Annotated in this window: 40 protein-coding genes and 1 pseudogene (1 of these 41 running past the window's edge); 17 read left to right on the top strand and 24 right to left on the bottom strand. The window is 62.1% G+C overall.

The annotated features are described in order from the left end of the window. On the bottom strand, nt 1-99 hold the start of the coding sequence (locus tag CWE01_RS24675; protein ID WP_100943159.1) for a TetR/AcrR family transcriptional regulator. It extends 654 nt beyond the left edge of the window; only the first 99 of its 753 coding nucleotides appear in the window; it begins with the start codon at nt 97-99; its stop codon lies beyond the left edge, outside the window. A gap of 467 nt (nt 100-566) precedes the next feature. Between CWE01_RS24675 and CWE01_RS24670 the strand changes: the two genes are divergently transcribed. The 5 genes and pseudogenes from CWE01_RS24670 to CWE01_RS33960 all read left to right on the top strand — a co-directional run. Further along, on the top strand, nt 567-1,271 hold the full coding sequence (locus tag CWE01_RS24670; RefSeq protein ID WP_100943158.1) for an ABC transporter ATP-binding protein: 705 nt from the start codon (nt 567-569) through the stop codon (nt 1,269-1,271). Next, a complete protein-coding gene (locus tag CWE01_RS24665) occupies nt 1,268-2,467 on the top strand; it encodes an ABC transporter permease (RefSeq protein WP_100943157.1) in 1,200 nt (399 codons plus the stop codon). Before CWE01_RS24670 ends, CWE01_RS24665 begins: the two co-directional genes overlap by 4 nt. Further along, the gene (locus tag CWE01_RS24660; protein ID WP_100943156.1) at nt 2,460-3,950 is read left to right on the top strand and encodes a TolC family protein; all 1,491 of its coding nucleotides are present in this window, start codon (nt 2,460-2,462) and stop codon (nt 3,948-3,950) included. The genes CWE01_RS24665 and CWE01_RS24660 overlap by 8 nt, the downstream gene beginning before the upstream one ends. Further along, nucleotides 3,940-5,217, top strand: a complete 1,278-nt coding sequence (locus CWE01_RS24655) for an efflux RND transporter periplasmic adaptor subunit (RefSeq protein ID WP_100943155.1) — start codon at nt 3,940-3,942, stop codon at nt 5,215-5,217. Before CWE01_RS24660 ends, CWE01_RS24655 begins: the two co-directional genes overlap by 11 nt. 365 nt (nt 5,218-5,582) lie before the next feature. Beyond that, nucleotides 5,583-5,720 (top strand): annotated as a pseudogene (locus tag CWE01_RS33960) (type VI secretion system contractile sheath small subunit); the annotation flags it as partial. A gap of 27 nt (nt 5,721-5,747) precedes the next feature. Here the strand turns inward: CWE01_RS33960 and CWE01_RS24645 are convergent. After that, nucleotides 5,748-6,719, bottom strand: coding sequence for a LysR family transcriptional regulator (locus CWE01_RS24645; RefSeq protein WP_100943284.1), 972 nt, complete (start codon nt 6,717-6,719; stop codon nt 5,748-5,750). Between the two features lie 300 nt (nt 6,720-7,019). Here CWE01_RS24645 and argH point away from each other — a divergent pair, with 300 nt between their 5' ends. From argH to CWE01_RS24610, 7 genes are read left to right on the top strand one after another with little or no spacing between them, the layout of a single operon-like run. Next, complete coding sequence (gene argH, locus CWE01_RS24640; protein ID WP_100943154.1) at nt 7,020-8,450, top strand: argininosuccinate lyase; 1,431 nt, start codon at nt 7,020-7,022, stop codon at nt 8,448-8,450. Nucleotides 8,451-8,498: 48 nt separating this feature from the next. Further along, a complete protein-coding gene (locus CWE01_RS24635; protein WP_100943153.1) occupies nt 8,499-9,377 on the top strand; it encodes an amino acid ABC transporter permease in 879 nt (292 codons plus the stop codon). A 20-nt stretch (nt 9,378-9,397) separates the two neighbouring features. Then, nucleotides 9,398-10,162, top strand: coding sequence for an amino acid ABC transporter ATP-binding protein (locus CWE01_RS24630; RefSeq protein WP_100943152.1), 765 nt, complete (start codon nt 9,398-9,400; stop codon nt 10,160-10,162). A 39-nt stretch (nt 10,163-10,201) separates the two neighbouring features. After that, nucleotides 10,202-11,020 (top strand): ABC transporter substrate-binding protein, encoded by an 819-nt coding sequence (locus tag CWE01_RS24625; RefSeq protein WP_100943151.1) that lies wholly within the window; start codon nt 10,202-10,204, stop codon nt 11,018-11,020. Nucleotides 11,021-11,036: 16 nt separating this feature from the next. Continuing rightward, nucleotides 11,037-11,879, top strand: a complete 843-nt coding sequence (locus tag CWE01_RS24620; protein ID WP_100943150.1) for a polysaccharide deacetylase — start codon at nt 11,037-11,039, stop codon at nt 11,877-11,879. Then, nucleotides 11,872-12,777: a polysaccharide deacetylase gene (locus CWE01_RS24615; RefSeq protein WP_100943149.1), complete on the top strand. Its 906-nt coding sequence runs from the start codon at nt 11,872-11,874 to the stop codon at nt 12,775-12,777. Before CWE01_RS24620 ends, CWE01_RS24615 begins: the two co-directional genes overlap by 8 nt. 40 nt (nt 12,778-12,817) lie before the next feature. Beyond that, complete coding sequence (locus tag CWE01_RS24610; protein WP_100943283.1) at nt 12,818-13,990, top strand: MFS transporter; 1,173 nt, start codon at nt 12,818-12,820, stop codon at nt 13,988-13,990. A gap of 48 nt (nt 13,991-14,038) precedes the next feature. On the opposite strand, the gene CWE01_RS24605 is transcribed toward CWE01_RS24610, so the two are convergent. The 20 genes from CWE01_RS24605 to CWE01_RS24510 all read right to left on the bottom strand — a co-directional run bounded on the left by CWE01_RS24605 (nt 14,039) and on the right by CWE01_RS24510 (nt 49,945). Then, nucleotides 14,039-15,529 (bottom strand): efflux transporter outer membrane subunit, encoded by a 1,491-nt coding sequence (locus CWE01_RS24605; RefSeq protein ID WP_100943148.1) that lies wholly within the window; start codon nt 15,527-15,529, stop codon nt 14,039-14,041. Continuing rightward, nucleotides 15,526-18,633: an efflux RND transporter permease subunit gene (locus CWE01_RS24600; RefSeq protein ID WP_100943147.1), complete on the bottom strand. Its 3,108-nt coding sequence runs from the start codon at nt 18,631-18,633 to the stop codon at nt 15,526-15,528. The genes CWE01_RS24605 and CWE01_RS24600 overlap by 4 nt, the downstream gene beginning before the upstream one ends. Next, a complete protein-coding gene (locus CWE01_RS24595) occupies nt 18,630-21,731 on the bottom strand; it encodes an MdtB/MuxB family multidrug efflux RND transporter permease subunit (protein WP_100943146.1) in 3,102 nt (1,033 codons plus the stop codon). The genes CWE01_RS24600 and CWE01_RS24595 overlap by 4 nt, the downstream gene beginning before the upstream one ends. After that, entirely contained in the window at nt 21,728-23,032 is a 1,305-nt protein-coding gene (locus CWE01_RS24590) for an MdtA/MuxA family multidrug efflux RND transporter periplasmic adaptor subunit (protein WP_100943145.1), read from the bottom strand. Before CWE01_RS24590 ends, CWE01_RS24595 begins: the two co-directional genes overlap by 4 nt. 190 nt (nt 23,033-23,222) lie before the next feature. Continuing rightward, nucleotides 23,223-23,723 carry a thiol peroxidase gene (gene tpx, locus CWE01_RS24585; RefSeq protein WP_100943144.1) on the bottom strand — a complete coding sequence of 167 codons (501 nt, stop codon included), beginning with the start codon at nt 23,721-23,723 and terminating at the stop codon, nt 23,223-23,225. 194 nt (nt 23,724-23,917) lie between these two features. Next, nucleotides 23,918-24,418 carry a thiol peroxidase gene (tpx, locus tag CWE01_RS24580; RefSeq protein WP_100943143.1) on the bottom strand — a complete coding sequence of 167 codons (501 nt, stop codon included), beginning with the start codon at nt 24,416-24,418 and terminating at the stop codon, nt 23,918-23,920. Nucleotides 24,419-24,579: 161 nt separating this feature from the next. Beyond that, nucleotides 24,580-25,074: a hypothetical protein gene (locus CWE01_RS24575; protein ID WP_100943142.1), complete on the bottom strand. Its 495-nt coding sequence runs from the start codon at nt 25,072-25,074 to the stop codon at nt 24,580-24,582. 68 nt (nt 25,075-25,142) lie between these two features. Next, the gene (locus CWE01_RS24570; RefSeq protein ID WP_100943141.1) at nt 25,143-25,676 is read right to left on the bottom strand and encodes a GNAT family N-acetyltransferase; all 534 of its coding nucleotides are present in this window, start codon (nt 25,674-25,676) and stop codon (nt 25,143-25,145) included. A gap of 92 nt (nt 25,677-25,768) precedes the next feature. Beyond that, nucleotides 25,769-26,746: a LysR family transcriptional regulator gene (locus tag CWE01_RS24565; RefSeq protein WP_100943140.1), complete on the bottom strand. Its 978-nt coding sequence runs from the start codon at nt 26,744-26,746 to the stop codon at nt 25,769-25,771. Between the two features lie 57 nt (nt 26,747-26,803). Next, on the bottom strand, nt 26,804-27,688 hold the full coding sequence (locus tag CWE01_RS24560) for a peptidylprolyl isomerase (protein WP_371917158.1): 885 nt from the start codon (nt 27,686-27,688) through the stop codon (nt 26,804-26,806). A 65-nt stretch (nt 27,689-27,753) separates the two neighbouring features. Then, nucleotides 27,754-28,239: a YbjN domain-containing protein gene (locus CWE01_RS24555; protein ID WP_100943282.1), complete on the bottom strand. Its 486-nt coding sequence runs from the start codon at nt 28,237-28,239 to the stop codon at nt 27,754-27,756. Between the two features lie 20 nt (nt 28,240-28,259). Continuing rightward, entirely contained in the window at nt 28,260-28,907 is a 648-nt protein-coding gene (locus CWE01_RS24550) for a DNA repair protein (RefSeq protein WP_100943138.1), read from the bottom strand. 16 nt (nt 28,908-28,923) lie between these two features. Further along, entirely contained in the window at nt 28,924-30,621 is a 1,698-nt protein-coding gene (locus CWE01_RS24545; protein ID WP_100943137.1) for a putative porin, read from the bottom strand. Between the two features lie 40 nt (nt 30,622-30,661). Then, entirely contained in the window at nt 30,662-31,366 is a 705-nt protein-coding gene (locus tag CWE01_RS24540; protein WP_100943136.1) for an energy transducer TonB, read from the bottom strand. 2 nt (nt 31,367-31,368) lie between these two features. Beyond that, nucleotides 31,369-31,794, bottom strand: a complete 426-nt coding sequence (locus tag CWE01_RS24535; RefSeq protein ID WP_100943135.1) for a biopolymer transporter ExbD — start codon at nt 31,792-31,794, stop codon at nt 31,369-31,371. A gap of 11 nt (nt 31,795-31,805) precedes the next feature. After that, complete coding sequence (locus CWE01_RS24530; protein WP_100943134.1) at nt 31,806-33,644, bottom strand: DUF2341 domain-containing protein; 1,839 nt, start codon at nt 33,642-33,644, stop codon at nt 31,806-31,808. A 22-nt stretch (nt 33,645-33,666) separates the two neighbouring features. Further along, nucleotides 33,667-35,277, bottom strand: coding sequence for a ShlB/FhaC/HecB family hemolysin secretion/activation protein (locus tag CWE01_RS24525; RefSeq protein ID WP_100943281.1), 1,611 nt, complete (start codon nt 35,275-35,277; stop codon nt 33,667-33,669). Between the two features lie 73 nt (nt 35,278-35,350). Beyond that, nucleotides 35,351-35,953, bottom strand: coding sequence for a transposase (locus tag CWE01_RS24520; RefSeq protein WP_100943133.1), 603 nt, complete (start codon nt 35,951-35,953; stop codon nt 35,351-35,353). A gap of 222 nt (nt 35,954-36,175) precedes the next feature. After that, on the bottom strand, nt 36,176-48,562 hold the full coding sequence (locus CWE01_RS24515; protein WP_100943132.1) for a filamentous haemagglutinin family protein: 12,387 nt from the start codon (nt 48,560-48,562) through the stop codon (nt 36,176-36,178). Nucleotides 48,563-48,775: 213 nt separating this feature from the next. Further along, nucleotides 48,776-49,945 carry a substrate-binding domain-containing protein gene (locus tag CWE01_RS24510; RefSeq protein WP_100943131.1) on the bottom strand — a complete coding sequence of 390 codons (1,170 nt, stop codon included), beginning with the start codon at nt 49,943-49,945 and terminating at the stop codon, nt 48,776-48,778. Between the two features lie 401 nt (nt 49,946-50,346). Between CWE01_RS24510 and CWE01_RS24505 the strand changes: the two genes are divergently transcribed. Next, nucleotides 50,347-50,988: a DUF1345 domain-containing protein gene (locus CWE01_RS24505; protein ID WP_100943130.1), complete on the top strand. Its 642-nt coding sequence runs from the start codon at nt 50,347-50,349 to the stop codon at nt 50,986-50,988. A gap of 47 nt (nt 50,989-51,035) precedes the next feature. Here CWE01_RS24505 and hppD read toward each other — a convergent pair whose 3' ends face one another. Then, nucleotides 51,036-52,109, bottom strand: a complete 1,074-nt coding sequence (gene hppD / locus CWE01_RS24500; RefSeq protein WP_100943129.1) for a 4-hydroxyphenylpyruvate dioxygenase — start codon at nt 52,107-52,109, stop codon at nt 51,036-51,038. Nucleotides 52,110-52,355: 246 nt separating this feature from the next. After that, complete coding sequence (locus CWE01_RS24495) at nt 52,356-53,297, bottom strand: DMT family transporter (RefSeq protein WP_100943128.1); 942 nt, start codon at nt 53,295-53,297, stop codon at nt 52,356-52,358. Nucleotides 53,298-53,385: 88 nt separating this feature from the next. Between CWE01_RS24495 and CWE01_RS24490 the strand changes: the two genes are divergently transcribed. The 4 genes from CWE01_RS24490 to gloA all read left to right on the top strand — a co-directional run bounded on the left by CWE01_RS24490 (nt 53,386) and on the right by gloA (nt 57,643). Next, nucleotides 53,386-54,258 (top strand): LysR family transcriptional regulator, encoded by an 873-nt coding sequence (locus CWE01_RS24490; protein ID WP_100943127.1) that lies wholly within the window; start codon nt 53,386-53,388, stop codon nt 54,256-54,258. A 74-nt stretch (nt 54,259-54,332) separates the two neighbouring features. Continuing rightward, on the top strand, nt 54,333-55,904 hold the full coding sequence (locus tag CWE01_RS24485) for an EAL domain-containing protein (protein ID WP_100943126.1): 1,572 nt from the start codon (nt 54,333-54,335) through the stop codon (nt 55,902-55,904). A gap of 242 nt (nt 55,905-56,146) precedes the next feature. After that, nucleotides 56,147-56,503 (top strand): histone-like nucleoid-structuring protein, MvaT/MvaU family, encoded by a 357-nt coding sequence (locus CWE01_RS24480; protein ID WP_100943125.1) that lies wholly within the window; start codon nt 56,147-56,149, stop codon nt 56,501-56,503. Nucleotides 56,504-57,112: 609 nt separating this feature from the next. Beyond that, on the top strand, nt 57,113-57,643 hold the full coding sequence (gloA, locus tag CWE01_RS24475; protein ID WP_100943124.1) for a lactoylglutathione lyase: 531 nt from the start codon (nt 57,113-57,115) through the stop codon (nt 57,641-57,643). Nucleotides 57,644-57,671: the final 28 nt, after the last annotated feature.

The following is a 57,671-nucleotide window of genomic DNA, read 5'->3' as shown; positions in this document are numbered from 1 at the left end:
TAACACGGCGTCGTAGCCGTATTTGATAAACAGTGCCTCCGTGGCATCCAGTAGTCGGGTCTTGGTGACATTCGGGGCACTGAGTTTCTTTGCGACCATATGTGAGGAGCCTTTGCGGGGTGAAAATTTGACCGAATGAACAGCGTTTTAAAAATAAATTTGATTTTTTATACCCGTGAAAACCTTTGAAAGCAAGCCTCTACGCCGGGTACCGTCGCTTATCAGGTGTTTGAGAACCATTTTATTTGGTTTCAAAAAAGACACATTTGGACGCCGTTTTGTGCAGGCTGTCCCTCGTCAGCAAGGCTAGCGCCTGCACCCTGTATGACTGGCCTGGACTGACCAATAAAATGTATCCAGTTGTCACAAAGCCCTGCCTGAAATGTCTTTGCCTTCCTTGAAACAGACGGCTAGCGTCGCTCCAAGATCACGGCTACTATTCAAACAATTATTTAAAATAAGAAAATAAACCCTGTGTTCGTCCCTGCCCGAGAACCGCCTGAGCGTTCCACAAAGCGCCCGGGACGGAGGCTCCTGTCAGGTCGAGCCGGCCGGCGCGATCAGCCATGACAGACACGATTGCTCACGAAGGCTTCATCTCCCTGCAAGGCATCGGCAAGCGTTATCGCCTCGCCGAACAAACCCTCACCATTCTCGACAATGTCTCGCTGTCCATCGAGGCCGGTGAAAGCTGCGCCATTCTCGGCGCTTCCGGCTCGGGTAAAAGCACCCTGCTCAATATCCTCGGGCTGCTCGACCTGCCTGACAGCGGCCACTATCGTTTTGCCGGTCATGACATCTTTCGCGCCAGCCCCGACCAACTGGCGGCGATTCGCAACCAGCAGATCGGTTTTGTCTTCCAGAGCTTCAACCTGCTGGCGCGCCTCAGTGCCCTGGACAATGTCGCCCTGCCCTTGAGTTATCGCGGTATCCCCCGTGGTGAATCGCTGACGCGGGCCATGGCCATGCTCGAACAGGTCGGCCTGGAGGAACGCGCGCACCATCGCCCCGCCGACCTCTCCGGCGGCCAGCGCCAACGGGTGGCGATTGCCCGGGCGCTGGTGGGCCAACCTTCGGTGATCCTCGCCGACGAACCCACCGGCAACCTCGACAGCAGCACCGCCCGGGAAATCATGGACCTGCTGCTGGAGCTCAATCGCGTCCGCCAGGTCACGTTGATCATCGTCACCCACGACCCGCAGATCGCCCAGCGCCTGGACCGGCAGATCCGGGTGCACAACGGCGTGATACTCGAGGCCTGCCCGGCATGAGCGTGCAGGTCGAACAAAGTGCCAGCCAGTTGTTCCACGAAGCCTTTGTCAGCCTGCGGACGCTGGGTAAACGCTCGATCCTGGCCTTGCTGGGGATTGTCATCGGCAGTTCATCGGTGATCGCCCTGATCAATATCGGCCACAACGCGGCCCAGGAAGCCTCGGCGATCTTCAAGGACATGGGCACCGACACACTGTCGGTGCAGTTTCCCGGCAATGCCGATATGCGCACGCCGATGCCGGCGACCCTCGATGTACTGTCGTTGGGCAAGGCGCTACCGGGCCTGCTGTTCACCGCGCCGATTACCCTTTCCAGCAGCGCGGTGGTGTTCCACGGGCGCACCACCAACGCCAATCTGGTGGGGAGCACTGAACAGTTGATGGGGGCCATGCGCCTGCAACTGGATGAAGGGCGTTTTATCTCCGACTTCGATCACGGCGAAACCTATGTCGTAGTCGGGCACAAGATCGCCCAGGCGTTGAGCAAACCTGGCGATCCATTGCGCCTGGGCGAGCGCATCCGCATCAATGACTACCTGTTCCAGGTGATCGGCATCACCCGCAGCCAACCGGCGGCCATCCTGATTCCTGTGCAGGCCGACGACTCGCTGTTCCTGCCCCTTGAAGGCCTGCGGCGGGTCATGAACGATCCGCAGATCAGCAACCTCATCGTGCGGGTTGCCCCCGGCCAGGACACCAATCAGCTCGCCGATGCCCTGACCCTGGCCTTGAAACAGCGCCTCAGGGGCCGTGAGGTCGAGGTCCAGGTGCCACAACAGATGATCGACGGAATGACCCGGCAAAGCCGGACCTTCGGTTACCTGTTGATGGCCCTGGGCGGCATTTCCCTGGTCGGCGGCGGTGTCGGGGTGATGAATGTGATGCTGATGAACGTCTCCGAGCGCCGTCGGGAGATCGGCGTGCGCATGGCGCTGGGGGCGCGGCGCAAGGACATCCGTAATCTGTTTCTGCTGGAGGCGGTCACCTTGACCGCCGTCGGTGCTTTATCCGGTGCGCTGCTGGGCATGGCCGCTGCCTACCTGTATGCGCGGATGTCCGGCTGGCAATTTTCCCTGGCAGTGCTGTCGCTGCCATTGGGGGTCGGCAGTACCCTGCTGGTGGGCCTGTTCTTCGGCCTTTATCCGGCGATTTCGGCATCACGACTGCAACCGGTGGAGGCCTTGCGCGATGAATAGACCCTGGCCATGGATGGCGCTGCTGCTCTGCCTGTCGTACGGCCCGGCCTTGGCCGGCGACGATCTGGTCGGCCAGCCGTCAGCCCCGAGCCTGCGGAGCAATCAGGCCCGTGGCGTATTGTTGAGCCAGCAGAACACCGACCTGACCCTGGGGGACGCGGTGTACCTGGGGTTGCGCAACAACCGCAGCATTCGCAGCGCCTACCTGCAACGGATCGCGCAGAAGTTCGACCTGCGGGTTTCTGAAGATCTCTTCAATCCCAAGCTGCTGATCAGTGGCACCTATCAGGCGAACCGGGGCTCCAAGGACAGCGCGCGCAATGCCACCCTCTCGCCGACCACCAGCCTGCTCAGCGAGTACGGCACTCGCCTGAGCATGGCCTGGACCCAGCAATTGACCAATGCCGATGTCGCCGGTCGTTATCGCAGCGACGGCCTTGACCTGGCGATCATCCAGCCGCTGCTGCGGGGCGCCGGCTGGGACGTGACCACCGCGCCGCTGCGGGTGGCGCGGATCGCCGAGCAGGTCAACCGCCTGAGCCTCAAGTCCAATGTCGCGCAGACCATCAGCGACATCATCACCTCCTACCGGGAAGTGCTCAGGTCCCAGGAGCAACTGACCATTACCCAGGACGCGCTCAAGCGCGCCCGTGCCCTGCTGGACGTGAACAAGGCGCTGATCGCCGCGGGGCGCATGGCCGAGTTCGAAATCGTCCAGACCGAAGCCGATATCGCCACCCAGGAACTGGGCGTCGAGGAAGCCCGCAACCAGGTGGATATCAATCGCCTGTCACTGTTGCGCCTGCTGGCCCTCGACCTGTCCACGCCGATCCACGCCACCGAGGCGCTGGAAGCCAACCGGGTGAGTATCGACAAGCAGGACGCCTTTCGTGTGGCCCAGGTCCAGCAGCCGGACTACCTGGCGTCCCTGCTCGGTAGCCAGCAGGCCGACCTGAACCTGGTGATCGCCAAGGACCAGAGCCGTTGGGATGTGTCGCTGGTGGCCGGGGCCAACCAGATTCGCGATCGCACCGACAATGACCTCGGCAATGTCGGCAGCCGCCGTTGGGACAGCTACGCCGGCGTGCAGGTGCAGATCCCCATCGGCGACCTCAGTACGCGCCAGGCCGAAGTGCATGCCCGGGTCGACGTCGAGAATCAGCAGATCATCCTCGCCGATGCCAAGCAGGCGCTGGAGCGCAGCGTCACCGACGTGGTGCGTGACCTGGGCACCCGCTGGCGACAATACGAGATTGCCCAGCGTGCCGTGGACCTGTCCCGGCGCAAGCTGGATATCGAGCGGGAAAAGCTCAGCGCCGGGCGCTCCAGCAACTTCCAGGTCCTGAGCTACGAAGGCGACCTGCGTAACGCCGAAAACGCCCGGCTCAATGCACTGATTGCCTATCTGAACGCCCAGACCCAGTTGGATCTGACCCTGGGCATGACTCTGGAGAGCTGGGACATTGCGCTCAATGACTACTGACAGAACGACCCGCCGCAAACGCTGGTTGCAGGGCGGCGCACTGGGGCTGCTGGTCGTGGCCGCCGCGACAGTGATCGGCTATCGCGCCCCCGCCGCCGATCAGCCGAAGAACGGCCAGTGGATCCCCGTGCAGGCCGCACCGCTGGTCCATCAGATCGGGCTGGTGGGCAAGATCGAGCCGCAGAAGACCATCACCCTGACCGCCCCCTTCGATGGCAATGTTCGCGCCGTGCTGGTGGAACAGGGACAGCGGGTCGAGTCCGGGCAGACACTGGTGCAGATGGACCCGGCGCTGCTGGAAATCCAGCTGCGCGACGCCTTGTCCGCCCAGCTCAAGGCGCGCCGCACCGTCCAGGAGTTGCAGGACTGGAGCAACAGCCAGCAGGTGGCCCGCTCCCGGCGCTCCCTCCGGGCGGTGGAAATGTCCGTCGGCAACAACGAGCGCAAGCTGCGCGAAAGCCAGACCCTGTTCCAGCGCGGCATCATCGCCCGCGGCGAGTTGGACGATCTGCAGCAGCAACTGCAAACCCAGCGCCTGGATCTGGCGGCGGCCCAGGGTGATCTGCAACAGGCCCTGGACCAGGGCAAGGGCGAATATCGCCAGATCGCCGATATGGAACTGACCAATACCACGGTCAAGTACGAAGCCTTGCGCACCTTGCTTGAGGGGAAAAATGTGCTGGCGCCGTTTGCCGGTATTGTCGTGCCGGCCCCGGGGGCGACCAGCCCGCCAGGCTCGACAACCACCAGTTCCGGGCCGGTACAGAACGGCAGCCGGGTCACCCAGGGGCAGGTGTTGTTCGGCCTGGCCAATATCGAACAGTTGAAGATCGTCAGCAAGGTCTCGGAACTGGACATCAACCAGCTGCACCAAGGCCAGAGCGTCGAGATCCTCGGGGACGGTTTTGATGGCGTGCGCCTCGACGGCGCCGTCGACATCGTCAGCAGCCTGGCGCTGCCCAGCGATGCACCCGGCGGCAGCGCGCAATTCCCGGTGACGCTCTCGGTACCGAAACTGAGCAAGGAGCAGTTGCAACGGGTCCGGCTGGGCATGAGTGCCCGGCTGAGCATCATCACCTATCGCAACGAGCGGGCGATCGTACTGCCGCCCGCGGCGCTCCAGCATGTCGATAACGGCCTGGTGGTGGAATACCGCGAGGCGGTGGATCAGCCGGTCAAGCGCGTGGCGGTCACCACCGGTCAGGCGACGCCGGAAGGTGTCGAGGTGTTCGGCTTGCAACCGGGGTTTGTACGGCTGTTGGAGTGACGCGCTGATAACTGTTGACCAGGCTACAACCGTGCTAAAGCGCCCTGCCCTTGCTGATGGATTTTCCTGCTGATCAAGAGGGTTTTACCTACAGCTAGAGCGGTTTTCTAGAAAGCTCCTACGTATATATCCGCCAATATGACGGCTATTAAAATCCGCTCATAACTAGCACCCGGCCACACCTGCTTTAGACTAAAAAAGTCGAGCTTTTTACCCTGTGTTCTCCTTACGCAGTGCACCTATTCTGTAGAGAACCCGCCATGTCCAATGATGATTGCGACCCATTACCGCCTGCCACCCTCAAGGCCGATAGCCCGGGCACGCTCGAGTCAAGTCCCGGCAATGGCGCCGCGTCGAACTCGGCACCCGCGTTGAGCAAGTTGATGGCACTGCGCGACGCATTGGTGGCACTCAAGGGCCCGTTGTCCGACGAGCCCGGCTTTCGGCAGGTGATCGAAAGCGTGCTGCTCAACAATGAGGTCCATGAGCGGGTATTGGGCAAACGGGTTGGCGGGCCTTTCAGCCCGCACCTACCCCTGCAACGGCGCTTTGAGATCGACCCCCAGGGCCTGGGCGAAAGCCTTGACCAGCGGGCTGCGCGTCGTGTTGTGGCGCAGGATCAGATTGAAGGGGGTGCAATAGCTGACCCGCTCCGGCATCAGCGCCCGCAATAAGCCTTTGGCCACCAGGGGGGCGGCATAGTGCTGCGGCAGGAAGCCAAGGAAACGCCCGGTCTGGACCAGCATCGCCACCGCTTCCACCTGGGACGCCGAGGCGGAAAAGCTGTCGTAGGTGACAAAGTCGAGTTTGTCGCGGTGGATGGCATAGCGGTGGTTGACGAACGGGTGCTCACGCAGCACTTCGACACTGTTCTGCGCGTCGTCCGAGTCGAACAGCGGGTGTCCGACACCACAGTAAGCCTCGGCGCGTTCTTCATAGAGCGCGAAATAATCGAACTCTTCTCTTTTTTGATAAACCGGTACTATGCCCGCAATATAACGACCTTCTACCACCCCTCGCTCAACTTCATCCAACTGTGCCGCGTGCAGGCGAAATCTCACCTTCGGTGACTCATCGTGAATCTTGCGTAACGCGGCAACTAACGGGGAATTAAGATCGGAAATGGTATTGTCCACCACCCCCACACTAAGATCGCCGATCAGTTCATTCTGAGCCGAACTAAGCCGGTCGCGAAAGTTGTCGACCGAAGCAAACAAATCAATCGAGGCCTGATACACCAGACTGCCCTCTTCGGTCAGGCAGAAGCCCTCCCGCCCTCGGGTACACAGGCGCATGCCAATGCGGATTTCCAGGTCGGAAATCTGCTTGCTGATGGCGGCCAGTCCCACATTCAGCTCATTCTGAGCGGCACTGAAGCCTCCGGCCTCGACCACCGCCTTGAACACTTTGAGTAACTTGAAGTCCAGTCCACTGAGGGCCAGGGGCGCTCGGTGTCCGGGTTTCGGCGCCGGGTTTCCAGAATTGGAAAGCTGGGTTTCCATCATGCTTATTGACCTCGAACCGCATATTCAACAGGCTTAGCTCCACAAGAAAAACGTCGCCGGTCGATAATAATGAACACAGAAATCCAGGCTTGGCAACCATCGGTATTTTTTGCAAATCAGCCACAAGTCGCTGATTGCAAGCGTTTAAAAGCCATTCTTTTGTACTTGTAGGTGTCCACGAGCGGCGTCTACAAGGATTCGTAATCTGCCCTCCTGATAGTGCATGACCCTGCCCCTCCCCGGACGGTTTGGCGGCGGTCCTGTGTTGAATCGATCATTTGCTGGAGGAAAACAACAATGGCTCAAGCCACCGACCGTCTCTGGGGCGCCCGTTTCAAGAGCGGCCCATCCGCTGCCCTGGCCGCCCTCTCCCGTTGCCCGGATCGTTATTTCCGCCTCACGCCGTATGACCTCGCCGGTTCCCGGGCCCACGCCCACGAATTGCAGCGGGCCGGCCTGCTCGACGAGCAGGAAACCCGAAGTATGGTCGAGGCCCTGGACACCATCGGCGAAGATTTTCGCGCCGGCCGGGTCGCCCCGACCCTCGACGACGAGGACGTACACACCTTTATCGAGCGCCTGCTGACCGAGCGCCTCGGTGCCCTGGGCGGCAAGCTGCGCGCCGGGCGTTCGCGCAACGACCAGACCGCCAATGACCTGCGCCTGTTCCTGCGTGACCATGTACGCACCCTGGCGGTGGAAGTCCTGGCCCTGCAACAGGCGCTGGTCGACCAGGCCGAGCAGCATGTGCAGAGCATCTGCCCCGGCTTCACCCACCTGCAACAGGCCCAGCCGATCGTGTTCGCCCATCACCTGCTGGCTCACGCCCAGGCGATGTTGCGGGATGTCCAGCGTCTGGTGGACTGGGATGCCCGTACCTCGCTGTCGCCCTTGGGCGCCGCCGCCATGGCCGGCTCGGCCATCGCCCGCCAGCCGCAGCAATCGGCACGGGAAATGGGCTACAGCGGCGTCTGTGAAAACTCCATCGATGCGGTGGCCAGCCGCGACCATGTCGCCGAGTTCCTGTTTGTCGCCAGCATGCTCGGGATCAATATCTCGCGCCTGGCCGAAGAGTTCTGCCTGTGGTCGTCCCGGCAGTTTCGCTGGGTGGCGCTGGACGATGCCTACGCCACCGGCAGCTCGATCATGCCGCAGAAGAAAAACCCGGATATCGCCGAGCTGGCGCGGGGCAAGGCCGGCCGTCTGATCGGCAACCTGACCGGACTGCTGTCGACCCTCAAGTCCTTGCCACTGTCCTACAACCGCGACCTGAGCGAAGACAAGAACGGTGTGCTCGACAGCGTCGACACCCTGTTGCTGGTGCTGCCGGCCATGGCCGGGATGGTCGCGACCATGACCGTCAACGTCGAGGAATTGCGGCGCCAGGCGCCCCTGGGCTTCACCCTGGCCACCGAAGTCGCCGACTGGTTGGCGGTGCGCGGCGTGCCGTTCAAGGAGGCCCATGAAATCACCGGTGCGCTGGTCAAGGCCTGCGAAGCCGGCGACCTGGAATTGTGGGAAGCGAGCCCGGCACTGTTGGCCGAGATCGATCCGCGCCTGACCCCGGACGTGCGTGACTGCCTGACCCTGGAAGCCGCCATCGCCGCCCGTAGCGGTTGGGGCGGAACGGCGCCTGAGCAGGTTCGCGAGCAGATCGCCCGGTTGAAAGTCGCACTCGAAGCGCAGCGTCAATGGGCCGCCGAATACGCCGGCCTGCGCCTTTCCTGAATGCCAGAAACAAAGGCGGTGCCCCGGCACCGCATACGGAGAAACACCATGAGCCAATCCCAGGCAGAACGCTTGCTCGCCGAGCGCAAACTGGCCGAGAACCAGTTCGATATCACCCAGTACGAACACGTACCGCGGCGCTATTACGGACGCATATTCTTCGCCACCCTGATCGTCGTCGCCCTGGTCGGGCTGGTCCGGGCCTTTGCCCAGGGGCAGATCGAATGGTCCTATATCGGCCAGTTCCTGACCGCCAAGGCGATCCTCACCGGCCTGCTCAACACCATTATCATGGCGATCCTGGCCATGGCCCTCGGTGTGGTGTTCGGGGTGATCACCGCGATCATGCGCATGTCGGCCAACCCGATCCTGCGCTACGTGGCGATCACCTACACCTGGCTGTTCCGCGGCACGCCGCTGATCCTGCAACTGCTGCTGTGGTTCAACCTGGCGCTGATCTTCCCGACCATCGGGATTCCCGGGGTATTCCAGCTCGATACCGTCAGCCTGATGACGCCTTTCGTCGCCGCACTGCTGGGCCTGTCGATCAACCAGGGCGCCTACACCGCCGAAGTGGTCCGCGCCGGCCTGCTCTCGGTGGACACCGGCCAGTATGAAGCCGCCAAGTCCATCGGCATGCCGCAGCTGCAAGCCCTGCGCCGGATCATCCTGCCCCAGGCCATGCGCATCATCATCCCGCCGGTGGGCAACGAGTTTATCGGCATGGTCAAGATGACCAGCCTGGCGAGCGTGATCCAGTACTCGGAACTGCTCTACAACGCCCAGAACATCTACTACGCCAACGCCCGAGTCATGGAGCTGCTGATCGTCGCCGGGATCTGGTACCTGGTCGCCGTCACCGTGCTGTCCTTCGGCCAGAGTCGCCTGGAACGGCGTTTTGCCCGCGGCGCCGGCAAGCGCTCGTAAGTGTCCTGGAGAATTCGAACATGAGAAGCATCATCAAGGCTGTCGGCCTGAACAAATACTACGACTCCTTCCACGCCCTCAAGGACGTCAACATCGAGGTCGCGCAAGGCGAAGTGCTGTGCATCATCGGGCCCTCGGGTTCCGGCAAAAGCACCCTGCTGCGCTGCGTCAACCAGTTGGAAAAGATCGACAAGGGCGGCTTGTGGGTCGACGGCGAACTGGTCGGCTACCGGATCGCCGGCAACAAGCTGCATGAACTCAACGAAGCGCAGATCGCCCGCCAGCGGCTGGCCACCGGCATGGTGTTCCAGCGCTTCAACCTGTTTCCGCACATGACCGTGCTGGAAAACATCATCGAAGGCCCGGTCCAGGTGCTCAAGCGTTCGCCCAAGGAGTCGGTCGAGGAAGCCCTTGAGCTGCTGGCCCGGGTCGGCCTGGCACACAAGCGCGACAGCTATCCCATCGAGCTGTCCGGCGGCCAGCAGCAACGGGTGGCCATCGCCCGGGCCCTGGCGATGCGCCCCAAGCTGATGCTGTTCGATGAACCCACTTCGGCACTCGACCCGGAATTGGTCGCAGAGGTGCTGTCGGTGATGCGCGACCTGGCGCAGACCGGCATGACCATGATCGTCGTCACCCATGAGCTGGGCTTCGCACGCGAAGTCTCGAACCGCATGGTGTTCATGGATGGCGGCCAGATCGTGGAGGAAGGAAGCCCCGAAGAACTTCTAATAAGTCCACAAAACCCGCGCACCCAAAGCTTCATTTCTGCCGTTCGAACTTAGGTTCCCCTGAGCCTTCACAACATTCATAAGAGAACGACCATGAAGAATTTCGTCATTCCCGCAGTACTCGCCGGCCTCATGGCTTCCAGCTTCACCTGGGCCGCCGAATTGCCCGCCAGCATCAAGGCCAAGGGCGAGATCGTCGCCGCGATCATGCCCAACTACCCGCCGATGGATTTCAAGGACCCGGCCACCAACGAGCTCACCGGCGTCGACTTCGACCTGGGTAACGCCCTGGCGAAGCATATGGGCGTGAAAATGAACTGGCAGGAAACCTCCTTCGAACAGATGATCAACGCCCTGACCACCAAGCGTGTGGACATCGTGCTCTCGGGCATGACCGACACCGCCGAACGCCAGAAGGCCGTGGATTTCGTCGATTACTTCACCAGCGGTTCGCAGTTCTACACCCTGGAGAAGAACAAGGACATCAACGAGATGACCGATATCTGCGGCAAGACCGCCGGTACCAGCCGTCGCACCACCTTCCCGGCGGAAATCGCTGCCTGGAGCACTGCCCATTGCCCGGCGGACAAGCAGATCAAGGTGGTGGGCACCGAAGGTTCGGCCGACGCCCGCGCGCAACTGCGCCAGAGCCGCATCAACGTTGCCGTGCAAGGCAGCGAGACCCTGCCGTACCTCGCGACCCAGGAAAAGAACACCTTCAAGATCATCGGCACGCCGATGGTGGTGCAGTTCACCGGGATTGGCGTGAGCAAGGAAAACAAAGAGCTGCGTGATGCTATCCAGGCCGCCCTGCAAAGCATGATCGCCGACGGCAGCTACCAGGCCATCCTGAAGAAATGGGACCTGTCGGTGGGTGCCGTCGATAACATCGCCGTCAACAAGGGCCAGTAAACAGGAGTTGCCACTCATGTCCTCGACCCCGACCTGGCCGGATGGGCACAAAGCCTGCCTGGCCCTGGCGTTCGACCTCGACGGCCCCACCGGCGATGCCATGCTCGATGGCTCGATCTGGCACAAGCCCGAGTACTTCGGTTTTGGCGGTTACGGCCCGTATCGGGCGTTGCCGCGGATTCTCGACCTGCTCGACGAGTTCCGCCTGCCGACCACCTTCTTCGTCCCGGCCTGGGTCGTGGAAAACTGGCCGCGGCAATGCCAGGCGATTGTCGAACGCGGACATGAAGTGGCCTACCACGGCTACAAACACGAATCCTTTTACGCCCTGACGCTGGATCAGCAGCGGGACGTGATGAACAAATGCCGCGAGGTGTTCTGGCAACACCTGAACATCCGCGCCGAGGGCTTTCGCACGCCCTCCGGCGACTGGCGCGCGGAAACCCCGGCGATGCTGGTGGAAGCCGGGGTGACCTACTCCAGCAGCATGCGCGGTGATGACCGGCCCTATCTGGTGCAGGTGCCCGGGCATGCGCAACCCCTGGTGGAAATTCCCGGTCGCTGGGAAATGGATGACTACGCCTCCATCGCCTACACCCGCGAGCCGAATTTCCCATCCGGGCTGGACCGCACCGCCAGCTATGAGCTGACCCTGGACAACTGGTGCCGGGAATTCGATGGCGCGGTTGATGAAGGGCTGTGCCTGACCACGCTGTTCCACCCCAAGATCACCGGTAAACCGGGGCGTATCCTGCTGCTGGAACGGCTGTTCGAGCATATGCGCGAGCGCGATGACGTCTGGTTCTCCACCTGCCGCGATGTCGCCCATTGGTGGCTGAAGGAGCATCATCATGGCTGAGTTGCAACGTCCCGCCTTCCAGAGCCCATGGCCGGCGCCGTATCGCTGCGTGGTGGTAATTACCATTGATTACAACGATATACACGGCATTCTTACCCAAGCACCTGAGGTTGCCGGGCGCGACAAGAGCTTGTCGGTCTGGCGCTATGGCAGCCAGCGCGGGGTCGAACGCCTGCTCGGCCTGTTCGAAGAATTGGGGGTACGCAGCAGTTGGTTCATTCCGGGCATCGTCGCCGAGGAGCAGCCGGCGCATATCCGGGCGATCCAGGCCGGCGGCCATGAAATCGCCTGTGCCGGCTATCGCCACCAGAACTACGACAATCTGACCCTCGAGGAGCAGAAGGCCGCGCTCGCGCAAGGCTGCCAGGCCCTGGAAGCATTGACGGGAGAACGGCCCAAAGGCTTTCGGATTCCGGCCGGCAACTGGTTACCCGGGTTTACCGAGGCACTCCACGAAGCAGGCATTCTCTGGTCGTCCTCCTGGCGTGGCGACGACCTGCCCTTCGCCCATCCAACAGCTCCACAGGTCATCGAGCTGCCGCTGCACTACGAGCTGGAAGACGAGCCCTACTTCGCCTTCAACCTCAGCCCGGCGGTGCCACCGGCACAATCGCGGATCGCTTCCTACAGCCATACCCTGGGCAACCTGCAGATGGACTTTGCCGGTTTCCATCGGTTCGGGCTCTGTTACGTCCTGCGTCTGCACCCGGAAGTCATCGCCACGCCGGGGCGTATCGGCGTGCTGCGGGAGTTGCTCAAGGGGATCCAGCAACACGACGACGTCTGGATCGCCACGGGTGCCGAAGTGGCCCAGTGGTGGGACGACAACGGTCGCGCCATGACGGCGGACCATCCGGCGGCGGTTTATGAGCGCCACTACCGCAAGTACCTGCCGTGACTTTGCAGCGGTTTTCGAAAACAAGGATATAAGCACCACCGTGGCCACCTACTCCCTCGTTATCCGCCGGCTGATGATCTGCTCCGTGACCATCGTCGTCAGCCGTGCCATTACCAGTCCGCTGCTGACCCTGTTCCTCAGCAGGAAACTCGGGCTGAACCAGCAGGATGTCGGCCTGCTGATGGGGATCGCGGTGTTTATCGCCACCCTCCTCTCGTTGTACGGCGGTTACGTTATCGACCGCCTGGAAAAACGCCGGCTGATGATCCTCGCCATGCTCTCCAGCGGCATCGGCTTCACCCTGCTGACGTTCGCCCATGACCTGTACCTGACCACCCTGACCCTGGTGATGACCGAGACCGCGTCGGCGCTGTTTCTGATCGGTTCCAAGGCCATCATCAGCGAGAACCTGCCCATCGACCAGCGGGCCAAGGTCTTCTCCCTGCGCTACACCCTGACCAATATCGGTTACGCCACCGGCCCGATGCTCGGCGTGGTGATCGCCGGGGTGCAGCCCCTGGCACCATTCCTGATAGCCGCCGGCATCGCCTTTGGCAGCATATTCCTGATGTTCGGTATCACCCCGACCGCCCAGGCCCAGATCGGCAAGCCCCCCAGTTTCATCAAGACCCTGGTGACGCTGCGCAATGATCGGACCCTGATCCTGTTTACCTGCGGCAGCCTGCTGAGCACCATCGTCCATGGGCGCTTCACGCTGTACCTGTCGCAGTTTCTGCTGGTAACCCACAGCAGTCAGGATGCCCTGACCACCTTGTCGGCGATCCTGGCCTGCAATGCCATCAGTGTGATCCTGCTGCAATACCAGATCGGCCGTTTTCTCAAGCGTGAGCAATTGCGCTACTGGATCGCCATTGGCACCAGTCTGTTTATCGTCGGGCTGATCGGTTTCAGTTTTGCGCAGAACCTGGTGACCTGGTGCGCGGCGATGTTCATCTTCACCCTGGGGGAGATGATCATTTATCCGTCCGAGTACCTGTTCGTCGACACCATCGCCCCGGAGGATCTGCGGGGCAGTTACCTCGGCGCACAGAACCTGGCGGCCCTGGGCGGGGCGTTGAGTCCGGTGATCTGCGGGTATCTGCTGATCCATACGGCGCCGGGGACGATGTTCTATGCCCTCAGTGGCCTGACGGCGATTGGCGGCAGCCTGTGTTTCCTGGCTGGGCGCAGGGTGCCTTCGTTGCAGAAATAAGACGGGGCTTCCTCAGAAGCCCCGCATCAACCCCAAACCGAACGCCGATCAGCGCTTGGCCTTCAAATCGGTATGACCATCCCAACCGCCGCCCATCGCCGCAATCAACTGGACGCTGGCAATCAACCGACTCTGCAGCAAGGTCAGCACGCTACGCTCGTTGGTCAGCGCCGTGGTCTGCACCGTGACCACGTCCAGGTAAGTGATCAGGCCGGCCTTGTACTGATTGTCGGTCAAACGCAGGGATTCCCGGGCCGCGTCCAGCGCCTGGGCCCGCACCGCCGCCTCGTCTTCCATGACCTTGAGCTGGACCATGTAGTTTTCCACTTCACGGAAACCATCCAGCACGGTCTGGCGGTACTTGGCCACGGTCTGGTCATACACCGCCTCGGTGCGATCCACTTCCGCCGAACGCTGCCCACCGTCGAACAAGGTGGCGGCCAGTTTCGGGCCTACCGACCAGAAACGGTTCGGCAGGGTGATCCAGTTTTCAAAGGTGCTGCTGCTGTAACCGCCGGACAGGCTCAAGGTGAAGTCCGGATAATAAGCCGCCTTCGCCACGCCGATATTGGCATTGGCCGCGATCACCGAACGTTCCGCCGAGGCGATGTCCGGACGCCGCTCCAGCAGTTGCGATGGCACGCCCAGCGGAATCGCCGGCAAGGCCGGAACAGTAGCGGTCGCCTCCAGTTTGAACTGCGCTGGCGGCAGGCCGATCATGACGGCAATGGCGTTTTCAAACTGGGCCCGTTGCCAGACCAGGTCGATCAGGTCGCCCTGGGCACTCTTGAGCTGGGTCTGCGCCTGGGCGATCGCCGCTTTCCCGGAAACGCCAAAACGGTACTGGCTTTCGGTGTTTTTCAACGAGCGCTCGTAGGCCTGCACCGTGGCTTCAAGCAGGCGTTTCTGTTCGTCGATCACCCGCAGTTGCAGGTAGTTCTGCACCAGGCTCGACTGCTGGCTCAGGCGCATCGCCGCAAGGTCGGCAAAGCTCGCCTGGGCGCTCGCGTCATTGGCCTCCAGGCCGCGCCGCAGCTTGCCCCAGACGTCAGCTTCCCAACTCACCCCCAGTTGCGTGTTGTAGGTATCGAGAATCCCGCTGGAGGAGCGGCTCAGGCTCGAGCTGCTGCTGCCGGTGCCCTGGCTGGAGCGGGTTTTCCCGGCACTCAGGTCGACCGTGGGAAAGAACGCGCCGGTGGAGCTTTTGACCAACGCCAGGGCCTGGCGGTACTGGGCTTCGGACTGCGCCACGGTCTGGTTGGCATTGTTGAGTTTTTCCACCAGGCCATTGAGCGTCGGGTCGCCATACAACTCCCACCAGGCGCCACGGGCCAGGGAGTCGCTGGGCTGGGCCTGACGCCAACCGGCGGCTTCCTTGTATTGCGCCGGTGCGGCGGCCTCCGGGCGCTTGTAGTCCGGGCCCACGGCGCAGGCACTGAGCATCAGCCCGCACAAGGCCACGCTCAGCAGACGCGAGCCACGGATGGTCTCCAGGCGCTGGGCGGCCAGAGGCACTTTGCATTGCGATTGGTCAGTCATAGCGGAGTTTCCAGAGCACCATCAGTGCGTACGCCACGCCATTTGTTGAAGCGGTGGCGCAAACGGTCGAGATAAAGGTAAACCACCGGGGTGGTGTAGAGAGTCAGGATCTGACTGAAGACCAACCCGCCGATAATGGTCAGGCCCAGGGGCTGGCGCATTTCCGCGCCTTCGGCACTGCTCAGCAGCAATGGCAAGGCACCGAGGATCGCCGCCAGGGTGGTCATCAGGATCGGCCGCAGGCGCAGCAGGCAGGCCTGGCGAATCGATTCCAGCGGGTCCAGGCCGGAATGACGTTCCAGTTGCAGCGCCAGGTCGATCATCAGGATCGCGTTCTTTTTCACCACGCCGATCAGCAGGAACAGCCCCAGTAGCGAGATCAGGCTGAACTCGCCGCCCAGCAGGTAGATGCTGAGCAAGGCGCCGACCCCGGCCGACGGCAGTGTGGAAAGAATGGTCAGCGGGTGGATGTAGCTCTCATACAGGATGCCCAATACCAGGTACACCGCCACCAACGCGCCAAGGATCATGAACGGCTGGCTTTTCTGGGTGGCGGCAAAGGCGTCGCTGGTGCCGGCCATCTTGGCGATCACCGCTTCCGGCAAGCCGAGTTTGGCGATAGCCCGCTCGATGGCGGCGGTCCCCTGCTCCACCGTCACCCCGGGGGCCATGTCGAACGACAGGCTTTCCGAGGCGAACTGGCCCTCGTGGTCGACCCGATCGTCCTGCAGGCTGTTCTCATAATGGGCAATGGCCGACAGCGGAATGCGCTGCCCGCTTGAGCCGATCACCTTGACCTGATTGAGGGTTTCCGGCGACTGGGCGTATTTCGGGTTGATCTCCATCACCACTTCATACTGGTTCAGGGTGTCGTAGATGGTGGAAATCTGCCGCTGGCTGTAGGCGTTGTTGAGTACGGTCGTGACCGTCCCCATGTCCACGCCCAGGCGTTTGGCGGTATCACGGTCGACCACCAGGGTGGTCTGCGGGGCCCCGCGGCCTTCCCGGGCATCGAGGGCGGTCAGCTCCGGCAAGGCCTTGAGGGCCGCGACCACTTTCGGGTACCACTCGCGCAAGGCCCCCAGGTCGTCGCTTTGCAGGATGTAGGAGTACTGCGCGGTCTGTTGCTCGCGACCGCCGCCGAATTGCAGGTCCTGGTCGGCCATCAGCATCAGCCGGGCGCCGGCCACCTTGGGCATTTCGTCGCGCAGGCGCTCGATGACCTTCTGCGCCGAGACATTGCGCTCCTTGATCGGCTTGAGGCGCACCAGCATCAAGGCGTTGTTGGTACCGTTGTTACCGCCGATAAAGCCGGCCACGCTTTGCACCGCCGGGTCGGCCAGCACCGCCTTGCGGAAGATTTCCATCTTCGGCTGCATATTGCCGAACGACATGCCGTCGTCGCCACGCACGAAACCGATCAATTGCCCGGTGTCCTGTTGCGGCAGGAAGGTTTTCGGCACCACCACGTACAGGGCGATGTTCACCCCGATGGTGACGAGCAGGCTGAGCAAGGTCAGGCGCTTGTGCCGCAGCACCCAGTCGAGGCTGACGGCGTAGGCCGCCATCATCCGTTCGTTGGCGTTTTCACTCCAGCGTTGCAGGCGGGTCGGTTCGCCCTGCTGGTGCGGCTTGAGCCAGCGCGCGCAGAGCATCGGCGTCAGGGTCAGGGACACCACCAGCGAAACCAGGATGGAGGCCGCCAGGGTGATGGAAAACTCGCGGAACAGGTTGCCGATGATCCCGCCGATAAACAGGATCGAGAGGAACACCACCACCAGCGACAGGTTCATCGACAGCAAGGTGAAGCCGACTTCCTTGGCCCCCAGGTACGCGGCCTTCATCGGCGGGATGCCATCGTCGATATGCCGGGAAATGTTCTCCAGCACCACGATGGCATCGTCCACCACCAGGCCGGTGGCCAGGATCAAGGCCATCAGCGACAGGTTGTTCAGGGAGAAGCCATAGAGGTACATGATCGCAAAGGTGCCGACCAGCGACACCGGCACCGCCAGGGTCGGGATCAGCGACGCGCGGAAATTGCCGAGGAACAGGTAGACCACCAGTACCACCAGGGCCACGGCGATCAGCAGGGTCATCTCGGCTTCGTGGAGCGTGGCCTTGATCACCGGCGAGCGGTCCATGGCCAGGTTCAGCTTGACGCTGGCCGGCAACACCGCCTGCAAGGTCGGCAGTTGCGCCTTGATCTCATTCACCGTCTCGATGATGTTGGCGCCGGCCTGGCGGTTGATCACCAGCAGGACCGCCTCGTCATTGTTGAAGAACCCGGCGTTGTAACGGTCCTCGACGCTGTCGCTGATCTTCGACACATCCCCCAGGCGCAAGGCCGCGCCGTTCTGGTAGTGGATGATCAGCGGCTCGTAGTCCCTGGCTTTTTCCAGTTGGTCGTTGGCCTGTATCTGCCAGTTGCGGTCGGCGTCCTCAAGCGAACCCTTGGGCCGGCGCACGTTGGCGTTGGCAATGGCGGTTCGCACATCGTCCAGGGCCACGCCATACTGGTTGAGCGCCTGGGGCTCGAGTTCGATGCGCACCGCCGGCAGCGAACTGCCACCGATCTGCACCTCGCCCACACCCGGGACCTGGGACAGGCTCTGGGACAGGACGGTCGAGGCCAGGTCGTAGAGCTGGCCCTTCTGCAACACGTCGGAGGTCAGCGAGAGCACCATGATCGGCGCCTGGGACGGGTTGACCTTCTTGTAGGTGGGCATGCTGCGCATGCCGCTTGGCAGCAGGTTGCGCGAGGCATTGATCGCCGCCTGGACTTCCCGCGCCGCGCCGTTGATATCGCGGTTGAGGTCGAACTGCAGGATCACCCGGGTCGAGCCCTGGCTGGAGCGGCTGCTCATGGTATTGATGCCGGGAATCACACCGAAGGAACGTTCCAGCGGCGTGGCCACGGTGGAAGCCATGACTTCCGGGCTGGCCCCCGGCAGACTGGCCTGGACCACGATCACCGGGAAGTCCATTTGCGGCAGCGGCGAAACCGGTAACAGGCCGAAACTCACGGCCCCCAGCAGGACAATCGCCAGGCTCAGCAGCATGGTGGCTACCGGCCGGCGAATAAAAGGTCCCGACAGGTTCATGTTTCCACCTGCTCAAGACGGCTCGGATGCCGCCCCCAGCGCCGTCCGAGGCGATCGAAGTACAGGTAGATCACCGGGGTGGTGAACAGGGTCAGCACCTGGCTGACCAGCAGGCCGCCGACCATCACCAGGCCCAGGGGTTGACGCAGTTCGGCGCCGGAACCGGTGGCGAGCATCAACGGAATGGCGCCGAACAGCGCCGCCAGGGTGGTCATCAGGATCGGCCGGAAACGCAACAGCGCCGCCTGGTAGATCGCCTGCTCCGGCAACATGCCCTGGTTGCGCTCGGCGTCGAGGGCGAAGTCGATCATCATGATCGCGTTCTTCTTGACGATACCGATCAGCAGGATGATCCCGATAATGGCGATCATGCCCAGGTCGTTGCCCGTCAGAATCAACGCCAGCAAGGCCCCGACCGCCGCCGAGGGCAAGGTCGAGAGAATCGTCACCGGGTGGATATAGCTCTCGTAGAGCACCCCGAGCACGATGTACATGGTCACCACCGCCGCCAGGATCAGCAGCAAGGTGCTCGACAGCGAGGCCTGGAAGGCTTCGGCCGCCCCCTGGAACTGGGTCTGCACGCCCACCGGCATGCCGATTTCCTGCTTGACCTGGTCGATAACCTCCACCGCCTGCCCCAGCGCCACGCCCGGCGCCAGGTTGAACGACATCATCACCGCAGGAAACTGGCCGATATGGGAGATGGCCAACTGCGCCTGACGCTCCTCGACACGGGCCAGGCTGGACAGGCGCACCTGTCCGCCACTGGTGGTCTTGACGTGGATCTGCTCCAGCGCCCGCGGTCCGATCGTCTCTCCCGCCTGGGCTTGCAGCACCACGCGGTACTGGCTGGCCTGGGTGTAGATGGTGGAAATCTGCCGCTGGCCGAAGCCGTCATACAGTGCGTCGGTGATATCCGACACCGCCACGCCAAGGCGCGAAGCGGCGTCCCGGTCGATCACCAGGAAGACTTGCAGGCCCTTGTCCTGCAAGTCGCTGGCAACATCCGTCAGTTCCGGGCGCTGGGCCAGGGCATCCACCAGCTTGCCGCTCCACTCCGCCAGCAGGTCGGGGTCCGGCGAGGACATGCTGAACTGGTACTGGGTACGGCTGACCCGATCTTCGATGGTCAGGTCCTGCACCGGCTGCATGTACAGGCGGATCCCCGACAGCTTGTCGACTTCCGGCTGCAGGCGGTTGATGATCTGCGTGGCGGTCTCGCGGCGCTGGTGGCGCGGCTTGAGGTTGATCAGAAAGCGGCCGCTGTTGAGCGTGGCGTTGTCACCGTCCACGCCGATATACGACGACAGGCTTTCCACATCCGGATCGGTGAGGATGACCTTGGCCAGTTCCTGTTGGCGCTGGCTCATCGAGGCAAAGGATACCGACTGCGGCGCTTCGGAAATCCCCTGGATCACCCCGGTGTCCTGCACCGGGAAGAAGCCCTTGGGCACGATCATGTAGAGGAACACGGTCAGCGCCAGGGTGCCGACCGCCACCAGCAAGGTCAGCGACTGGTGCTTGAGCACCCACTGCAACTTGCGGCCATAGGATTCGATCAACCAGTCGATCCAGGCACCGCTGGCCCGGTAGAAGCGGCCCTGCTCTTCGGGTTTGGGCTCGCGCTTGAGCAAGCGCGCGCACATCATCGGCGTGAGGGTCAGGGACACCACCAGGGAAATCAGGATCGCCACCGCCAGGGTGATGGCGAACTCGCGGAACAGCCGCCCGACCACGTCGGCCATGAACAACAGCGGGATCAGCACCGCAATCAGCGACAGCGTCAGCGAGATCAGGGTGAAGCCGATCTGCTTGGCGCCCTTGAGCGCCGCCTGCATCGGGCTGTCGCCCTCCTCGATAAAGCGCGAGATGTTTTCCAGCATGACGATGGCATCGTCGACCACGAAGCCGGTGGCAATGGTCAGGGCCATCAGGGTCAGGTTGTTGACCGAAAAGCCCGCCAGGTACATCACGCCGAAGGTACCGATCAGCGACAGCGGTACGGCCACCGAGGGAATGATGGTGGCGCTGGCCCGGCGCAGGAACAGGAAGGTCACCATCACCACCAGGGCGATGGAGATCAGCAGTTCATGCTGGACGTCGCTGACCGAGGCACGGATGGTCTGGGTGCGGTCGGTCAGGACCTTGACCTCGATGCCCGCCGGCAGGTTGTCGGTGATGCTCGGCAGCAAGGCCTTGATCCGGTCCACCACCTCGATCACGTTGGCCCCGGGCTGGCGCTGGATATTCAGCAGCACGGCCTGGTTTTCGTTGGCCCAGGCCGCGAGGCGCTCGTTCTCGGCGCCATCGACGATCTGCGCGACATCCTTGAGCCGCAGCGGCGCGCCGTTCTTGTAGGCGAGGATCAGTTCGGCGTATTCCGCAGGCGAACGCAACTGGTCGTTGGCGTCGAGCATCGACACCCGGGTCGGGCCGTCGAAGTTGCCCTTGGGCTGGTTGACGTTCGAGACGCCGATCAGGGTGCGCACATCCGACAGGTTCAGGCTGTTGGCCGCCAGCGCCTCGGGATTGACCTTGATCCGCACCGCCTGGCGCTGACCGCCGGCAATGCTGACCATGCCGACACCGCTGATCTGGGCGATCTTCTGCGCCATGCGGGTATCGACCAGGTCGTTGAGCTTGGGCAACAGCATGGTTTTCGAGGTGATCGCCAGGGTCAGCACCGGGGTATCCGCCGGGTTGACCTTGTTGTACACCGGCGGTGCCGGCAAATCCTTGGGCAGCAGGTTGGTGGCGGCATTGATCGCCGCCTGGACCTGCTGCTCGGCGACATCCATGTTGATGTCGAGGTTGAAACGCAGGGTCAGGATCGAGGCCCCGCCGGAACTGGTGGAAGCCATCTGGGTCAGCCCGGGCATTTGCCCGAACTGGCGTTCCAGGGGCGCGGTGACCGCGCTGGTCATCACATCGGGACTCGCACCCGGGTAGAGGGTCATCACCCGAATGGTCGGGTAGTCGACCTGGGGCAGCGCCGACACCGGCAGCAGCCGATAGGCGATCAGGCCGGCCAGGATAATGGCCAGCATGCTCAGGGTGGTCGCTACCGGGCGGAGAATGAACAGCCGCGAGAGATTCATGCGCCGACCTTTTTCGCCTTGCCGGCTTCAGCCGGTGCCTTGGCCGCCGAGCTGTCCTTCAACTGTTCCGCGGGCGCCTTCGGTACCTCCTGGCTGTCGTTGACCACTTCCACGTCACCGCCATCCTTCAAGCGGTCGGTACCTTCCAGGACCACCCGATCGCCGACGGCCAGGCCGTCCTTGATCACTGTGACGTTGCCGTCGCTGGCGCCGACTTTCAGCGGCCGGATCTTGACCTTCTTGTCGCCGTCCATGACATAGACGAAGGTGCCGTCGTTGCCGAACTGGATCGCCGCGCTCGGCGCCAGCACCACGTTTTTCAGGGTGTCGGCGAGCAAGTGCACATTGACGAACTGGTTGGGGAACAGGCTCTGCTCGCGGTTATCGTAAAGGGCCTTGAACTTGAGGGTGCCGGTGGTGATGTCGATCTGATTGTCGATGCTCTGCAGTACACCGCTGGCCTGTTGTTTCACGTCGCCACGGTCCCAGGCTTCGGCGGACAATTTCGCCCCGCCGTGATAACGGGTGAGCACGGTGTCGAGGTTGTTTTCCGGCAGGGTGAACGCCACGCTGATCGGCTGGGTCTGGGTGATGATCACCAGTATCTGGCTGTCGTTAGCCGCCAGCAGGTTGCCGACGTCCAGTTGGCGCAGGCCCAGGCGCCCGGAAATCGGTGCACGGATCTTGGCGAAGTCCAGGTTCAGTTTGGCCGCGTCGACCGCGCCCTGGTTGGCCTTGACCATGCCCTGGTATTGCAGCACCGAGGCTTCGGCGGTGTCCAGGGTCTGCTTGGCAATACTGTCTTCGGCGAACAGTCCGCGATAGCGCTGCAGATCGACCTGGGCGTTTTTCAATTGCGCCTGGCTTTGCAGGAGAGTGCCCTGGGCCTGGAGCAAGGCGCTTTCGTAGTTGCGCGGATCGATCTCGGCCAGCACGTCGCCGGCCTTGACCATCTGCCCTTCCTGGAAGTTGATCTTGACCAGTTGCCCGGCGACCTGGGTCCGCACGTTGACCGTGTTGAGGGCGGTCACCGTCCCCAGGGCTTTGTAATACACCGGGAAGTCCCCCAACGTCGCCGGCGCTACCCGCACAGGCACTGGGCCGGCGGACGCACCGAAGCCCGGACGCATCATGCCCGACTTGCCCCCATGCCCGCCGGCCTTGGCCTGCGCACCCTTGTGATGCGCGCCTGACGGCCAGAAATGCCAGCACAGTGCGCCAACAATCAACAGGATCAACAGGCCGAACAGCCAGCGACGAGATTTGTGGGAAACAGAAGATTGCATGGAGTGATCAACCATTGTGCGCGAGAACTTCTTTTTGGGGAGGCTGCAAGATAAGCACTGAATTGTTTCAGGAAAAGCGCCTTTACCGGCAATTTACCTTGGAATGATCTTCATCAGTGTCTCGGTAAGACACTGAAGCACAAATAAAAACGGCCTGGACAGGGTCAGGCCGTGAATATTTGTAAACCACTTGTTTCAGAGCCGTTTATTTCAGGACCGCGAGTGCCGTCTCGTAATCGGGTTCCTGGCCGATATCCGCCACCAGTTCGCTGTGCAATACCTTGTCATGGGCATCCAGTACCACGATCGCACGGGTAGTCAGGCCGGCCAGAGGACCGTCGGCGATTTCCACACCGTAGTCGCGCATGAACTCGCGGCCACGCAAGGTGGACAGATTGACGACCCGGTCCAGGCCTTCGGCGCCGCAAAAGCGCGCCTGGGCGAACGGCAGGTCAGCCGAGATGCACAGCACTACGGTGTTTTCCAACTGGTTGGCGCGTTCATTGAACTGGCGCACGGACTTGGCGCAGGTCGGGGTATCGACACTGGGGAAGATATTCAGCACCTTGCGCCGGCCGACAAGGCTGCCCAGGGTGATATCGGAGAGATCCTTGGCCACCAGGGAAAAATCTGGAGCCTGGGAGCCGGGTAGCGGTAACTGTCCGTTGATCTGAACCGTTACGCCCCTGCGGGTAACTTGAGCCATGTGTTTGCCTCCTTGTAAACACAAAATCCTACCTTGAAGCGGGCTTCCTTAGATAGCGATGTCATATCCACCACCGCCACTGCCGATTTATAAAGTCGGCGTTTCAGCGCTAAATATCGTCGGACTCAAAAAACTGTGGAGCCGGCTTGCTGGCGATAGTGCTCTCGCCTTCACCGCAAACCGGCTCCTCGCCGTTACTTCAGAACAGCCAGGGCTGCTTCGTAGTTAGGCTCTTCGGCAATTTCCTTGACCAGCTCGCTGTGCAGCACGTTGTCGTTCTCGTCCAGCACGACGACGGCACGAGCGGTCAGGCCGGCCAGCGGGCCGTCAGCGATTTCAACGCCGTAGTCCTTGATGAACTCACGGCCACGCAGGGTGGACAGGTTCAGGACGTTTTCCAGGCCTTCGGCGCCGCAGAAACGGGCCTGGGCGAATGGCAGGTCAGCCGAGATGCACAGCACCACGGTGTTGGCCACGTCGTTGGCCTGGGCGTTGAACTTGCGCACCGAGGTGGCGCAGGTCGGGGTGTCGACGCTTGGGAAAATGTTCAGCACTTTGCGCTTGCCGGCAAAGCTGCCCAGCGTTACGTCAGCCAGACCCGCGCCCACCAGGGAGAACGCTGGAGCCTTGTCGCCGGCCTGCGGCAGTTGACCGTTGACCTGAACCGGGCCGCCTTTGAGGGTGACTTGAGCCATGAACTGAATCCTTCTAAACGGTTTCGATAAAGAGGCCGGAGTTAAACATGAAAATGCCACCCGACCTATGGGGCAGATAAAGTGTCACAGGATTTGCGCTCCGGCAAATCCTCTCGGGCTTTTTTTCCTGTGGGAATCCGGGCGCGATCACAGCAGACGCTTCAGTGATATTCGCGAGGGATCAGGCTCTGCAACTGCAAGGCCAGGAAGTCGGCATCGAACGGGTAGATGTCCGCGTCCTTGAGGCCGTTGGTCTTGCGCCACTGCCAATCGCCAGTCCCCGGCACGCCCACCAGCGAAACGCTGCCATGCCGGGCCGCCGTGTGACCCATGACCGCGATGGAAATCGTGCCGCCGGTGCCCATGACTTCCGGGACAAATTCCATCACTCTGCCGGCGATCTGGATCGTCAGCTTCTGGGTCTTGAAGGTCGAGGCTTCCACCGCCAGGTTGGGGCCGAAAGCCACGTAGGCCTCGCGTTGGGTTTCCAGCAGGCCCGGGCTCTTTACCGGTTCCAGCCACTGTTCCATGCGATCGAACAACTCGACGATACGCGCCGTCCAGTGCGCCGATTGCTTTTCAAACAGTTGCTTCTTGTGTGTTTCGGTATCGGCGTAGTGCCGAAGCATTTCCCCCAGTTGCTGTACACCATTCATTGGAGCGCTCCGTGGGTGAACCTGAATCGAAGGCTTGATCATGGCAGATCGCACCGTGGGGCGTGTGATTAACTCGACTGGGCACTGCCTTGCCGGCGAAACCGCGCCATGTTCAGGGTATCCACCAGACCACCGTCACGAATCGCGTAGTCGCGCATCACGCCCTCGTCCTCGAAACCGAACTTGCGGTACAGCCCCTGGGCGGTAACGTTGTCGGCATACACCGTCAACTCGACGCGATGCAGGTTCATCCAGTTGTCGGCCACATCCAGCACGGCGGCCAGCAGTTTTGAACCGACACCCTTGCCCTGCCAGGCGGTTGCCACGCCCATGCCGATAGTGCCGGCGTGGCTGCGGCGCACACGGGTGTACTGTTCCAGGGAGCAACTGCCGATCACCACACCCTGATGCAGCGCCACCAGCGAGACCAGGCGTTCATTGTCCTGGCGCTGAATCAGCCGCTGACGCCAGACCTCGGCGGACTGAAACGGCATTTGCAGCACCTGGCGGCAGACGGCGGGTTCGTTGTAGAGCGCGGTGATACCGTCGACGTGGGCTTCGCGGAAACGCTCGATAACGATGGAGGGGGTGTCGGCTGACATCGTTTTTTTATCCATAAAAACAACAAGGCCAGCCAGTGTAGAGCGGTTTGCGACGGGCTGGCAAAGCCTGCTTTGTCAGCCCGCTCAGCGCATTACTCAAACCACTCCCGCCGCTCCCTGAACGTCCCCAGCACCAGGTCGACGAGCAACTGCACCTCTTCCCTGCCCTCGGCTTCGCGGCGGGTCGCCAGCCAGGCGCGACGCTGCATGCTCTCGTCGAACAGACCCGGCAGCGCCACCAGCCCCCGATCGAAACGGGTGATATAGCAAGGCAACAAACCAATGCAGGCGCTGCAGCGGATCATTTCCAGCATCAGTTCGTAGGAATGCACTTGCACCACCCCCGCCAGGCGCTGCTCCACCAAGTGATTCCAGGGCTGGAAGTCATCGATCTGCCGGTCGTGCTGCCATTGCACCAGCATGTAGTCTTCAAGATCGGCAATCACATCCGGGCGCGCCGCCACCCGCGAATAACGCTTGGCAATATGCGGCAGGTAATCCAGCCGCGCCAGGGGCCGCGGCGGGCTGGTAGCGAAGCTCGGCCCCGAGACCGGCGAGTCCGGACCGCACAGCCAGACCACCACGTCGGCACTCAAGGCCTGCAAGGACATCACACTGTCCACCGAGATGATTTCCAAACGGATGCTGGCATTGCGCCGCAACAGCGCGATCAGGTCGCGACCGAGGATGTCGTGCAGGATCGACTCGGCAATCGCCAGGCGTACCAGCGGTTGCTCCATGATCGGCAGGCGCCGCTCATGGGCCAGGGCGATCAGTTGCGCCTGCAACTGCTGGCCGTCGCGGCTGAGGATCAGGTTGCTGCCCTCATACACGAACAACGGTCGATTGACGCGCTCTTCCAGTAACGCCAACTGCTTGCGCAGCTGGGTCGACTTGATATTCAAGCTGCGCGCCGCCTGCATAAAACAGCCGCAGCGGGCGCTGGCCAGAAAGACCTGGGCCGTCTGCGGTTCGATCAACCTGGCCAAGGCCTGCCAGGTCTCGTTCGGCTCGCTCGGGCTGCGGTACTCCATGACGCCCGTGCGCGGGGCGTGTTCATTCAACGACATAATACTGACTCCCTGTCGGCATCCGGGGACACCCAACCATCCAATGGCAATTTCCTGTTAGGGTTTTTCTTCCAGCACCTGGTTCAGGGCCGCACCGTCGATACTCAGGGTCGCGGTGTTGAGCATGCCCGCCAGGTAGGCCTTGGCAATCTGTTCCTGGCGCTGGCTGCGCAAGGCTTCGCGCAGACGGTCACGCAGTTCGTCGAGGGTCGCGGTACGCGCCGGCTGCATTTCGTTGAGCTTGACGATATGAAAGCCCGCCGGGCTCTGGACCGGGTCCGCTACCGCACCGGCCTTGAGCCGCGACACCGCGCCACGAACCTCCGGCAGCAGTTGCTGCAGCGGTTGCAGGCCGGCATCGCCGCCGCGCTTGGCGCTTTCGCGATCCTGGGAGTATTGGCCCGCCAGCACGGCGAACTCGTCCGGTGCGGCCTGGGCCCGGCGACTCAGCTCGACCGCCTGTTTACGCACGCTCTCCAGCGACTGCTGATCCGGCACGGCGAGAAAAATCTGGCTGACCCGGTACAACGGCGGCGTCTGCCAGGCCGACTTGCCGCTGTCATAGGCCTGTTGCAGTTCCTCGGCGCTGGGGTAGTCCGCCGGTACCTGGCTGACCGACGCCAGGTAGCTGCGAAAGACGATCTGCTCGGCGGCGGCGCGGGTCTGCTGCTCGATATCCGGACGCTGCGCCCAGCCCTGAGCGTCGGCCTGTTCGATCAGCGCCTTTTCCGCCAGGCGCGTCCGCAGCCAGCTTTCCAGGGCAGCACGATTACCGCGCAGTTGCTCGCGGGAATCGGCCGGCAGGGCCGCAAACACGGCTTTCAGTTCGAGAGTGTCGACTTGCTGATTGCCCAGGCGGGCCACCGCCGGTGCGTTCGACTTCGCTTGTACCACGGCCGATGCCGGCTGCACGGCGGCCACCGGATCGTTACCTGGGCGCATGACCAGGGCGACCGCCCCGGCCAGCAAGGCCAGCGCCCCAGCGCTGGCCAGGAAAGTGCTCTTTTTCACAGGGCCGCCTCCTCCGGGACTGCGGCCTTTTTCGCAGCCGGGGACACAGCGTTCAACTGTGCCGCCTGCTGGCTGTAGTCACGCAGGTAGACGATGAACTCCTGGAGCAGGCGATCCCAGAGTTCCAGGTTGCCACGCAGATAATTCGCGCTGACACCGGCGGCCACCACCACGTCCATTTCCATCACCAGGAACTCGCCCTGTACCGACAACCGGGCAAAACGTCGCGAGACGTTCCACAACTCGGCCAGGCCGGCTGGCAGTTCACCTTGCACGCGCAGGGCACAACTGTAGGTGAAGTCGACATAACCGCCCTCGCCGGCCGCCGGATTACCGAAGCGCACGGCATAGCCGATGCCCTGGCTGGCGCTGAGCAGTTGCACGATACCGTTCTGCTCGGTGCGATTGACCCGGTAACCGGCGCCTTGCAGCAGTTCGGTCAGGCTGTCCGGGGTGACGTGCTCGATCAGGTGTTCGCTCATGAGTTGTTCTTCCTTGTGGGTCATTGATTGAGGGATGCGTGGGCCGCATCGAACTGGTTCTTGTAGAGGTTGTCACCGAAGGTCTGCGCCATTTCCTCGAACTTGACCCGGGCGCTGCCGGCAAAGGGCTGGCGGATCTTCATCACCTCGGCCACATCGATTTTTTCGTAGGCGGCGAGGATCTCCTTGGCGACCCCATACATCTGTTGATTCTTGACCGAACATTGCTGCACTTGTGTGTCACGTTCACTCAGTTGTCCCTGCAGACGCGCACGCTCGGCTTCCTTGGCCTTGGCCAGCACCAGCAGGTCGTCATAGGCCTTCTTGAACTTGCCCAATTGCTCGTTGCTGGCCACGGCAAATGCCTGGGCCTGGCTTTGCAGGTTCTGTTGCTGGCCAGCCAACTGCTCGTTCAGACCCTTGGCCTTGGCCAGTTCCGCCTCGAGCTGCTTGATCTGTGCCTGGGCCGCCTTGGCCTGGTTCTCGGCGGCGATCCGTGCCGCCCCGGCCTGGGCCTGTTCGCTCTGCAAGGCTTGCAGTTGCTGGGTGGTGCTGCGCAGCTGGGTGCGCAGGCGTTCTTCCATGCCTTCGGCCGACGCGCCATTGGCCAGTGCAACGCCAACCACCAGCAACAATGCCGACCAACGCACCTGGGCTCGCATGTTCATGGGTTCTCCCTCGCGCTTAGAAGCGCGTGTTGATTTCAAGCTGCATGACATCGATATCGAACGGCGCGCCATACACCGCCTCCGAGTTGAGCCAGCGCGCGGTGGCGATCACGTTCTTGTCCAGGCCGTAGTTGGCCCCGAGGAAGAAGCCCTTGGCGTTGGTCCCGCCGAGGTGGAACGAGTTGTCGTTGAAGCCGTCGGGCAAGGCATCCGGCTGGATGTACTTGTAGCCGCCGAAGACGTTCCAGTCGCCCTGGCGCTTGAGGTCCAGGGCGTTGCCGAGGGTGAACTGGACCATCATGGCGTTGGCGCCACTCTGGATCTTGCCGTCGCCGTCCAGGTTGTTGACGATCTGGCCTGCCGCCCGCCGGTTCATTTCGCCTTCGTTGTAGCCCAGGTTGTGGACGTAGTCGGCCTGGCTGCGCAGCTTGAAGTCTTCCGGCAGGTCGCTGTCGAGCACCAGGTTCAGGTCCAGCAGGTTGAACTTCGAAGCCAGTCCGACGAATTGCGGTTGTGCCGTGGTGGTCGGAGTCAGTGGATTGATGGCGATGTCGCGCAGCAGGAACACCGTGTTGCCCTTCTGCATGAACGCGGCGCGGGTGCCGTCGGAACTGCAGCCCGGATCCCCGGCCCAGGGCTGGCAGACGTCGGAGCGCTGGCCTTCGATGTTGTCGAAACGGTAGTAGGCCAACGCCCCCTTGAGCTTGTTGTGCTCGCTGAACTGCCAGGTCGCCCCCGCCTGCAGGCCGTAGAGCCACTTGTCGGCGCTCTTTTCCTTGTCGTAGCCGTTGCTGCTGGCGGTGTCGGAGCTGTACTCGATAGGGAACGCGCCGACGGTGCCGAACACACCCCAGTCGGCGTTCAGTTTCTGGTTGAAGATCGCCGCCACGCCGTCGAAGTTCAGGTCGGAGGAATAGAGCATGTCGGTGGAGAAGAACGGGTTGGCGATACGTCCGCCGGTCAGGCTCAGGCGATCGGAATACTTCCAGGTCAGGTAGCCCTGGTCGAGCCAGAGGTCTTTCTTGGCGAAACCGCCGCCGAGGACCTGGGTGGTCGAGACCGGGTTGTTGTCGGTGCCGGTGCCGATGCGGATACCCGCCGTCCAGTCCGGCGCGATAATCGCCTTCATGCCCAAGCGGGCGCGGATGCGCAGGGAATCGCCGCGATCTTCACGGGTGTTGAGCAAGGGTGGCAGGCTGGTGCTGGTTTTCGGGTTGACGTCGTAGGGGCCGCTGGCATTGAGCTTGGCGAAGTCGACGATCTGGTTGCTGTTGCTGCCGGAGTAGTAGCGCGACTCATCGCGCAGGCGCAGGTCGCCGTCGAAGCTGATGCGCGAGACCCAGTCCGGGAAGGTGTTGGGCTGGGCCCAGTTTTCCTGCTTGGCGGTGGCCATGACTTCGGCCTTGACCTGGTCGCGGATCTGATCGCGGACAATCGCCGGGACATACTGCACCCGCACTTCGCCCGGCGTCGCAGGTGGCCCGCTGGCGGCAACGGCACTGGCCTGGCGCGCCTGGACGGCTTCTTTCTCGGCCTGGGCGATCAGCCCGTCGGCCTGTTCCTGCTTGAGCACGCCCTGCTGCACCAGCAGGCGGATCAGGTTGATCGTGGCGTTTTCCGACGGCGCGGCGGGCGTCGCCGCTGCCGCCTGGCCGACCAGGGTCGCGATGACCAGGCCGACCGCCAGGCTCAATCGATTCACATTGGAAATCATTTGCACACAACTCCTATGACAAGACTGCGAATGGGTTGAACTAGCCGGGACGCCGGCCTTGCAAGGCAATACGGACCGGCAGCGTGATCGACGCCGACGGCCGTTCGCTCAAACGCGGCACGGCGCGCAGGGCTGCCAGTACCTGGGCATCGAGCTTCGGATCGCCGCTGGACTTGACCAGCTCGACCCGGGTGATCTCCCCGGCCGCGCTCAGCCAGATATCGGTCTGCAGCGAAAAAGCCAGGTTGCGCAGTTGCGGGTCTTCCTTGAGCAAACGCTGGAAGGAATAAGCCAGGAACTGGCTGTAGGTGCCGTTACCCAGCCGCCCGCCTCCTGCTCCGGCCATGCCGCCGCCCTTGCCCGCGCCGATGTTGAAGGCGTCGCCACCAGACTGGGCATCGCCGTCGATCTGCATCGGGTTTTCCAGGTCGTTGACCGGTGACGGCGGTGCTTCCTCCTGGGGCTTGACCTGTTCCGGTTCCGGGGTCGGTTCGGGGATCTTTTCTTCCACCGGGGTTTCCGGCTCCTTGGGCTTTTCAGGCTCCGGCGGTGGGGGCGGCGGCGGCGGCAACGGAATCAGCATCGGGACCTTCGGCGCTTCCCGGCGCACACCACTCATGTCGTGGGCCCACTGCCACAGGAACCAGGCCGCAACGGCTCCCAGCAGCAGTCCCGCGCCCCATTTCAACGGGCGCAACGGCGACTTCTGCACGGGATCGGGGCTGATCGGTAATTTCGCGGTCATGGTCAGCCCTGGGTCGGTTTGCCGGTGACCAGCCCGACCTGGGACAACTCCAGGCGCCGCAGCAGGTCGAGTACTTCGATGACTTTCTGGTACTGCACCGTGGCGTCGCCGCGCACGATGATCGGAAAGTCCGGACTCTGGGCTTTCTCGATGCGCAGGCGCTCCTCCAGCTCCGCCAGCGTCACCGGATAGGCGTCGAGAAAGACCTGGCCGCCGTCGTTGACCGAAATGGCCTTGGTCTTGGCCTGGGACAGCGACACCGAGGCGCTGGCCTTGGGCAGGTGAATCTGGATGCCCGAGACCTGCGCGGTGGCGGTGAGGATGAACATCACCAGCACCACCATCAGCACGTCCACCAGGGGCGTGATGTTGATGCTGTCCACTGGGGCATCATCGTCATCGTCGTGGGAGGCATTTACGCTAGCCATGGCTGTTCCCCTCAGGCCGGAATCGACGTGGTGTGTGGATCGGCATGCACACCACGACGCTGGGCATGTTCGTGGGACTGGCTTTCGCCATGCATTTCGGCCAGGCGGGTGATGAACTCGTCGACGAATACCCGCATGTCGGTGCTGACTTCCTTGTTGCGGGTGATCAGGCGGTTGTAGCCGAACAGGGCCGGGATCGCGACGAACAGGCCCATGGCCGTGGCCAGCAAAGCCGCCGCCATACCGGGGGCAATGGCGTTGATGTTGACGTCACCGGCCATGGCCGTGCCGAGGAACACCACCATGATCCCCAGCACCGTGCCGAGCAGGCCGATATACGGGCCGCCGGCGATGGCGTTGGACAGGGTCGACAGCTTCGAACCCAACTGCTGGTTTTCCCGGGTGCGCACGCCGTCCATGGAGCAGCGGATGGCTTCGATGGTCGCTGCCGAGACCGACGAGGTATCGGCGCCCTGGGCGCGACGGGTGCGGATTTCCTTGACCGCCACCAGGTACAGGCGCCACAGCGAGGAATGCTCCAGGCGTCGGGCCAGGTCCTGGTCGTCGGCAAACATTTCCAGGCGGGTGCCGATCTGGGCGAACTGCTCGCGGAAGACTTCGTTGGCCCGGCTGACCCGGCCCAGTGCGCTGTTCTTGCGGATCATGATGAACCACGACTGGAACATCATCAGCACCAGGACCGCGATGATCACCCAGGCGTCCGCCGGCACCGCCTTGAGCAGGAAGCCCAGGCTGCCGAAGCCGAAGCCTGACTGTTCTTCGTCGGCGCCATAGACCACCAGCTTCGATTCGGCGCCCTGGGACATGGCATCGGCCAGCAACGCGGCGGCCGGACGCACGACCTTGGACAGACGCAGTTCGTCGATGGCGCCCTGGAACGGTTGGTAGAGCGCCGCGACCGTGGCTGCCGGATCGGCTGCGGCTACCGGCAGCTCGGCGCCCACGGTGATCGGCGAGTTGAACGCCGGAACTTCCTGGGCCAGGCTCGCGGTCTCGCGACCGTTGACGAACAGCGTCACCTTGCTGCCCTGGACGGTGACAGCCAGGTGTTGCCATTGTCCCGGGTTCAGCGCCTGGGTCGAAACCCCGCGCTGGCCATTGACCTCCACGAACGGCGTGCCCTGGCTGACACCGAGTACAAAGGCATGAGCACCTTCACGGCGGGCTATCACCGACTGCTCGCCCGTGGCCTGGTCCAGGCGCACCCAGGCGCTCAGGGTCAGGGCACCGCCGGCGCTGTATTGCAACGACGGGCTGGCCGGCAGCGACAAGGCCTGGCCAGCCAATTGCAAGGCACCACCGATCACTCCATCGATACGGCTGCCGGTGGCGTTCTGCGCGTTGTTGGCGAACGCGGTGGCGTCCTTGGGTGGCGTACCCGCCGCGCCGTCGAAGTGATAGACCGCGGTGTAGTTGGGATCGAAAGCCAGCTGGCCGTTGCTCACCGCCGGGGCCTTGGCGTTGCCGTAGTACATCCACAGGTCCTGGCGCTGGGCACCTTCGACCTTGGGCACATCGACCCAGATCAGCGCCATGCCCATCAGCGGGTCGAAGCTTTCGATCTGGTAGTTGAGCAGGGTCTTGTCGTCCGCCGCGACGAAGCGCAGGTCCGAGCCATCCTCCTTGACCCCGTCGAAGGTGAAGTTGCCGGTGTGCAGGCGTACCAGCAGGCTGGTGCGGCCGGGAGCGTCGTTGATCGCCGCGCCTTGGGGCGTGGTGTCGACGCTGATCTGCTTGCGGTAGTGCCAGTCGTCCTGCCACCAGGCATTGGCGGTCGCCGGGAGCACGAGGCCCAGGCAGATCAACAGGGATATCATCAGGCGCTGCATGGAAATTGCTCCAAAATAAGGTTCAGAAAGTCGCTTGCAGGCTGAAGTGCAAGCGCGAGTCCTGTTTCTGCGTGTTCGGTCCATTCACCAGCGGATAGCCCCAGTCGAGACTGCCGGACAGCCATTTGCTCAGGCTGGCCCGAGTGCCGAGACCGACACTGGCCAGGCTGTAGTCGGCCTTCTGTTCAGGCAGCGGCTCGCGCAAGTACAACTGCGCGCCCTCGGCGAAGGCATACAAGCGCCACTCCTGGACATAGCTGCCCAGGTACTTGGCCAGGGACGGCGTGCGCAGCTCCTGGGAAAACAGCAGGCCCTGGTCGCCGGTGGCCTCGGCGGCGAGGTAACCGCGCACCGAGGTGGCGCCGCCGGCAGACATCTGCTCGTTGGAAATCAACGGGCCGGAAGCCAGTTGGAACGAGGTCCTGGACGCGCTCTGCCACTCGCCGAAAATGTCCTGGGTGTAACTGAGGTCACCCTTGAGCACGGCGAAACTGGGGCTGGCGCGATAACGCTTGTTGTCGAAGTCCTGGTCGTTGCTGCCGTAGCCGAAGAAGGCCCGGGTCCCGACCACCAGGCTCAGGCCAAGGCCCAGCTGGGATTTCTCGGTGTAGCGGTAGCCGTTGTAGCCGAAGGTGAACGGCGCGTACTTGAGCGGCACGGTGTCGCTGCTGCCACCGAACTTGAGCTGTTCTTCGAAGTCCTTGAAGTCCACCCCCAGCGACAGCGAATTGGACCAGATGCCGCCGCCCGGCACCGTGTAGATGCCCGAAACGCCATAGGAATGGCCCTTGCCGAGCACGTTGCTGCCGCCGATGGTGGCGACGTTGCTGTCGGACTGGTAACCGGAAAACTGCACGGCCCAGCGCTCGTTCAACGGTGCGCTGTAGGAGCCGGACCAGACCTTGGCGTTGCTCTGGTCCTCGGGTGCGGTGAAATAGGTCAGGGAGATGCTGTGGCCCAACTGCCAGAGGTTGTCGTAGCCGATCGAGGTCACGGCGCGCAGATCCCTGGTGTCGGCGCTGTGGTCGTTGTTCAGGCCGACACTGCCATGCCAGGGGTTCTTGTCGTCCACTTGCAGGTCGACGTCCATGGTCCCCGGGCGCTGGCCTTCGCGGACCAGCGGCATAACCTGGCGGCCGGGGCTCTTGTTCAGCGCCGCCAGCTCACTCTGGACCTGGGCGAAGTTCGGTACATCGCCTTCCTTCAGGGCCGGGACATCGTCACGGATCTCCACCGGTGAATAGTGCTGGGCACCGACCACGCGGACCCGGCCGACCTTGGTTTCACTGATCTGCAAGTAGACGATACCGCCTTCGACCTTTTGCTCCGGCAGCTCGACGTACACCGACTGGTAACCCTTGGCCTGGTAGCTTTTCTGCAAGGCCTCGCGGGCCCCCTCGATATCGCTCAGTTTTTTTTGCGGACCGAGGAACGGGTACACCGCCTCCTCGATATCCCGCGCTTGCAGTACGGTGTTGCCACGCACGACGTACTCGTTGACGTCAACCAGCCTGGCTGGCACGTCATCGGCCAGCAGCGGGCGTCCCAGCACTGCCAGGACCAGGCCGCCGCACACCGGCAGCCAGTGCCCGGCCAGTCCCGGTCGTGCCCTTTTGAAGAACAAATGCTCCACACCGCCCCCTTGATTCAAAATGGCCACGAACGCAGTCGAGGCCGTATGGGCCCGGGTCAATACCCCGGACACTTCAGTTATTCACGGTCGATATCGACGGATGCCGGGCCAGCCAGGTATGCAACTGGGCAAAGTTCAGGGAGAACTCCGGCATTTGCAGCAAGGCGCCGCAGAACACTTCACCGATGATTTTCTGGATCAGTAGCACCGCCTGCGGGTGGTCCAGCAGCGTGGCGATGTCCTTGCTCAGCACGCTGAAGTTCCAGACCTTCTGGTTCAGGTCGAGGCCGACGAACCAGCGGAACAGCAGGTTGTAGTTGAGCTGCTCATAGAGTTGCTGTTCGCTGGGTACCGAATACAGCAGTTGCAGCAAGAGAATGTGCATGACGGTCTGGGGGGCGATCTGCATGCCGGAGTCGGCATTCAGCGAGCGCAGGAATTCACGATCGTCGTCGAGCAGGTCATCGATCTGCGGACGCAGCAACACCAGCGAGTGGCCGGGCGGGATGTAGCTGGAGACTTCCTTCAAGGCGCCCTGCCAATCGTCCTGGGAGACAATCCAGACCCAGGGTGCGCCGTAGCGATAGACCGAGACGGGCTTCTTGCGTGCCGCCTCGACGATCTTCGACAAGCGCTGATCCAGTTCCTGCATGCCCACTTTCGAGTAACGTTCCATAGTTCTCCTCGTCTCTCTCCCGGCCTTGCCACGGGCGTGGGGACATGTCCCCTTGCGTGCCCTTGACCGCTTCACATATCCATGACCGGGCTGGCCTTGTGCTACCGAACTTTTGTCATAAAAGCTTCATTCCGCGGCGACGCTGGAGGTGTGTGGAGGACGCTTTCGCAGGCAAAAAAAAGGCGGCCATCACGGCCGCCCCTGAGGAGAAACATCCGTTCATTACAAGGTCAGATTGCCCCGTTCCTCCTCGGTCAGGCGGGCCCGGGCCTGCTCGCTCAACGGCCCGGCACCCAGCACTTGCACCGGGCTGTCGGGGTTGTAGTTCGGCGTGCCGCGGCTGGCGCCGTCGCGCGAAGGCTCCAGGTGCTCCTGGCCGAAGCTCAGGACCTGCACGCTGAACACCGACGGCAGGTTTTGCCGCGCGCTGGCCTGCTGCTGGCGGACGACGTTGTCGGCCGCCTGGGCTGCCGAGGTGGCCGCGGCACTGGCCGAGGTGATCGCCCCCGTGTTGATCGAGGCCACCACCGGCACGCCCGAAGACTTGCCCTGCACCTGGATGTTCGCCGCGTTCACCACCTGCAAGGCGGCGATGTTGACGTTGCCCGAAACCCGGATCCCCGCCTCCCCCGCATCGATGGTGCCCAGTGGCGCGATCAGGTCGATATCGCCAGGCAGGACCTCCGGAATCGGGTTCAGCGTGGCAATACCGGCGCCGGTGCTCGGCACCGCCGGTGACAGGCTCACGTTGCCCCAGGTGTCATAGACCCGCTTGGGCGGCGTGTAGACCACGGTGGTCTTGGAACCACGACCGGCGTTGATGTCGCCTTCGGCCGACCAGGCGGTGATCGAACCGCCGAAGGTGGTCATGACCCGGCTCTGGCCCAACAGGATGCTGTCCTGGGCGAAGAGCTGGATATTGCCCTGGCCCTGGGTGACGATCCCCGCCGTGGACGGCGGTGCGCTGCCTTCGATACCAAACACCAGGCCGCCACCGGGGGCAAGCATCTGGATATCGCCGCCAAAGTTGGTGTGCACGCCCGACGGGCCATAGAGGGTGATGGCGCCCTGGTAGAGGATCGGATTGCCGGCGACATCTTTCTCCGGGAACAGCGCGGCAATGGCATCGCGGCCGCGCAGGTAGCTGCCCTGGCGAACACCACCGGCCAGGGTGTACTCGCGGCCGGCGGCCTTGAGTTCGGCGAAGTAGACGGTACGGGCGAAGATGTCCTGCTGCTGGGCCGGTAGCGCGGTGTAATAGGCCCGTGCTTCGTCGACGCTGCCGGTAAAGCCATAACGCTCGTCGAGCCAGGCCGCCAGTTCGGTGTCGTAGGTCTTGGCCACCTTGCCCGGCTGGCTGGCCAGAGGCGTTCCGGCATCGGCCTGGTTCGACGGGTCCAGGTACGGGGCGATAAAGGCCTGGTAGTCAGGACCGTTGGGGCCGACGCCGGCCTGCATGACGATACTCGCACCTGGGCGGGAATCTCCGGGCACCACGGCGCCGAGGCTGGTGATGCTGGTCTTGTCTTCCATCAGGATATTGCGGCCGGCACTGACCACCAGGGTGCCGGGACCGGCAACGTTGAAGTTGCTGTAGAGGATGTCGCGACCGGCCGAGACCAGGGAGATGTCGTTGGGGTTGTTCTGGACGAAGAGGTTGCCTACGGCCTGGTAGCCCGTACCGTTGCTTTCCCCGGCAGGTGAGGTACCACTGCTGACAATATCTCGCCCTGCCTGCATCCAGACAGATCCACCACCTTCATACCAGGATTGACCAAAACGAGAGTCGGTAGGCTCCGTAAAAGTTACGGTGCGACCGCTTCTTACCCCGACAAGGTCTCCGTTCAGCGCGTAGAAACGTGCGGGCTCGGCGTCGACGCTCCAATTTCCGGAGGCGCTATCGGGACCAAACGCGAATAAAGGCCCGACACTGCCGATAAGCCGGTTGCCATCCGTCGATAGATTGCTGCTGCCACTAATAATTGAACCGGTGCCCGGTAGAACGGCAACGAATGCAGGTCGTTCAGGTGTGGCCAGCGCATTCGGGGTCGCGCTGGATTGGCTGATGGTCAGATTACCGCCATAGATCGAATTGGCAGCCAGGAGCTGTAGCTGCCCCTTGCTCGAAGGGGCCAGAGTCAGCGCGGCAGCGATGGCGGCGCTGGGGTTGCTGTTGGACGCATCCCCGTAATACAGGCTGCCGTTCGCGGCAATGGCGTTCAAGATGGAAGGATAGATCACGGCATTGTCGGAAAGCACACCCTGGACCAGCGGCGTGAGGTTGCCACCCGCTGAAAACAGGTTGATCGCCGTGTGGTCGGTCCACAGCGAGAACCAGCTCATTCCACTGCCATGGCTGCCGTCGCTGGCCAGGTACGGCGACGCACTCATCGCGGGTGCTCGTCCTGGATCAACGACCGTTTGAACGACCTGATCGCCGAGGGTCGACAGGTCAAAAGTCGCGTCTCCGGGCACCAATGTCAGGCCCCCAGCCACAAGGCTGCGGGTTGAAGTAAAGGCCGTGTAACCACGAGTTTCTCCCGGAGCCTGCTGGCTACTATTACTGCCATACAAGAGTGTCAGTGCGCCGACAGTAGTACTGTCCAATGCAACATGACCCCGCAGATTCGTAATAACCCCATTTTGATCATCGGTGGCGGCAGTCGCCGTTGGGTTCAGATCGCCGCCGACCCGCAAGGTCAGGTTGCCGCCACCGGTCACCTGCACACTACCGTCGGCCGCGACTCGCCCGGTGCTGCCGACTGCCAATACCACCCCTTCGGTACGCAGGTTGACACTGTCGGCACCGATGGCATGACCGGCCAAACTCTCCAATACCCCGGCATTGCCTGTGACCTGAACGTTCAGGTTGCCACCGCCAAGGGTGCCAAACCCGGTAAAACCGACCATCTGGTCCGCACCGGAATTCATTGATGCGGCGTAGGTGCCGAAATTGATCCACCAGGCTGTCGGCTGCGGCGAGGCTCCGGTATCGACGTTTCCACTGCCCTGACGCCAGAGCCAGTTGGCAACGTTGGCCGAATCATGGTCGGTGTCACCGTTGGGTTTGGATATACCGTTGGCAGTGGGCAAGACAATATTCCCGCTCAAATCGCCACCCACCTTGAGTGTCAGGTTGCCGCCACCCTCGGGATACCAGGCGCGATACACGCTGTCCGTGCTGCCATTTACCAAGCTCTCATTGCCACCAAACAAGGCATTGAGCACCGTCCCGTTGGTGCCCAATGCCCTGGGTTGGTTGTAAGGGTCATTGGTCGACGTCGGGGTGGAAGACGTACCCGCCGTATAGACTCCAAACAACGAATCCATGCTCAAATTGCCAGCGGAGACCAGTTCAAGATCGGCCGCGCCGGTGCGGATGACGCTAAAGCGCGAGCTACCGGCGTTGACGGTGTAGGCCGAGCCTGGAATTGTTCCGCAGTCGCCTGGCATGTCAGTACAGAAGGTTGGCCAAACGTAGATGGAAGTGAAATCAATAGGTTGGCCAACCATGCTGAGGTCGCCGTACGCATCATAGGAACCTTGCTCGGTGAAGACCAAAGCCCCAACGCCGTACATCCCATAATGGCTGTCGGCAAGATGTATATCACCGTGGGCGGGGCTGACTTGTACAACGCGGTTGTCCGCCGCCGTAGTATCCGCACCGGCCACCAGACGTAATGACCATGACTGGGAGCTCTCGGCGAGCATCGGGGCGACGCCCCAGAGCTCGCCCTGGCGGCCACCGACTTCAGGACGCAGTTGCACCGAGCCTACCCCGCCCGGCAGCAGCACATTGGTCCCCGACGGAATCAACGCGCCACGGGCCAGGGCCAGATCACCATTGAGAGCAAGTACATTGGTTGACGGCTGGGAGCTACCGGCGATGCTTGGCAGCGCCACGCCCTTGGGCCAACTGAATGCACGCAGGGCCGTATTGGCGCTCAACAGCGTACCGGCATCTAGTTGCGTGCCGGCTGGCAGGCTTTGTGCCTGGGTCAACTGCGTACCGGCGGCGAACAGAAGATTACCATTACCATCACGTACCGCCGCAGCCAGCACGGTACCAGCGGGCAGCAACAATGGCTGGTCCAGGGTCGCACTGACGGGCAAACGCGTGCCCGACACCAGGGTCACGGCCCTGAGCGGCACATCGTAGTTCAGGGTCGAACCCGCCGGGAAACGGGTACCGTCAGCCAGGGTCACCCCGGGTCCGGGCACGACGATATTGCCACCCGAGAAATCAATCCCGGACAACAGCAACCAGCCTGTGTCGTCATCAGTCTTCGGTGGCGGCGCAAAGCCGTCGGTGATACTGCCGTAGATATTCAGGTCACCGCCGGCCCGCAAGGCCAGCTTGCCCACTTCGCCAGAGCCGTACACCGCGGTTTTCTGGGTGAACGGGTTAAGGCTGGCGTAGCGATAACCGGACAAGTCGACATCACCCTGAACCACCAGGTCGCCGCCCGGCGTGGCACTGACAATCTCAACTGCCGGACGCAGGTGCAGGACGTCACCATAAGTGGCGTTATACAAACCGGCGAGCTTGTTCTGCAGCAGGTTGTTGTTCAGCAGCGCCGCGTCGACAAACGCACTGTTTTGCTGGTCGATGCCATCCAGGTAGGCCTGGGTGATGACCTGGTAAGGCCGGCCACTGGCCGCTGGGTCCGTGCCCAACGGTGCATCGCTGTACTGCCAGGTGCCATTGACGGCGATGGAGCGCGCCCCGCGAATCGCCAGGTTACCGCTGGCATCGATGGCGATATCGCCGGCCGAGACTCCGCCCAGGCGTGGCGCATCGAGTTCCAGGGTGCCGCGCGCTCGGCCATCGTTCTGGCCCGGCCCGCTGCCCAACGCCACCCCGGTGCCGGCCCGTAGATCGATGGTTGCACCACTGCCCAGGGTCAACAGGCCCTGGCCGGAATTCAGCTCGACTATCGCGCGGTTCGGCGAGTCGATGATCTTGCCTTGGCTATCGACTTGCAAACCGCTGCCGTGGGCATCCAATACAGCACCACCGGCCAGGGTCAGACCCTGGCTGGCCGACAGATTGATACTGCCCACCTGAATGCCGCTGGCATCGACCTTGCCGTTGACCAGCAGGCTGCCGTTATCCAGCGACACCACAATGGCATTGGCCTTGAGGTCGTTGCCGATGGTCAGGTTGCCCTGCTTGATCTGGAAGGTCCGGGCGCCATAGACCTGGCCTTCGTTGAGGCGTTGGTTGAGGGCGGCGAATGACGCATCTTCGGCACCGCTGGCCCCCAGGCGCTGGGCCTGGATATTGGCAAAACCACCCAGGTAAGGCAGATAGGTACCGCCGGCATCGTAGAAACCGCTGCTGCTGCCCAGGATGCTACCTTGCAGATCCACCAGCCCTTCGGCCGGGTCCACGGCCTGGGCGGTGAATTGACCGGCCCGGTTGTTCTGCGCCGACAGGTCGATACGCGAGCCTGCCGCCTGGTAAATATTGCCGGTGGTGCTTTTCAGGGTGACGTCCCCCCCCCAGCTGTACTGCGTCACATCGTTGAATTTGATCGCCCGGCCGGCCATATCGACCTGTGCGCCGTCACCCAGTGTCAGGTCTTGCGTGGCGGTCAGGTTCAATTGGCCACTGGACAACATCACTGCGGTGTCGAGGAGCAGGCTGTTGGCGTTCAACGAGAGTTTGGCACCCTGGCCGCCAGTGCGGGTCTGGGTGCCGGACAGTGCCGTAACGTTGAGTGCGCCACCGACGGTGATGGTGTTCACCGAGCCGGCTTCGCCCGTCAGCAAGGGGGTGGAGATATTCAGGTTGCCACCGCTGTAGGCGAAGCCCGAACCCGCCTGATAAGCGCCCTGGCTCTGGTACACCGACAGACTGCCCTTGTGGTTGGCGGTCACCTGTTGGCTGGCACTGATATCGACTTGGGAAAAGCCAAGGAGCAGCCGGTCGAGGCTGGCGACCGAATTGGGTTGTGCGTACGGACCGTAGCCGAACTCCAGGGTTTCGGTCTGCAGATTCAAGCGTCCGCTGCCGGTGCCGGCACCGCCGGCGACCACGTTGCCGGCGGGGTTGGCTGCACCGTTCCAGATCAGGTCGGCGGTGTGGATGGTCGCTACATCAGCGGCACCACCAGCGCCATAAATGGCCGGGGTAGTGAGAATCAGATTGCTGAGCAGGGATTTGCCGGTCAGCGGGTCATAGGTATCAAGGGTCGTGCTGCCGTACACATTCACACTGTCGTGAGCGGCCAGTTCAAGGGTTTCCAGGGCCGGAGCGCCGTATTGGGTATCGCCTTTGAGCAGGCGCGTCAGCACGCTCTGGTTCAAACTCAGGCCAGCGGGCAGCAGGTTGCGGCTGGCGGCATCGGCCAGGGCCTGGTCGCTGCCGAGGTTGATGGCACTCAGGGCCAGGGTCAGGTGGCGCGTGCCATAACGCACGTTATCGGCGAGCACAAAATCGTTGCCCGTACCCACGACAATGGAGCCCGAGGAGTACAGCTCCGTTTGCTCGGTGCAAGGCCCCGAATTGCAGACGCCGATATGGACGCCAGCGGCACCGGGTAGTGACGGGGCCAGGACCTGAAGCAAGCCATTGGACACCCCCAGAAAGTTGTAGCGCGCGGTGCTAACGGAATTCGCCGGAGTCGCCAGATTGTAGATATAGCCCTGAGAGGCGTCATAGGCGGTGGCCCCCATACCGAGAGTGTTGATCGAGGCCCCCTGCTCGACCGTGATCGCTCCGCCATTGGACACCAGCAACACCTCTGGCGCCGCCAGTTTCACCCCGCTACGCAGTACCACGCTGCTGCTGAGGCTGAAACCCAAGCCGATGTAATTTCCGCCCTGTCCATAAGTGATCGTCGGCATGCCCCCGATCATCAGGCTCGCAGCGCCCAAGGCGTTCAGACTACGATCATCTACCGTGACGCCGACAAAGGCTGTCGAAGCCGGTTCTCCTGCTGGCACCACCTCGATCGCGCCATTGCTGATCACCCCGACCGTACCCGCATGACCGCCTTGCGCGGCACCGAAACGACCAATACCGTCGAATGAAAAGGCGCTACCGCTAGCACCTTGCGCCAGATTCAGTTGCAGGCTTTTCGCATCCGCTTCAATCATCGGGCGCGGTACGCCCAATCTGGCGGCGTCGGCGATAGCAAACTGGCTATAGCTGGTTTCGTTGTATTGCGAGTAGGTGCGCAATACGCTCGCCGAAGTCAGGATGACCTGGTTGGCAACGCTGTTGCGAATACCGGTATTGGCGATCGACAACTGCCCTGCCGTGCTCCAGGAGCCATTGCGCATGGCTTGTGCCCGGGTCCCCGTGCCAACACCCGCCAGACCGTTCAATTCGACTCGGAAGGCACCGGGCAGCAGTGCATAGGTTGAAGGCAACAGCGTATAGGTGCCTGGCGCCAGTCCCGGTACCCCGGCGCCAATGGTGATTTGCTGGCCGAGCAGCGGATCTTGCGCGCCGGACTTGCCAGCCGACGGCGCATACACCTGCTGCACGCCAGGCACAATGGCATAGATCGGGTTGGTCGCCAGGCCGGGCAAGGTGAAGGTGCCATTCGGATTGACCTGCACGAGCGGGTTGTAGCGCGCGTCAGTGGAACCACCGCGACCGGAAACGAAACCGGCGCCGAGCAGATCGCCGCCACCGGAAAGGTCCAGGACGGCATCGGCCGACACCACGATAGACTGACCGCCCATGATCACACCGATCCCGCGACCATTATTCAAGCCGGTCTGACCGTACAACGCGACATTCTGGCCGTTGTACAGATAAGTCTGCCCGTCCGAGGTGCCGCCATAGGGCATGACCAGGCCGTTGCCGCTGACGGAAGTGAGGCTGTCAGGCAGCAGTTCCACGCGTTTGGTGCTGCCATTGCCAAGCTGAATCAGCCCCAGGGGAGCACGCACCACGCCGCCCTGCTCGATAATCGGAGCGAGCAGGGTCAGGCTGCCAAACGCCGAATACGGCAGTTGGGGAATAGCCTGGGTGGTGCGACCGATGGTCAAGAGCCGCGTACCCAGCGTATCCCCTGCCCCCGCTGACACCGCTGCGATACTGCCCGTTTCGGGATACAGCTGCGCGGCGTTCAAATGCAAATCGCCAGCCGTAATCAGTTGCGTCGTCGGATTGCTCGAGCCTGCGCCGTTTGGTATGCCCGCCAGAAAGCGCAAGTCGCCCTGGCTGGTCAGACTCACCTGGTCGAAACCGCGTCGCTGGACTTGAACATCGTTACCGCCAGCATTCTTGAAGGAGCCCGTGGAGCCGAACACCACATTGTTGCGTACATCGATCAGTGCGCCTTGAGCCGAAAACTCAGCTTGGCTCGGCAATTGCGAACTGAGAAATGCCCCTGTCGATACGGGCGAAACATAAGCCGGATTGCTAAGCAGCGGAGGGCTGACACCCCCCAATAGCAACGAAGGCGCGGAGAGATTGACCCGGATAGTATCCGGCACATTTTGTGGCACGGTGAAGGCACCGGCATAGAGCTGCAGGCTCTGGCTCAGACTGAGATTCAGGTTGCCATTGAAAGACAGAAAGCCGTTGCTATAGACCGCCAGATTACCGAATCCACCCGCCTGGACCTGATCGGCGGCCAGTTGCCCATGACCGTAGGCCAGGGCATCGAGGTCCGGTGCCGGGCCGCTGTCAGCGGTTTGTTGCAACACCATTTCGCGAACCTGCATCACCCGGTCAGTCGCCGGCGAGTTGCCTTGGCTCGAGTACAACGGCGTCTGCAACACCACCGACAAGCTGCCACCGGCCGCGCCCTCGCCACCGGCACGGGCGGCGAAGCTGCCCTGCAGATAGAGACCATTGTTCGACCCCAGGGAAATGCTGCCGCCATTGCTGGCCACCAGCGTGCGCCCCTGGCCAGGGATATCCAGGCTGGCCTGGGTGCCCGAGGCATCCAGGCGCGCGCCCTTGCTCACCACGATAAACAGGTCGGCTGCGGTGGCCGTACCGGCCGCCGAATCAATGGCACCACCGCCAATGACAATGGAGCCGCCGCCAGCCACCTGGCCGTAGATCTGACCGCGCATGTCTACTGCGGTCACCGCCCTTGCAGCGACATCGATGAGCGCCTCATCGCCCAGCAGGATAGAGCGGCTGTTACCCGTACCATTCACCGGCAGCTTGGGGTCCACGACACCGATATTGTTGAGGTTGACTGTCCCGCCCCAGGCATTCAGGGTGCCATTCACCGTCAATTGGCCGATGCTGCCCAAGCTGATGGCCTGGCCAGGGTCGACACTGATGACCGCTCCACTACCCACGGTGAGAGCCGTGGTCGCCCGTTGTGCATCCGTGGAATTGAGCGTGCCGGCCTTCAGGCTCAGGCCGGCGCCACGCCGTTGAGTCAGCACGCCCTTGAGCGGATCCTGTTGATAGATATCCGGTGTCCAGACTTGCAGCGCCTGCGCCGGATCGCTGCCGGAAGCGACGGTGGAGGCATTGTCGCCCAGGCGATAAACCGGTTGGCTCACGTCCACATGGGCACCGTCGGCGACAGTCAGCCCCTCGTTACCCGTGATGTCGTAGGCTGAAAAGCCTTGCTTGAAAAAGTCGCCGTCCAGTTCGATGGCAGCGCTTATCGGAGTCGTCGGCGTACCGATCAGCACCTGGCTGCTTTGCAGGGTCAAGGTGCCGCCGCCGTTGACGCCCACTGCACGGATATCACCGCCCAGGTTCAACTGTCCGCTCACACCGATACCGCCGGCATTGGCCGCCAGGGTCAGATTACCGCCCTTGCCGCCGAGGGTCTTGCCGTTGGCCAACAGGGCGGCGCCAGACGACACATCAATCAGGCTTCCTGCCTTTAAGGTCACATCGCCACTGCTGCGCAGGGACACCTGGCCCGCGTTGACATAGGGCAGGTTCCGATCGTCGGACGAGTCCAACAATTGATTGGTCCACAGCCCCGCGGCATTGAGCTTCACCCCCTCGGCTACGGTGACACTGGCCTGCGAGCCGCTGGGCGGCGTGATAACCGTATCCTGCAGTTTGAATGACGCATTGGGGTCGATCTGATTCAGCACGTTGCCCAGTTGCAGCGTGCCGCCATGGGCCGTCAGGTCGGCATTCACCGTGATCTGCGGGCCATACAGGGTGATGCTGCCGCCATTGGCGACACTCAGGTGGTTGTCGACCTCGATCTGTTGTTTGGCGGCGACTTTGATTGAGCCCAGCTGAAAACCGTTGAGCAGGTTGGTGTCCAGCACCAGCGTGCCCTGCCGGCTCGCCGGGACCACCGAACTGAGGTCCACGCCTGCGGCCACGGCGGTTGGGTCGGCGGTGAAACTGACCTGGTTCAGGCTGGCACCGAGGTTGTAATTGACCACGCCCGCTATCGGGTCGTAGATCGGCGTGTAAGTGCCTGCGATCAATTGCGCGCGGCGAGCCACCGCCGTCCGGGATTGCTGATAACCATCAAGGGTGGGGTTGGCGGCCTGATTCTGCTGAGGACCTTGATACACATCACCGATCACCTGGCCTTCAAGCACCGCGCTGCTGGTCGAGATCACCAGGTTGCCGGCATCGCGTCCCACGGTGTAACCCAGCTCGTAACGCTGGCGTGGGGCGATCAAGGGATTGTAGTAATAGTCGGTCTGGCCCCAGCGCGCGCTCGTATCGGCGAAACCTTTGTAGATTCCGCTGTAGAGCAAGTCCCCCGGGGCGCTGGAAAGGTCATACAGACGCCCGTCGGAGCCCATCAGCCAAGTCTGCTTGATATAGCCACTTTGCACATCCAGGGTGCCGCCGGACAGATTGATCTGGGCGCCCTTCTGGGTGACCACATCCTTGCCGGTGAACGTCAGCGTACCGCCCTGGGCCATCCACTCGCCGACGCCGTGCCCTTGGGTGCCCAGATAACCGCTGACTTCCAGCAGGCCGCCGGCGGTGTACCAGCGCGCCGTGGGATAACCGTCGATACCGGCCGGCACATAGACCAGGTCACGCACATCGACCCAGACATCGCTGCTGCTCAAGTTGCCCGCATCGCGATTGCCCGAGGCGTCACGCAGTTCGTTGCCCTGGACGTTGACCTTGATCGAGTTGGCCTCCATGGCCACCTTGACCCCGACCGCACCGGACACATCGATGATCGAACCATCGCGCACCAGGCTGCGTTGCCCGGCACTGACCGCGACCTGGCCGCCGGTGGCGAGGGTCAACGAGCCGTTCTGGAAATCCACGGTACCACCGCTGACGATCTCGATCCGCGACTGCTCGATACGGTCGACCACACTACTCAGGTTATCGAACTTGCCGGTGATCAGATTGCTCGGGGTACCGTTGAGTGCCGCCAATGCCGCATCGCGCTGGCTGTCCAGCCCGGTCGTGCTGGCATCGAGCAAAATGGCGGTGGTGCTGCCGGCGCCCAGGACGATACTGCCGGTGCTGTCGCCCGCCGAATTGAGCAGGTGCACCGTGCCACGGATGTTGGTCGAAGTACTGCTGGCGATGACGCCGTTTTGCAGTATCTGGTGACCCGTCAGGGTGATGTCGCCGGTCGAGGCAGTGATCAAACCGCTGTTGATCACCGTCCCGGAGCTGCTACCGCTGTTCAGGGTACTGACCACTTCGTTGCCACGGGTGGTCGAACGTGGGTTGCCGGTAGTGGATAGTCCCTGGCGAATGTAGAAGTTGTCGCCCGCCGACAGAGTGACCTGGCCGTTGGGGGTAATCAGGCTGCCGTCGTTGATCACTTCACTGCCCAGCAACAAGGCATAACCGCCCGAGTCGGTGGATGTGGCCGGATTCAAGGTCTGGATCAGCGCCCCGCGCTCTACCTGGATCTGCCCTACGGCATCGGTAAAGGTCGGTTGTGTACCCGTGCTGTCGACATACAGCCCCTTGTTGAACTGGGAGTCGCTGATGGTTGCGGCGGCGGCCACCAGGTTACGCACGTTGACCTGGCTGGTACCGCTGAAAATCACCCCGTTGCGGTTGACCACCATGACCGTGCCATTGCCCTTGATCTGGCCCTGGATCTCGCTCGGCCGAGCCTGTGGGTCGTTGACGCGGTTGAGTACGGCCCAGTTCGACTGCTGGGAGAAATCGACGGTGGTATTGCGTCCGACGTTGAAGGTTTCCCAATTGAGAATGGCCTTGTCGGCGGTCTGGGTGATGGTGACGGTGGTCTGGCCGTCGGCCTGGGTCTGCACCGGTGCCTTGGCATTGAGCCAACCCTGGGTCAGGCCGGTATCGACTTTCAGACCGCCCTCGCCCAGGCCGTCCGGCACCGTTGGCAGCCGGGCCAGGGCAGCCTGGCGTCCAGCGGCCTGTGCCGCCTGTTGCGCGGCAATCGCGGCGACGCTGTTATTGAAGTTGGCCAATGACCGCTGCAACTGCTGGTTGACCTGCTGCTGTTGCGCCAACGGCGGCGGCATGCCCGGTAACTGTACACCCGGCTGACCGGCACTCGCGGCTTGGGCAGCGCCCTTGTCGGCAAACCAGCCGGCACTGAATGCGGTCTGCGCCTGGGCACTGCCGGCCACCAGCAACAGAGCTATCGCCTGGGCCACGGGCTTGAGCGCCCATATCGACGGTTCGCCTGGGCGTACTTGAGCATTGAGTCTTGCCGGAGGTTTGCAGCGGAGCATCACTACCCTTCCTTATCTGTTGCACAGTGGGCTGCCACGCCAGCCTGTCCCAGGCCGGTGTCGCTTATATGACTAAGGCGGATACCGGGGATCGGGACCGAACCTTTGTCATGGAATATTCATCTGGGCGATATCGAGTTGTAGGCATACGCAAAAAATCAGCAACGGCTTGCGCCGTTGCTGATCGGGTATTGCACTGGGTTGAAGCAGGGGTTACAGCGGACGACCGATGGCGTTGCAAACGCTGGTGTTACCGACGTACTGGGCGTTGGTGGCGGTCAGGAAGCTGCCGCGCAAGGCGGACTTGAAGGCTGCGGACATTGGAACGAAACGGTTAGCCGTTACCGCTGCATCGTTGGCACTGGTACCAGCGCCGTATTGCTGAGTCAGGAACGAACGCACCAGACCAGTCTGGGTTGCATCGGCGTAGCACTGGCTGAAGATCATGTTAGTGAAGCCGATGATCGGGTAGCCGGTCGAAGGGAAAGGGAAAACGCTTGGGTCGGTAGGGCTGGTCGTGGCAGCGAAGACCGGCACCCACAGGTTTGGGTTGGAACGGTTGGCAGCGGCAGGCGGAGTGACGCCGGAGACGGCGGTGCCGACGTTGGTCAGGTTTGGCGCGATGGAGTTGACAGTGGCCACTTTGGTCGCGTCGTCCAGATCGGCGGTAGCGGACACTGCCAGGTCCGGGCTCATGTAGGTGATGCGGCTGTCAGCGGCTTTCAATGCGGTCATGACCGCAGGGCTACCCACGGCGCTTACGGCACCGGTAGGAACACCCAGCGAGTAGCTGGAGCCGAAGCTGGTGGTCACGGCGAAGGTACCGGCTTCACCGGTGCACTTGGCGTTCAGGAAGCGGGTGAAAAGTTCGGTGGTACCGCTGCTGTCACTGCGATAGACCACAGTGATCGGGCCGCTACGGCCACCAGGAGCGGCAAGTTGGCCCCAGTCCGTCAGACGACCCGAGAAAACACCGCACACTTCGTTAGTGGTGAGGTTCAGGGCGGTACCGGCCTTGTTGAACGGCAGGGTCACTGCAGTTGCCATTGCAGGCACCTGGATCAATGGGCCCCAGGCAGCACCGTGGTTGGTGTTGTAAGTGGTGATATCGGTAGCAGCGAGCTTCGAGTCGCTGCCAGCCCAGTGCACGTTGGTGCCAGCAGGCAGGCCGAACTGAGCAGGATCGTTGTTCAGGAACGCGGCTTTACCCGCGCCGCTGCCAACACCGATGTAAGCAGCAAAACCGGAAGGCAGAACACCAGAAGTGTTGTAGAACGGAGCCGCGAGGGTACCACCACCGCCGTTGACAGCGGCCATGGCTGCCTGGGCAGAGCACAGGGCAGCGAGGGTCAGGGATACCGCGAGAACGTTGCGCTTAAACATGAAGAATCTCCTTTCGTCGTGTTCGTACGTTGAGTGACTTGCTCGTTCATGACGCCATGGCGCTCGATGCGTCGCCTTAGTTCCAGACGACTTGTGGGGTGAGGCCATGGGGGAGAAGTTCTCAAGTTCCGGTGACAGATAAAGGAAAAAACCTCGGGTGAATCTTATTGATTTTTAAATAAATTCTCGGGTGTTCGCAGCGCTTTCGCCGCGTAATGGCGGGGTTTTTACGGGAGTGGCAAAGAGCCTTGCGCTGGAGGCGGCGAGACACGGGACGGGGTGGCCGGGATATGACAGAACGAGGAACCCGAGTTCTGCGGATTCACCGCACGGGTGCGCAAGGATTCTGTATGACGAGGTCCATGCTAAGGTGCCTGGATACTTGGAAACAGAGAACCCTCATGCCCCATCTCGTCCGTACCCACCCCCGCTTGACCATCGCCGCCCTCCTCGGCGCGGCCGTTGGCGCATTGGCCCCGGTCAGCCCGGTATTGACCAAGATCCTGGTCGGTTGGAATACCGGGGTCTGGTCCTACCTGGCCATGATGATGTGGCTGACCGTGCGCTCCAAGCCCGAAGACGTGCAGCGCTTTGTCGAGCGCGAAGACGAAAATGCCGGGACGGTGTTGCTGATCGTATCGATTGCCGCCATTGCCAGCCTGGCTGCAATCGTTGTCGAACTGGCGGGCAGCAAGGATCTGGACGTCCATGCCAGGGCCTGGCACTACGGTTTTACCGGATTGACGGTATTGGGCTCGTGGCTGCTGATCGGGGTGATCTTCAGCGTGCACTATGCGCGGCAGTTTTATCTGGGCGAACCTGAAGAATCGCCCCTGCGCTTTGCCGATGGCGAGAAACATCCGGACTATTGGGACTTCCTGTACTTCTCTTTCACCATCAGCGTGGCGGTACAGACTTCGGATGTGGGCGTGGCCACCAAGGCATTACGCAAGGTGGTGCTGGCGCAATCGTTGATCGGCTTTCTGTTCAATACGGCGATTCTGGGGTTTTCGATCAATATTGCGGCGGGATTGTTTGGCTGAGCCAGAACGGCGGCCCCGGGAGGGGCCGCCGCTGGAGCGGGCGGTCGTTACTCGGTGGCGAGTACACCACGACGAACCTGGTCGCGCTCGATCGACTCGAACAGCGCCTTGAAGTTGCCCTCGCCGAAACCATCGTCGCCTTTACGCTGGATGAATTCGAAGAACACCGGCCCCATCAGGGTTTCCGAGAAGATCTGCAACAGCAGGCGCTTGTCGCCGTCCTGTGAAGAACCATCCAGCAGGATCCCGCGCGATTGCAGTTCGTTGACCGGCTCGCCATGGTTCGGCAGACGGCCTTCGAGCATCTCGTAGTAAGTCTCCGGCGGCGCGGTCATGAAGCGCATGCCGATCTTCTTCAACTGGTCCCAGGTCTTGACCAGGTCGTCGGTGAGGAAGGCCACGTGCTGGATGCCCTCGCCGTTGAACTGCATCAGGAACTCTTCGATCTGCCCGGCGCCCTTGGACGATTCTTCGTTCAGCGGGATGCGGATCATGCCGTCCGGCGCGGTCATGGCCTTGGAGGTCAAACCGGTGTATTCGCCCTTGATATCGAAGTAACGGATCTCGCGGAAGTTGAACAGCTTCTCGTAGAAGTTCGCCCAGTAGGCCATGCGCCCGCGGTAGACGTTGTGGGTCAGGTGGTCGATGATCTTCAAGCCCGCGCCCGGAGGATTGCGGTCGACGCCGTCGAGGTAGACGAAGTCGATGTCATAGATCGAGCTGCCTTCGCCGTAACGGTCGATCAGGTACAACGGCGCACCGCCAATGCCCTTGATCGCCGGCAGGTTCAGTTCCATCGGACCGGTGGCGATGTGGATCGGCTGGGCCCCCAGTTCCAGGGCGCGGGCATAGGCTTGCTGGGCGTTTTTCACGCGGAAGGCCATGCCACACACAGAAGGACCGTGCTCGGCGGCAAAGTACGACGCCACGCTGTGGGGTTCGTTGTTGAGGATCAGGTTGATCGCGCCCTGGCGATACAGGTGCACGTTCTTGGAGCGGTGGGTCGCGACCTTGGTAAAGCCCATGATCTCGAAGATCGGTTCCAGGGTATTCGGGGTCGGCGATGCGAATTCAATGAACTCAAAGCCCATCAGGCCCATCGGGTTTAGGATATCGGTCATGGTGACGCCTCATCATTTTTATCAAGTAACGGTCAGTTAGTTGCTATCAATGCGGACGTCGGCGGGTGGCGCACAGGAGATGCCCCGCACGCTGCGGGCAAGGAAATCGCCGTAGATCAGTTGGAACCCAAGTATCTTCATGTCGACCCAGTCTCTCAGGGCGAGGCTTCTGCTGCCAGAAGACGTTATTCTTATATGCGTAACCAGATTCTACATGGCGTAACCCGGTTTGTCCGTATCCCTTTTTTATTTCCGTTCGGGCAGCCGCAAAGCCGGTCGGTTGCACAGGTAGATACCGGCCAGGATCAGCCCGCCGCCCAGGCACATGATCAGCGTCAACTGCTCGCCCAGCAATAGCGCGCCACAGATCACCGCGGTCAACGGATTGAGGCCGATAAATACGCCTGCACGCGTTGCACCGATATGCTGGATGCCATCGTAATACCAGATATAGGCCAGCGCCGAACCCAGCCCGCCGAGGTAGACGAGGCTCATCAGCTGTTGCGGATTCAAGGTTTCGATGAGCGCAAGACTCGCCTCCCCGCGCACCCAGGTCGCCAGCCAGAGCATGGCCGTCCCGAGCCAGATCGAATAGGTCACGGTGGTCAGCGGGCCCAGCACCCGGGTCAGGTTACGCGAGAACAGCGAGTAGACCGCCCAGGACAGCACGCAGCCGAAGATCAGCAGGTCGCCGACCCAGGTCTGGGCCGCGCCGTCGAACACGCTGCGGTTGCCGCTGATAATCACCAGCCCCGCCCCGCCCATGCAGACCAGGATGCCAAGGACTTTCGGGACGCTCAGCCGCTCCTTGAAAAACAGCCATGAGGCCAGCCCGAACACCGCCGGGTTCAATACCACGATCAATGAAGCCCGCGAGGCATTGATGTAGTGCAGGCCGTAAAAGAAGCAGAGGTTGTAGAGAAAGATGCCGAAAAAACCCAGCAGCGCCAATTGCGCGAATTGTTTCTTGTCCGGCAGTACCAGGGGAATGCGTGTCACCCCGATAAACACCAGCAGGATCACACTGGCCAGCAGAAAGCGCAGGCTGGCCAACAGCAAGGGCGCGATATCGCTGGACAGGAAGCGCCCGGCGACAAAGGTCCCGCCCCAGATCATCGAGACCCCGGCGAGCTTGAAGTAGACCCGCAGGTCGCGGCCGGCGGCGAAGGTGGATACCTGTGTGTGCATGGTTTTTCCTGCGGATCGAGAAGGACGGTTGTCAAACTGGCCGCATTATTTTATTTATGTCGACTCATCGTAAAATGAGTAAAAGCTCATGACCCTGACTCAACTGGAAGTGTTTTCCCAGGTCGCCGAACTGCGCGGCTTTACCAGTGCAGCCCTGCGCCTGGGGATCAGCCAGTCGGCGGTTTCCCATGCCCTCAAGGGGCTGGAGCAGGAATTGGGCGTCGAGTTGTTGCGCCGGCACCAGGGCCAGGTGGAACTGACGGATATCGGCGCACAATTGCTGCTGCGGGCCCGGGCCATGCTCGGCCTGGCGGATACCTTGCGCCAGGAGGCCGCCGATGCCCGGGGCATGAAACGCGGGACCCTGCGTATCGGTTCGTTTGGGCCAACCTCCTCGACCAAACTGTTGCCGGCGCTGCTGGCCCGTTACCGGCTGGCCCATCCGGGAATCCAGGTGCAGGTCGACGAAGGCCCTGACCGACAGGTACTGCAATGGCTGGAAGAGCGGCGGATCGACGTGGGATTCGTGGTGCTGCCGCAGGAGCGCTTCGACACCTTTGCCCTGGTGGAAGACCAGATGGTCGCCCTGCTCCCCGTCGGTCACCCGTTGTGCGAACAGTCGGCCATTGAGCTCAAGGCGTTGTGCCAGGACCCGTTCATCCTCACCGGAGCCGGCTCCGGGGAACTGGTTTCCCAGTTGTTCGCCGCCCAGCGGCTGGTCCCGGATATCCGCTACCGTACCGCGCAACTGCTCAGCACCCTGGCAACCGTTGCCCGTGGCGAAGGCGTGACCGTGGTGGCCGAACAATCCCTGCCGGAACACCCGGCCCCCGGCTACGTCAGCCGGCCGTTATCGCCACGGGTGATACGCCAGATCGGTATCGCCGTGCTCGACCGGCGCCAGGTCTCCCCGGCAACCCAGGCCTTTATCGACCTGGCCAGTCGCTTCGACTATCGCTGAACATACGAGCCCAGTCCGGCTATCATGGCAACAGCCGCGCTTCCAGGCGCCCTTGTCCCCAAAGGTTCCCCTCAATGCCATTGACCGCCAAAGGTTCTCGCTCCTGGATCGCCCGTTATGCCTTGAGCCTGTTGATCGGCCTGCTGCCGATCCTCTCCGGGATCGCCATCCTGCATTGGCAAGCCGGTCGGACCTTGAGCCAGAACGCCGGGAAAACCGCCGGCGAGGCCCTCAAGCAGTTCGACCTGATGCTCGACAACGCCGCCGAATCCGCCAATGTCATCCTGCCCCTGGCCGGCCAGCCCTGCGTCGACGTCCAACTGGCCTTGCGCGAGCAGGTCACCCGACGGCCCTTTGTCCGGGCCGCGAACCTGGCCTGGAACAACAACCTGTATTGCACCTCCTTGTTCGGGCCTTATCAGGAAGCGGTCGACCCGGCCGACTATGTCGACGGCACGCTCTGGCTGATGAACGGCAATCCGGTCACGCCCAAGTCCTCGCTGCTGGTCTACCGCCTGCAGGACGGCAAAGGCGCCGCCATGGTCAGCATCGACGGCTACCATCTGGCCAATATCCTGCGCCTGATCGGACGTGAAGCCGGCTTGCGCCTGCAGGTCGGCAATGTCTGGATCTCCGGCCAGGGCCAGGTACGCGAAGGCGAGGCCCCCGGGTTTGCCGTCGGCCAGGCGAGCCTGTCCTCCAGTCGCTTCCCCTTCAGTGTCAGTTCCGGCTTCCCGCCGGGAGAAGCCTGGCGTTACGTCGGCAAGGAGTATCCGGCCCTGATGGCCTTGTTGCTGGTGTTCGGGGTGCTGGCCGGAGCCACGGCGCGCTGGTTGCAAAAGCGTTCCAACGCACCGACCCACGAGCTCCAGCGAGCCCTCGAAGCCCGGGAATTCATTCCCTATTTCCAACCGGTGGTGCGCAGCCATAGCCGCCAATGGGCCGGCGCGGAAGTGCTGATGCGCTGGCAGCATCCCCGTGAGGGATTGGTGCGCCCGGACCTGTTCATTCCCCTGGCTGAAGACTCGGGCCTGATCGTGCCGATGACCCGTTCATTGCTGCAACAGACTGCCGCCCTGCTCGCCCCGCAAGCGGCGACCTTTGAACCCGGCTTCCACGTGGGGGTGAATATCACCGCCCGACATTGCCAGGACCTCGAACTGCTGGACGACTGCCGCGACTTTCTCGGCGCCTTTACCCCCGGCCAAGTACGCCTGGTACTGGAGTTGACGGAACGCGAACTGATCGAACCCAGTGCCGTTGCCCAGCAACTGTTCGCCCAGTTGCGCGACATGGGCGTGATGATTGCCATTGACGACTTCGGCACCGGGCATTCAAGCCTCAGTTATTTGCGCCAGTTCAATGTCGACTACCTGAAAATCGACCAGAGCTTCGTCGCCATGATCGGTGCCGACGCGTTGTCCGGGCATATCCTGGACAGCATTATCGAATTGAGTGCCAAGCTTGAACTGGGCATCGTTGCCGAAGGTGTCGAAACGCCAGCACAGCGCGACTACCTGACCTCCCGGGGTGTTGGATTTCTCCAGGGCTACTTGTTTGGCAAGCCATTGCCGGCGGAGGATTTTCTTAACAATTTCAAACGGCAGGCCAGCGTACAAGAAGATAAAGTCACGTTGTCAGAATAAGTCACAGACACTTGTCTATCGGTATTTCTTCAACGTCTAACCCGCGTTATTTACTCTTGGCCGGATAACTACTACACTTTTTCATGCCCGCAGTAAATTGATAGGACGCTCTGAGGCTTATAAGTAACTTCCCGCACTGCCACACCCAGGTGTATACGCGTGACGAAAGCCGTTGCAAGCATTGGCTTGTCGTTTTGTTTTAGGTAGATGGCAGCCGAATACAACTCGTGGAGATAAACATCTTGTCCAAACTCGCCGAATTTCGTGCCGCAGAACAGGCCCTTAAAGCGCAACTCGCCCAGCTGGAAGCCCTGAAGAACGATGCCGGACTCAAAAAGGAGATCGAGTTCGAGGAAAAACTCAAGGGCCTGATGAAGACCTACGATAAAAGCCTGCGCGACATCATCGCGATCCTCGACCCGAACCCCAGCCGACACGGCGCCGCAGCGCCCAAGCAGCGACGCGCCCGGGTGGTCAAGGTTTACCAGAACCCCCACACTGGCGAACTGATCGAGACCAAGGGCGGCAATCACCGGGGCCTGAAAGCCTGGAAAGAACAACACGGTGCCGCGACCGTTGATTCCTGGTTGCGTGGCTGACTTCACGCCCTAACGTAGAAGCCCTGCTCAGGCAGGGCTTTTTCTTGCCGGCAAAGATCATAACGGCCGGCATCACGGCGACGACAATAATACCTATATCGACGACAGGTCTTTCAGGCAAGAGTTCCCACTCGGCGACGAACGTCGGAAATGCAGAGCTCAAAAACGACATAATGCCCGTTACTCAGCGAGCCTGGGCGCCTCGACTATTCTTATTGCATGTAAAAAATCTCTCAGCGCAGCCTGAAGGAATGCCCCGCTCCTATTACGCCTGTCGGATGAAAAACAAACCGTTCACGATCTTCACACATTTTTCACATCGATTCTTACAGGATGCAGGCTGCTAAAGGATTAGCGCCCCATGCCCGCTTCGGCGGGCTTCTTTATGCCTCCTCGGCAAGCTTTATACACTTCGCTATAACTTCCTGGCAAAACCGAAGTAGCCCGCTATTACCCGGCACGCCTGTGCCCGGGGCTAAAATCCGCCCGTCCGAATTTGGCGCCTGCGCCCCGGTTCAGTATGATCCCGTCCCACAGGATCGGAATCGGCGAGTCTGCCTGCCGCGTCCATGATCGCCCGCTTTTTTTCACCTGCCGTGCGGAGAGCCCATGAGCCTGCAAGACCTGAACACCTTTCCCGGCGTTACCGCCCAACCCGACGTCGCCACCCAGGGCTTCGTGTTCAACCACACCATGCTGCGGGTCAAGGACGCCACCCAGTCCCTGGATTTCTACACCCGTGTTCTGGGGTTCTCCCTGGTGGAGAAACGTGATTTCCCGGAAGCCGAATTCAGCCTGTATTTCCTCGCCCTGGTCGACAAGGCGCAGATCCCTGCCGACGCTGCCGAACGGACCCAGTGGATGAAGTCGATTCCCGGCATCCTGGAACTGACCCATAACCATGGCACTGAAAGCAATCCCGACTTTGCCTACCACAACGGCAATACCGACCCACGTGGCTTCGGCCATATCTGCATCTCGGTCCCGGATATTCGTGCTGCCTGCGCGCGCTTCGAAGAACTGGGCGTCGAGTTTCAGAAACGCCTGACCGACGGTCGCATGAAAAGCCTGGCCTTCGTGAAAGACCCGGACGCCTACTGGGTGGAAATCATCCAGCCGGCCCCCCTGCAAGACGCCTGATAGCGCCCGGCAAAGAAAAAGCCCCATG

Source organism: Pseudomonas sp. QS1027 (assembly GCF_002814235.1).
Taxonomy (GTDB): Bacteria; Pseudomonadota; Gammaproteobacteria; order Pseudomonadales; family Pseudomonadaceae; genus Aquipseudomonas.
Note: the sequence above shows the minus strand (reverse complement) of the source record. Positions and strands in the feature narration are given on the sequence as shown.

Coding starts and splice junctions, on each gene's coding strand:
- CWE01_RS24670 (WP_100943158.1), top strand. CDS start 567: ATGACAGACACGATTGCTCACGAAGGCTTCATCTCCCTGCAAGGCATC.
- CWE01_RS24665 (WP_100943157.1), top strand. CDS start 1,268: ATGAGCGTGCAGGTCGAACAAAGTGCCAGCCAGTTGTTCCACGAAGCC.
- CWE01_RS24660 (WP_100943156.1), top strand. CDS start 2,460: ATGAATAGACCCTGGCCATGGATGGCGCTGCTGCTCTGCCTGTCGTAC.
- CWE01_RS24655 (WP_100943155.1), top strand. CDS start 3,940: ATGACTACTGACAGAACGACCCGCCGCAAACGCTGGTTGCAGGGCGGC.
- CWE01_RS24645 (WP_100943284.1), bottom strand. CDS start 6,719: ATGGAAACCCAGCTTTCCAATTCTGGAAACCCGGCGCCGAAACCCGGA.
- argH (WP_100943154.1), top strand. CDS start 7,020: ATGGCTCAAGCCACCGACCGTCTCTGGGGCGCCCGTTTCAAGAGCGGC.
- CWE01_RS24635 (WP_100943153.1), top strand. CDS start 8,499: ATGAGCCAATCCCAGGCAGAACGCTTGCTCGCCGAGCGCAAACTGGCC.
- CWE01_RS24630 (WP_100943152.1), top strand. CDS start 9,398: ATGAGAAGCATCATCAAGGCTGTCGGCCTGAACAAATACTACGACTCC.
- CWE01_RS24625 (WP_100943151.1), top strand. CDS start 10,202: ATGAAGAATTTCGTCATTCCCGCAGTACTCGCCGGCCTCATGGCTTCC.
- CWE01_RS24620 (WP_100943150.1), top strand. CDS start 11,037: ATGTCCTCGACCCCGACCTGGCCGGATGGGCACAAAGCCTGCCTGGCC.
- CWE01_RS24615 (WP_100943149.1), top strand. CDS start 11,872: ATGGCTGAGTTGCAACGTCCCGCCTTCCAGAGCCCATGGCCGGCGCCG.
- CWE01_RS24605 (WP_100943148.1), bottom strand. CDS start 15,529: ATGACTGACCAATCGCAATGCAAAGTGCCTCTGGCCGCCCAGCGCCTG.
- CWE01_RS24600 (WP_100943147.1), bottom strand. CDS start 18,633: ATGAACCTGTCGGGACCTTTTATTCGCCGGCCGGTAGCCACCATGCTG.
- CWE01_RS24595 (WP_100943146.1), bottom strand. CDS start 21,731: ATGAATCTCTCGCGGCTGTTCATTCTCCGCCCGGTAGCGACCACCCTG.
- CWE01_RS24590 (WP_100943145.1), bottom strand. CDS start 23,032: ATGGTTGATCACTCCATGCAATCTTCTGTTTCCCACAAATCTCGTCGC.
- tpx (WP_100943144.1), bottom strand. CDS start 23,723: ATGGCTCAAGTTACCCGCAGGGGCGTAACGGTTCAGATCAACGGACAG.
- tpx (WP_100943143.1), bottom strand. CDS start 24,418: ATGGCTCAAGTCACCCTCAAAGGCGGCCCGGTTCAGGTCAACGGTCAA.
- CWE01_RS24575 (WP_100943142.1), bottom strand. CDS start 25,074: ATGAATGGTGTACAGCAACTGGGGGAAATGCTTCGGCACTACGCCGAT.
- CWE01_RS24570 (WP_100943141.1), bottom strand. CDS start 25,676: ATGTCAGCCGACACCCCCTCCATCGTTATCGAGCGTTTCCGCGAAGCC.
- CWE01_RS24565 (WP_100943140.1), bottom strand. CDS start 26,746: ATGTCGTTGAATGAACACGCCCCGCGCACGGGCGTCATGGAGTACCGC.
- CWE01_RS24560 (WP_371917158.1), bottom strand. CDS start 27,688: ATGCGCCCAGGTAACGATCCGGTGGCCGCCGTGCAGCCGGCATCGGCC.
- CWE01_RS24555 (WP_100943282.1), bottom strand. CDS start 28,239: ATGAGCGAACACCTGATCGAGCACGTCACCCCGGACAGCCTGACCGAA.
- CWE01_RS24550 (WP_100943138.1), bottom strand. CDS start 28,907: ATGAACATGCGAGCCCAGGTGCGTTGGTCGGCATTGTTGCTGGTGGTT.
- CWE01_RS24545 (WP_100943137.1), bottom strand. CDS start 30,621: ATGATTTCCAATGTGAATCGATTGAGCCTGGCGGTCGGCCTGGTCATC.
- CWE01_RS24540 (WP_100943136.1), bottom strand. CDS start 31,366: ATGACCGCGAAATTACCGATCAGCCCCGATCCCGTGCAGAAGTCGCCG.
- CWE01_RS24535 (WP_100943135.1), bottom strand. CDS start 31,794: ATGGCTAGCGTAAATGCCTCCCACGACGATGACGATGATGCCCCAGTG.
- CWE01_RS24530 (WP_100943134.1), bottom strand. CDS start 33,644: ATGCAGCGCCTGATGATATCCCTGTTGATCTGCCTGGGCCTCGTGCTC.
- CWE01_RS24520 (WP_100943133.1), bottom strand. CDS start 35,953: ATGGAACGTTACTCGAAAGTGGGCATGCAGGAACTGGATCAGCGCTTG.
- CWE01_RS24515 (WP_100943132.1), bottom strand. CDS start 48,562: ATGCTCCGCTGCAAACCTCCGGCAAGACTCAATGCTCAAGTACGCCCA.
- CWE01_RS24510 (WP_100943131.1), bottom strand. CDS start 49,945: ATGTTTAAGCGCAACGTTCTCGCGGTATCCCTGACCCTCGCTGCCCTG.
- CWE01_RS24505 (WP_100943130.1), top strand. CDS start 50,347: ATGCCCCATCTCGTCCGTACCCACCCCCGCTTGACCATCGCCGCCCTC.
- hppD (WP_100943129.1), bottom strand. CDS start 52,109: ATGACCGATATCCTAAACCCGATGGGCCTGATGGGCTTTGAGTTCATT.
- CWE01_RS24495 (WP_100943128.1), bottom strand. CDS start 53,297: ATGCACACACAGGTATCCACCTTCGCCGCCGGCCGCGACCTGCGGGTC.
- CWE01_RS24490 (WP_100943127.1), top strand. CDS start 53,386: ATGACCCTGACTCAACTGGAAGTGTTTTCCCAGGTCGCCGAACTGCGC.
- CWE01_RS24485 (WP_100943126.1), top strand. CDS start 54,333: ATGCCATTGACCGCCAAAGGTTCTCGCTCCTGGATCGCCCGTTATGCC.
- gloA (WP_100943124.1), top strand. CDS start 57,113: ATGAGCCTGCAAGACCTGAACACCTTTCCCGGCGTTACCGCCCAACCC.